Genomic DNA, 57671 nt, shown 5'->3' with positions numbered 1-57671 from the left:
GTGATGCGCTGTTGCACCACGGTGGAGATGGCCAGATAGCGATCGGCCGACAAGGCGGCTCTGCGATCCCATATGCGTAGCGGATACGAAAGTACTGCGAGTGCAACGCGTTTGAGGAGACTTCGTGATTGCCCCAGGTACATCTGAGATTCGTACAACCATCGCGCGGGTGAATAGCAGTAGACGAGTGTGCGTCCGGACGTGCGGAAGCCGTGCGCCCAACCGCTGGTGCTGGTGAGCACGACGTCCGCGTCGATCTCGATCGAGGACGAGGCGAACGGTAGGAGCGGGAGCGCGGCGCGGTGGTTCTTGCGCAGAAATCCGATTCGGTTCAACGCGGATGGTCGGACGTCCAGGTTCGCGAACTCGGGAAACGTCGTGCTCGGCTCGAAGAGTGTGGTGTAGATGGGCGCGTCGGGGAAAGCTCGCGCCATGGCCAGCACGACCTTCTCGGCACCGCCGCGTTGGGTCAGGTAGTCATGCGCAATGGCTACGCGTACGCCGTCTTGACTCGTCATGTGTTCGCCCGGTGTTGGCATGCCGAAAGATGCTGTGGCAGATGACTATTGTTCTTCATGGGCTACCCATCGTCTCGAACCGCACTCGAATAGAGCTGTGGGGGCCATCTCGCACTCCGATTCGGCTCCAGGTGCTTCGGTGCACGTGGAGCGTCGACTACTCGGTGTCCCCCGACGAGACGTGCGAACGACTGACATGATCCTGCCACGAAAAGTCATTCATTCGCTGTATATGAATATCGCTTTCCACGAGAAATGGAAAGCCCAAAGTGAGGTTGTTCACAAGGCGAAGCACATTGGCGAAAAGTGGAAACTCGCCCTTTGCCGAGATTTAACGTAGCCGAAATGTTTGCTTCGAGAAACAGGCAGATTCGAACCGAAATCGGCGACGCGCACAATGGTTGAATCTCGAACAATGGCGAGTGAATTCAGCGGGTGACGGTGGCTCCGACCCAGGGAGTCCATGTGATGGCACCGTACTGAAATGTCACCCGCACGCCGCCGCCGTACTGCGGTATCTCGTCGCTGGTTGCCGGGCCGAGGGTGGGATCCCAGGCACTGAAGATGCCTCCGCCGATGTTGTGGGTGCCGCCGATCGCGGTGGAGAACACGCGAAGACCATAGGGGCTGTCGAAGTCCTGGTAGGTGCCGTTGAAGGGCGTCGTCGGGAGGAATCCCGTGTAGCGCACCGCCTCGGCGACTGCGGTGGGCACTCCCACGAACCCGTTCGGCATCTCGTACACCACCGCGTCCTGGCGGTACTGGGCCCAGGTGTCGCGGATGGGGAACACCGGGCCGAGGACGGATCCGAAGGTATCGGGTGCGGCGGCGAAACGGTTGTACTCGGCCGTTCGCGGAATATTGGTCTGCAGCAGGCTCATCAGTGCCCACAGTGCAGGCTTGGCCGACCAGTCGGTGCGGAGCAGGCCGAAGGTCATCTCCGGGTCGTTGCTGCCGGTCTGCTTGTCACGGAGCTGATAGAGAAAGATCGGCCCGGTGTAGGGCAGCTCGCGCCACTTGGTGACGAAGTCTGCGATCATCGCGCTCTGCTGGTCTTCCGAGGCCACAGCGGTCGGGACGCCGTACTCGGTGGCCCAGATCTGCTTGTTTCCGTCGCCGTTCGCCACCATGGACGCACGCATGTCCATCACTTGCCGGGCCGGTGAATGGTCGACGTACGGGCCCTCGGAGAACTTCAGTGAGTACTGGTAGGGGTGGTAGGACAGGGCGTCGAAGTATCCCGCGGCACCGGCCGCGTACATCTGTTCGAGGAAGTCGACGGGATTGACGATTCCCCAGGCCTGTTCGGCCGCGCCCAGGACGCCGCCGACCACGGTGGCGGACGGATCGGCGGCTTTGATCTTCGGGTACGCGGCCTCGAGCAGGTCGGTGTATCCGGCCGCGTCGGGTTGCGGTGCGTAGAACGTGGCCCCGTTCGGCTCGTTCCAGATTTCGTAATCGGCTACCTTGCCTGCGTACCTGGCCGCCACCTGCCCTGCGAAATCGCCGAACGCGGCGGGTGAGGCCGGACGGGTACTGATCGGTTGGCCAACCGGGGAGGTGGCCCATGGCGGGGTGTAGGCGATGATGCCCAGCATCGAGATGTTGGCCGCGTGCAGCTTGTTCACCACACGATCGACGTCCGTCCAGTTCAGATTGCCCTGGGTGTATTCGACGGTCGACCACGGAATGGCGATGCGCATGGATTTGACGCCCATCGCGGTCACGAATTGCACGGTGGTGTCCAGCTCGGCATCCGTCGCCCAGAGCAGACCGCCCCCATCGGAGATGCCGACACCGGGCGGGTTCGGGGCGGCTTCGGCGCGCGATAGTGCGCCGACGAGGTGATCGGGTGAGGTGACTATCGAGGTTGCGCCGACGGACAGGCCTGCAGCGACGATCAACACTGTTGCCGCCGAAAACATTGTGCGGAATCCACTGTGAATTCGAGCCATCTTCAATTCTCTCCACCAGGGGTCCGTACCGCCGTTCGACGGACCGGTGCGGGAATTGTTGCACTACAAACGAGTCTTTGTACAAATTGCAACAATCATTCCGATGGTTATGAAACTGCTGGTCGAGAACCTTCCGGCGAAAGCAAGTTTTCCGTTTTCGAAGCCGTCCCGTTGTCGTCGTCGAGCTTGGTTTCGGACGACTTTTCCCATGCGTAGACGAGAAATGCGTACATCACCGAAAACGCCATCGTGGTGGCGGGAATGGTCACCACGGGGAAGTCGAGTTGCAATGCGACCACGGCGAAACCGATCATCGCGCCGCCGTAGAAGCCGTACTCCCAGCGCTTGGCGCGCAGCAGTGTGTACCCCACGACGGCGATGACGACCAGCACCGCCACGAAGGCGATTCCGGCGACCAGGCCGCCGCGGTAGATGGTCAGCAGCGGGGTGTTGGCCACGTAGTTCACCTCGAAAGCGACCACGGGGTCTTTGAATTCCGGACGGCCCCAGCCCAGTCCGAACATCCAGTGCCCCTGCATATGGCCGGGAAATTCCACCAGCGCATCGCCGCGTGCGCTCGAGCCGGCATCTCCACTGCCGAACGACGAGAACACACGATTGCGCACGCTCGGTACGGCCAGAGCTCCGAAAAATGCTGCCGCGAATGCGCCGATCATGGCGAGTCGGTCGCGGGTGCGCAGTTGCTGGAACAGGAACATCAGCCCGAGGCCGAACACCACCGAGAACAACGCTGCCCGTGAGAGCGTCAGCACGATCGACAGGAACAGCAGTGCCGCAAGTGCTGTGCGGAGGTAGCCGCGGAGCAGCAGGATGCACAGCATCAGTGCCAACACGAATCCGATGCCGGCCGCGTTGGGGTCGATGTACGTTCCGGCCAGGCGAACGGTGGTAGCGCCGGTGGGGCTGTAGACGAATCGGGTGCTTTCCTCCTCGCTGCCGTAGCCGAATATCGACAGGTAGCGAATCAATTTCCCGGCGGGGTCGGCCACGAAGATGAGCAGGGCGAACGCGGCTGCGCCCGAGGCTGCGTAGACGTAGATCCGGCCGAACAGGGCCAGTTCGTCGCGCCGCATCCGCAACAGGCAGACCAGGACGAGAGTCGATATCAGCCATTGCCCGAACTCGACGTAATCGGCGATTGCGCCGCTGGTTGCAAACAACGACAATGCCGAAAGAACGATGAGCGCAATCATCGGCAATTCAGGCCATGTGATGTAGCTCACTGCTGTGCGGTGGATCACGGTGGCGAGAACGACCGCAATGCCCAACGCGAAAACCAACGGGGCGTGAACGCCGGGTACATAACCGAACGGCAGTGCCCCGAGTGAAAATGCAAGAGCGCGAGTCAGATACAGCGGATGACGTAGGCCGATGTACGCTCCCACGGCCAGCACGACGAGGGCGAACGCTCCCAGTTTCACTGGTGTTCCGCCCACGATCATTGCGAATGTAACGAAAACGGGAACAATCGCGATGGCTGCCGCACCCACTCGTTGCGTGATGCTCATAGCCTCTGATGTTGTCACGCTTTCACCCGCTCGCAACATCTACGTCGTGCCGAATCGTTCGCTGCGCTTTATTCTTTCCCCTTGACCGATGTCATTCGATAGGAGCACACGTGGAGATTCGAGAGTACGGACGGATTCTTCGCGCGGGTTGGTGGATCGTTGCGCTCGCAACGGTCATCGGCATCGCCGGAGGCTGGGCCTACACGTTCTTCACGACGCCGCAGTACCAGGCATGCGCCCGCTTGTTCGTCACCACCGAGGGTGGCAGCTCGGTCGGTGAGGCGTACCAGAACAATCTGTTCTCGCAGGAACGCGTGAACTCCTATGCCGGATTGGCAACCAGCACACAGGTTGCCCAGCGCGCGGTGGACCAGCTGCAGCTGGGTATGTCGGCGGACGAGCTGCGTTCGCGCATCACCGCGACGCCCATCGACAAGACGGTGTTGCTCGATCTGTGTGCCACCGATCCCGATCCTGCGGTCGCGCAGGTGTTGACCAACGCGGTGGCGGGTCAGCTGACGCAGCTGGTACAGGAACTCGAAACCTCCCAGCGTGGCGGCAATCCGGCAGCCGGTGCCACCGTTGTGGATCAGGGCGACGTTGCGTCCTCACCCATCGGCATCGGTCTGACGACCGTCCTGGGATTGGGCGGTGCCATCGGGTTCGTCATCGGAATCGCACTTGCTCTGCTGCGCGGCCTGTTGGATCGCTCCATTCGGGATCGCACTCGGGCAGAGGATATTTCGGGTCGCTCAGTGCTGGGCGGACTCCCGATCGATGCCACGCGTCCGAAGTCGGCGGTGGCGTCGATGACGAAGATGGGTGAACCGCTACGCGCGCTGCGCACCAACATTCGTTTCCTCGGCGGCGGTACTCCACCTCGTGTCATCACCGTCACCAGTGCATCGGCGGCCGAAGGGCGTACCAGTACCGCAATCGATCTCTCTGCAGTTCTCGCCGAGGCGGGGCACAGCGTCCTTCTGGTCGGCGGCGATCTGCGCGACGCGGCTTTGGGCACTCGCCTTGGCATCGAGCAGAACAGCGGTCTGTCGACGGTGCTCTCCGGCGAGGACAGTGCCGAGGACGCCGTCCAGCGCGATGTCTTCGACGGGGTGTCGGTGCTTCCTTCGGGTCCGGTGCCCCCCAATCCCAGCGAGCTTCTCGGATCCGACCGCGCGCAGGAACTGCTCGAGGCTCTCCGCAGTGAGTACCGATACGTCATCGTCGATACCCCACCACTGCTCGAGGTCACCGACGGCGCGATCCTCACCGCGTTGGCCGACGGCACAGTGGTTCTCGCGCGTACCGGCCGCACCACGCGGGAGAAGTTGCGGCGTGCCATCAAGGTGCTCGACGGGGTCAGCGGGGTCGTGCTGGGCGTCGTCACCACCTTCGAGCCCTCGGCCCGACGCCTCCGCGGTGGCACATTCTCGCCGTCGGAGGTCTCCTCGGACGGTCCCACCACTGATACGGATTCTGCTCCTACTGCCGATTCGGCTGCGCCGGCCAGTTCCGTGGCAGTGAGGCCGACGCCGGCCAAGACCGACACTGCGAGTTCCTCGGCGAGCAGGGGATAGTTTCGATGTCAGGCAGGTTCGCGGCCGAGGTCGGCGTGGTGCTGATCGCCGCGGTGATGGCGGTCTCGTGCTCGCAGCAGCCGCCGATCGTTCTGCCTCCCGGCGCACCGACGGCTCCGGTCACGGCCGAGGCCCCTAGCCCGGAGCCGGCTCCTGCTTCGAATTTCGGCGGCAGTGCGCCTGGTTCACTGATATCCGCCGAGCCGATCGAGGACATCGCGGTCGACATCACCGAGCTCGGTGCCACCGCCACCCGCGTGGTGTATCGGTCGACTTCCGGGGTCACCGGTGAGCCGACGGAGGTCTCGGGAACCGTCGTCATCCCGGGTGGCACTGCGCCCGAGGGTGGTTGGCCGATCGTGTCCTACGGACACGGCACGACGGGTGTGCTCGAGGCATGCGGGCCGTCGCGGTATGCCAACTTGCTCGGTAGCGCACCGATCATCGCGGCGCTGGCGCTCAACGGCTTCGCCGTGACGATGACCGACTATCAAGGTTTGGGTCTTGCGGGTTCGTATCATCCGTATTTGGACTCGAAGACGTTCGGCTACAACATGATCGACGCAGTACGCGCTGCCCGCAACTTCATGCCCACGCTCAGTTCGCGATGGGCCGCATACGGCGTCTCGCTCGGCGGGATGGCAGCGTGGGCGGCAAGCGACCGCAACGCCGAATACGGCGACGGACTCGAGTTGGTGGGCACGGCCGCGATGGTGCCGGTATCGGATATGACGGGGCTCGCCGACGCAGCTGCGAACGAAACGATGACCCGCGCGCAGTACCCGTTGCTGATGTACGCGCTCCACACGCTGGCGATCTCGCATCCCGAGATGAATCTGGACGACTATCGGTCCGGTTTCGCCAAGGAGCGCTGGGACGATCTACTCGAATGTGTCCCGCCGGGTTCGCTGGAAGTGCCGGAACTGCAAACTCGGCTGCAAGCGTCGGATCTGAAGCCGGTGAGCCGAGAAGCAACCGACCGGTTGCGCGGCTACCTGTCGGAAATGGCCCTGCCGAAGCAACGTTCGACCACTCCGCTGTTGGTGATGTACGGCGGCGAGGACGAGCTGATTCTCGAGTCGTGGACCGAGAAGGCACTCCAGCGCGCCTGTGATTTCGGAGACGTGGTCGAGTACGAGCTGCATCCGGGCGAGGGGCACGGCAATCTGGACAGCAGTCGGTCGATGCCGTGGGTCAAGTCGATGTTCGCCGGGCAGCGCCCGGTCGACACGTGCGAGCTGAACCGATGATCGCTCCCACGGGTGTTCCGACTCTCAAGGATTACGGGCGCATTCTGTTGTCCGGCTGGGTGTTGATCCTCGTTGCGGGACTGCTGTCCGCGGCAGTGGCATGGCTGGCGACCTCGCTCGTCGAACCGTCCTATACGGCGGCGGCGCGGGTGTTCGTCACCGCGCCGGGATCTCCGTCGCCCAAGAACTCGCTGGACGGTAACCGGGGGTCGCTAGTGCGCGTCGAGTCCTATGTTCAGCTCGCCACCGGTGAGCAAGTGTTGCGACGGGTGATCGCCTCGCAGGATCTGCCGATCGAACCTGCCGAGCTGAAACAGGACATCACCGTGGTGCCGAGTCCTGGGTCTGCGCTGATCGAGATCACTGTGGTGAACTCCGATGCCGAGGTTGCTCGCGATGTGGCGAATTCTGTTGCAGTGAACCTGATCCAACTGGTGAGAGAGATCGATCTGGGGGCCGACGGGCCGGCGTCGGAGCTCACGCTCGTCGATGCGGCTACTACCCCCGGGTCCCCGACCGGTCCGGTGCGCACGAGCAATGCGCTGCTGGGAGCCTGCATGGGGGTCGTCCTTGCCAGTGTGTTGGTGCTCGCGAGGGGAATCTCGCGGGATTCGATCGACCACCGCGATCAGATCGAACAATTGCTCGAGCACAGCATGGGGGAGACGCGATGACCAATCGAAAAGGACTGCTGCGCAGAGGTATAACGGTCGGTGCGGCCGCTCTGGTACTGGTATCGGCGGGGTGCTCCTCCGACGATGCCGCGGTGGACCCCCGATCTGTCGCAGTTGGGCCCACGCTGGACGCCGATTACTCCGATGACGGCCCGGGCTCGCTCGAGAGTGCGGAGGAGTTGCTCACCATCGACCGACGCCTCAGCGGCATCTCGTCCATCGCCGCGCGGGTGGTGTATACCTCGACGTCCGGAGTCGACGGCTCGAGTCAACGAGTATCGGGCACCGTCTTTGCGCCGGAAGGTACTCCCCCCGAGGGCGGTTGGCCGATCATTGCATACGGTCACGGTACTACCGGTGTGCTCGAGGATTGCGGGCCGTCGACCGATCCGGAGCTGCTCGGCAGCTCCCAGATCGTTGCGGCTCTGGTGCGTTCGGGGCATGTGGTGGCAGTCTCCGACTATCAGGGTCTGGGCCTCGACGGCACCTATCATCCCTATCTCGATGCGCGCACCGTCGGCAACAATCTGATCGATTCGGTGCGTGCGGCCCGAAAGCTGGTGCCGAACACCTCGACCCGATGGGCTTCGTTCGGTGGCTCCCAGGGTGGTCAAGCTGCCTGGGCTGCAAACGAACTCGCGAGTTCGTACGGCGAGGGTCTCGACATGGTCGGCTCGGTGAGTCTGGTACCCGCGGCCGACATCACCGGTTTGGCCACGGCGGCAGCCGACGGAACCCTCACCGAGGACCAGAAGCCGCTGTTGCAGTGGGTTCTGGTCGGGCTGGCGAAATCGCATCCGGAGCTGGATCTCGACGACTACCGCCGGGGAGTGGTGAAGGAGCGGTGGGACGAGCTCTCGGCGTGTGGTGGTGTTCTCGCCGCAGACCGCACGGCTCTGGCTGCGCAGATCAGTGACGACGATCTGCGTCCGGCAACGCCGCAGGCAACCGCGGTCCTCGAGGGGTACCTACGGGAGATGAGTCTGCCGACAGGACCTGCGGCTGCACCGATGCTGATCGTCTACGGAGGCAAGGACACCTTGATCTCGCAAGCGTGGACCGATGCTGCCATCGCGGCGGGCTGCGCCGATGGAGACACCATCCAGTATGTGCTTCAACCGAATTCCGGTCACGCAGACATCGACGGTGCTGCTGCGTTCGGATGGCTCCAAGACCGATTCGCCGGCAACGAGGCCGTCAACTTCTGCCCAGCTCCAGCGCCGTGACCCTCAGAAGGTAGCCATGACCGCGACACCAGACAGCACCGCAGCAGCCGCAACTGCCCCGACGACTCCGGTGAGCAGCGAGTCGAAGCGGCCCGCTCGCATTCTCGGTCTCGATGGCCCCCGCGGATTCGCCTGCCTGTGTGTGCTCGCCGTTCATGTCGGTGGGCACTACTCACCGCAGACGGTGCTCACCTACAAGCTCGGGTTGCTGGGGCAGGGCCTGATCTTCTTCTTCGCACTGTCGGGATTTCTGATCTTTCTGCCGATGGTGCGAAAGTTGTTCGCAGGCAAGCCGATGCCGAACAACGTCAGCTACGCGGTCCATCGCCTGCTGCGTGTCTTTCCGGCGTATCTGTTCATCTTCCTGTTCGCGAACTTCGTGATGCGTGCGGTGTTCATGGAGAACGCGGCCGTGGCCGAGCGGCACTTCACCGACAACGGCCTCGGGATGCTCACCGATCCACTGACTCTGCTGGCCAATCTGACGCTGGTGCATTCCTATATTCCGAGCATGCTCCAAACCGGAATCAACCCGTCGTGGTCACTGTCGCTGGAGTTCGCGTTCTACATCGCACTGCCGCTGCTGACCGGTATCTCCTTCTACCTCCGGAAGCGCACGTCGATCTCGGCTCCGGTGCTGGCGATGATTCCCGTGGTGAGCATGTTCGTCATCGGGATCACCGGAAAGTTGTACACCGCGTCACTCGTGGGACCGTCGGGTATCACCGATCCGAAGTTGCTCGATTGGGGGCCCAACGAGATCGCGGTGCTCAGTCGTAGCTTCTGGTCGTTGGCAGACAACTTCACGTACGGAATGCTCGCGGCCGTGGTCTTCGTCGCGGTCGACACCGGGATGCTGAAAGGCGCGATCGCCACCAAGATGCGATGGTGGACGGCCATCGCGATGATCCCCACGGCGGCGATCTCGTTGAAGCTGATCGACGACAACTCGCGCTGGCAGAGTTCCACCGTTGCATTCGGCTCGGCCCTGCTCATCCTGTTCATCATCGTTCCACTGGCACGTGGGGAGAAATCGACCCTCGCCGAGCGAGCCGATTGGGCACCCCTGAGCTACGTCGGCACGATCTCGCTCAGTGTGTACCTGTGGCATTTCCCGATTCTGATCATGGTGGGGCGTTGGGGATGGATGGCGGACGACAGTCCGCTGGGGATGCTCCGAAACGTCATCGTCGTCACTGCGATCAGTCTCGTGTTCGGAACGGTGACGTATCGATTCATCGAAAAGCCCGCGTTGACCTACGCCCGTAGATTCAAGGCCGGCTGAGAGTTTCATGCCTCGCACCTATCGAGCGTTCGCAGCACTGTTGCTGCTCCCTGTTCTGGCGGGGTGCACCGCGGTCGTGCCGCTCGCCGCGGATGCACAGCGAGCGGTATCGGCGGTGGTGCGGGGGTCCGATCCCGAGCCGCTGATGATCGCAGACCCTGGAACCGGCAGTGGGTCGATCGTCAGCGCCGAGACGATGCCCAATCTTCCGATCCAGGTGCGGCTTTCGGGGGTGAACGCTGCGCGGGTGGTGTATCGCTCGGTGCAGCCGGGGGTGGGCGAGCGGGAAGTATCGGGAACGGTGTTCACCCCGTCCGGGGATGCCCCCGAGGGTGGTTGGCCGATCATCTCCTACGCGCACGGAACCACCGGCATCGAGCAGGCCTGCGCACCGTCCGAATCCAACTCGCTGCTCGGTGCTTCGGAGCTGGTGCAGGGTTACACCACAGCGGGATTCGCGGTGGCCATCACCGACTACGAGGGTCTGGGTCATCCCGGCAACCATGCTTATCTGGACAACATCACTGCCGGCTACGACGTGATCGATGCCGTGCGGGCGCTGCGGACGGTCTTTCCCGATGTCGGGACCCGCTGGGCTGCGTTCGGTGGGTCGCAGGGCGGCGGTGCTGCCTGGGCTGCGAACGAGCTCGCACAGTCCTACGCACCCGAACTCGATCTGGTGGGCGCAGTGGCACTGGCCCCGGCGGCCGACATGGTCGGGTTGGTGGACAAGGCCATTGCCGGCACCTTGACCGAGGATCAGGGTCCGTTGCTGCAGTGGGTTCTCGAGTCGTTGTCACGCCGAGATCCGGGTCTGAATCTGGACGACTATCGCAGTGGCGACGCGGCGCGGGACTGGGCCGCGCTCACCGGCTGTACACCGGACCAGGCCGGGGCTCGTGACGATGCAGTGAAACGGCTCGGTGACAAAGACTTTGCGCCCACAACGCAGCAGGCTGCTGCGGCACTGCGAGATGCCCTGAAGTCGATGGCTGTACCGACGGGGCCTACAACGGCACCGATGTTGGTGGCGTTCGGCGACGCCGACACGTACATCGACGTGGCTTGGACCGACGCCGCACTCGGGCGGGCGTGTGCGTATGGAGATGTGATCACCATCGATCGTCAGGCCGGGCGGGGGCACGGGGACGTGAACGGGGACGCAGTCAATCAGTGGATAGGAGATCGGTTCGGCGGGGTGCCCGCGCGCAACGATTGCAATCGATGAAGGGGGAGCGGCATGGGTTTACGGCAAGATCTGACGGTACGGGCGAAGGATGTCGTCAAGAGGCGGCTCGGTCGCGGTATCGCGGTGGGCGCGTTCGGGGAGCCGTATCTGGTGGTAGCGGTGCTGGGGCAGTCCAATGCGCACGGCGCGGGCCTGGGGTTGGAACGTCAGGGTCTCGACGCGCCGCATCCGCGGGTACATCAGTGGGCGGCATCGGGTCGGTCGAAGAACACCATCGTCGCCGGCAGTAACCCGCTCTTTCACGAGGTGCCATCGAAGGCAGTCGGTTTCGCGCCGACATTTGCAGCCCGCCTTGCAGATACGACGGGTAGGCCGGTGTTGATCGTCCCGTATGCGCGGGGAGATTCGGGTTTCGCGCGTATTCACGGTATCTCCTGGGATCCGGCCGATACCGGGGCCCGCGTCAACCTGTTCTGGGCTGCGGTGGATCGCATCAGAACCGGCCTGGCCACCACGCCCGGCAACGAGCTTGCCGCGGTGCTGTGGCATCAGGGTGAGAGCGATGTGCCGCTACTGACCGGTCCGGTGTACGCTGAGAAACTCGACTCTCTCATCGACACCCTGCGTGCGGAGTTCGGTGAGGTTCCGTTCGTGCTGGGGCAGATGGTGCCGGACGAGATCGAATCGGGGGAGCCGAACTACGCCGTCATCGATGCCGTCCACGCCGATACGCCGCGGCGTAGGACCAACGTGGCGTACGTACCCGGGCCGAAGGGCCTCTACAACAGCGACACCGAGAAAATTCACTACAACGCCGTGGGACAACGGGAGCTGGGTCACCGAATGTGGACGGCCTTCGCGAGGATGTCATCGCACGTCGAGTAGACGGGAATTCACGTGCTGCATCGGACACGCAGCGCGCCGGAGTCGTTGTACGTGTGCACCGCAGTATCGGTCCCACGTTCGACCGACATCGCTTGACATCGAGTGTCGATCTGTTGCTAAGTGGTTCCCGGGGGTGGGTCGAAACGGGGGATTCATCGACGTTCGCAACGCGGCAGATGCATGTAGTTAATGCACTCGAAACATGTAACGACCTGCGGTTTGGCGTCGATCAACATATCGTTATCACGAGTCACGTTCAGCAGGATTTATACGGATTATGCGACGGGGTTGCACGGAGCTGTGTCGATCACGCATGCGATACGAAGCTACGTACCGAGGGGAAGTCAGTGTCAGTCAGTGATCTGGATACAGCGAATTCCGTAGTCTCGTGGCGCGACGCGAGGAAGATGCGAAGGGTGACGTCGCGTCGCGAATGGGAAGCGCACTACACCGAGGGCTTGCGGGTCACCGACACGGTTGTCGTTCTCGGCGCGGTGACAGCTGCTCAGGTCATCCGATTCGGCGATATCGACTTTCAGCAACCGTGGGCCATCGTGAGTTATTTCGGTGTCTCGGCAGTGCTGTCGGTGCTGTGGTTGACCTTCCTCGCGATCTTCCGCACTCGCTCACCCCGGGTCATCGGTAACGGTTCGGAGGAGTACCGACGCATCGTCTCGGCCACGTTCCGCCTCTTCGGCACCATCGCCATCCTGTCTTTGCTGTTCAGGCTCGATATTGCTCGGCTCTATCTCGCCATCGCGTTGCCTGTCGGCTTGATCGGGTTGCTGCTCAGTAGGTGGGGTTGGCGCAAGGTGGTGGCCCGCAAGCGTGCTCGCGGTGGATATCAGACGGCGGTGCTCATCGTCGGTAGTCGTAGCTCTGCGCTCTCGATGGCGCAGTCTTTCGAGCGCTCTGCCGCAGCCGGATACAGCGTCGTGGGTGTCTGTCTGCCCAATTACGAGCCCGGCAGCGACTCGTCGCTGACAGTCGACGGTGTCGAGATCCCGGTGCTCGGTGACGAGCACAGTGTGGTCGAGGCCATCGAGACCTCTGGCGCAGACACCGTTGCGGTGACGGCCACAGAGCACATCGGCCATCGCGGTCTCCGGAAGATGGTGTGGGACCTCGAGAAGAAGAAGGTGGACCTGGTGGTGTCTCCAGGGGTGATGGACGTTGCGGGTCCGAGGCTGGTGATGCGTCCGGTCGCGAACTTCCCCCTCATTCATGTGGAGAAGCCGCAATACAACGGCGCAAAGCGATTCAGCAAGACGGCCTTCGATTTCCTGTTCGCGTCGACGGTTCTGCTGATGATCTCGCCCATCCTCATTGCGCTGGCTGTGCTCATCAAGCTCACCAGCAAGGGGCCGGTGTTCTACAAGTCCGAGCGAATGGGTATCGAGGGCAAGCCGTTCCAGATGATCAAGTTCCGCAGCATGGTGCAGGACGCAGACAAGCGAGTGCAGGAGTTGGCCGCGCAGAACGAGGGTGCAGGCGGTGTGCTGTTCAAGATGCGCGAGGACCCGCGGGTCACCCGGGTGGGCAAGGTGATGCGCAAGTTCAGCCTCGACGAGCTTCCGCAGTTCGTCAACGTGCTCAAGCGTGAGATGAGTGTGGTCGGTCCGCGGCCGCCATTGCGCAGCGAAGTGGAGACCTACAACGGTGAGGTGCGACGCCGGTTGCTGGTCAAGCCCGGCATCACTGGCCTGTGGCAGGTCAGTGGCCGCTCGGACCTGTCGTGGGAGGAGAGCGTGCGCCTCGACCTCTCGTATGTCGAAAATTGGTCTATGACAGGCGATTTGCTCATCATCGCCAAGACGGCCGTGGCGGTGCTGGGAAGTGAAGGCGCATACTGACCCTGCGGACGGTCGGTTTTGTTCGTATCATGAACCGATGGCCACTGTTTCGGAGAACGGACGTGACATCACCATGTCTCAGAACTCATTTCACGATTTCCTGGGCGATCGTGTCGACCAGATCGCGCGGGTCCATCTCAACCGGTCCACGTCCTTGCAGGCAGTGATTGCCGACGGTGTGGACGCGTACACCTCGGCCTACATCGAATATCACGGCACCGAGGCACCGTTGGATCTTCAGGTGCCCGAGGTGCGAGCCGAACTGAGCGATTTCGTTCATCGTTGTGCCGAGGCCGTCGAGGAGCCGGAGAATCCGCAGTTTCCCGTTCGCCGCTGAGACGCCCCGGCGTCCGTGCTTGTTCGTTTTTTCGTAACCCCGGACTTCTCGGAGCGGCGAACCGGGCAGGCTGTGTTTACTATTCCCGTGTGCGCGCGACCTGAAAGCACTGTGCTGCAGGCCGTTACTGTGATCGATCGTCACGGTAACTCGTCGCCATTGTTCAGGACGACCGACGGGGAGAACACATGCGAATCACAGTCTTCGGCACCGGGTATCTCGGTGCCACACATGCCGCCTGTATGGCCGAGCTCGGCCACGAGGTGCTCGGTGTCGACGTCGACCCGGCCAAGCTCGCGAAGCTCGAAGCCGGCGAGGTCCCGTTCTGGGAGCCCGGCCTCGAAGAAGTGCTGCAGCGCAACATCGCGGCCGGTCGTCTGCGCTTCACCGCGTCGTACCAGGAAGCGGCCGATTTCGCGGAGGTGCACTTCCTCGGTGTCGGTACTCCCCAGAAGAAGGGGGAGTACGCGGCCGATATGAAGTTCGTCGATTCAGTCGTCGAGACGCTCGCACCGCTGTTGACCAAGCCGGCCGTGATCTTCGGTAAGTCGACCGTCCCCGTGGGTACTGCCGAGCGGCTGGGTCGGATCGCCCGCAAACTCTCGCCTGCAGGGGAGGGCATCGAGGTGGCCTGGAACCCCGAGTTCCTGCGTGAGGGCTACGCCGTCAAAGACACTCTCCACCCCGATCGACTGGTGCTCGGCGTCGATCGTGACCGTCCTGGCCGCGCCGAGGAACTCGCTCGCGAGGTCTACGCGCAGTTGCTGGAGGAGAAGATTCCGTTTCTGGTCACCGATCTGGCCACTGCCGAGCTGGTCAAGGCCTCTGCCAATGCCTTCTTGGCTACCAAGATTTCCTTCATCAACGCCATTGCCGAGGTGTGTGAGGCAGCGGGAGCGGACGTGTCCGTGCTCGCCGACGCCATCGGCCACGACGAACGCATCGGCCGCAAATTTCTCAACGCAGGTATCGGCTTCGGTGGTGGTTGCCTGCCCAAGGACATCAGGGCCTTCATGGCGCGAGCCGGTGAGCTCGGTGCCGATCAGGCTCTTACGTTCCTGCGCGAGGTGGACAACATCAACATGCGACGCCGCACGCGGATGGTCGAGTTGGCGCGCGAGGCCTGTGGGTCGCTGCTCGGTGCGCGGGTCGCCGTGCTCGGTGCGGCCTTCAAGCCCGATTCGGACGACGTCCGTGACTCCCCGGCGCTGAACGTGGCCGGGCAGATTCAGTTGCAGGGTGCCGCAGTCAACGTGTACGACCCCAAGGCCATGGAGAACTCGCGCGCACTGTTTCCCACCCTCACCTACAGCAGCACGGCTCTGGAGGCATGCGAGGGCGCGGACGTGGTGTTGGTGCTCACGGAGTGGAAAGAGTTCAAGGCCCTCGCCCCGGGTGACCTGGATGGTGTGGTGCGCAGTAAGAAGCTGATCGATGGCCGTAACTGCCTTGATCCGGAGCAGTGGCGCGCGGGCGGCTGGATCTATCGCGGTTTGGGTCGTCCCTGAGTGAGTGAGAACGGGTAAGGCGCATTAATCATTCAAAGGAATGAATTGTGCGCCTCACTCGTCATCGAATATCTGTAATTCACATTCACGTGTACTTTTTGTTCCGGTCGATCTGATGCTTTATCGCTGATTCCCGGACGTCGAGGTTTGCTAAACGACGACATTTGTGTTCTTCACAGTCCGACGCCACGAGAAACAGCGCTCGACTCTGTGAAGTGCCACAGTGGCGCTGTCGATCGCGCTTGTCTGTAACGTTTTTCGCCTCTTCGGCGGTTACACCCTACGAGTCCCTGTCAGGTCTCGAGGCTCGACTTCGTAAGTGTGGTAAACCAATCGAATGTCTCTATTCGTCTGTGATCCACATCGCCCGCGTGGTGCTTCGGACACGGACGTGGGACGATTCCAATTCGATACCAGTTGCAATACGGATTGGTACGGATCCAATTTCACGCGCTCGCTACTTTGCCTGCGCACGACTGCAGAGGAGGAGAGCACGTGGCAACTGTCGGGGCTGCACATCGCTCTCTCTGGGGTTCACCCCGCCGACATGACGATGCGACCACACGTACGCTCACCTCTCGGCGTGTATGGGAAGACCAATACATTCGCAGGCTGCGCATCACCGATGTGGTGGCAGTTGTCGCCTCGGTAGCACTCGCGCAGATCGTGCGCTTCGGGGATGTCGAAGTCACCAGCGTTCTGTCGACGATGACGTATACGGGTGTCTCGATCATCCTGGCCGGAGTCTGGATCGCCTTCCTGGCCATCTTCCGTACCCGGTCGACTCGAGTGATCGGCACCGGTGCCGAGGAGTACCGGCGCATCGTATCGGCCACCTTCCGACTCTTCGGAGTGATCGCGATCGCGTCGTTGCTCTTCAGAATCGGTTTCGCTCGGTTGTATCTTGCGATCGCGCTGCCCGTCGGCCTCCTCACGCTGCTGCTCACCCGTTGGATGTGGCGCAAGTACGTGACCAAGCTGCGGCACAACGGTGAGTACAAGACCTCCGTTCTGATCGTGGGCAGCCGCACCGCCGCGGTATCGATGGCGCAGTCGTTCGAGAGTTCGCCCTCCGCGGGCTATGCCGTGGTGGGGATCTGTATCCCCGGCTACGAGTACCCGCGGGACGGGGTTGTCCACATCGAGGGCACCGACATCCCGGTCCTCGGTGACGAGCACGACGTGCTCGATGCCATCGATCACTGTGGTGCAGATACGGTCGCCGTCACGGCAACGGAGCGTCTCGGTCACAGAGGTATCCGCAAGATGATCTGGGACCTCGAGAAGAAGGATGTCGACTTGGTCGTCGCCCCGGGCGTCGTCGACGTCGCAGGCCCCCGCCTGGTGATGCGACCCGTGGCGGGCTTCCCCTTGATCCATGTCGAGAAGCCTCAGTACAACGGAGCAACGCGCTTCAGCAAGACTGCGTTCGATTTGGTCTTCGCCGCGCTCATCCTGGTGCTCATTTCGCCGGTCCTGCTTGCGGTGGCGATCGCAGTGAAGACCACGAGCCGTGGCCCGGTGTTCTACAAGTCCGAGCGGATGGGCATCGATGGTAAGCCGTTCTCGATGATCAAGTTCCGCAGCATGACCGCCGACGCGGACAAGCAAGTTGCGCGTCTCCTCGAGCAGAACGAGGGTGCCGGCGGGGTTCTGTTCAAGTTGCGTGACGATCCGCGGGTGACGCCCGTAGGCAAGTTCATTCGACGGTTCAGCCTCGACGAGCTGCCGCAGTTCATCAATGTTCTCAAGCGCGAGATGAGCGTGGTGGGGCCGAGGCCCCCGTTGCGCCGCGAGGTCGAGACCTACAACGGAGAGGTTCGTCGGCGACTGTTGGTCAAGCCGGGAGTCACGGGCCTGTGGCAGGTCAGTGGGAGATCCGACCTGTCGTGGGAAGAGACTGTGCGTCTTGATCTTTCGTACGTTGAGAACTGGTCGATGGTGGGGGATCTGCTGATTATTGCCAAGACTGTTCGGGCAGTTGCTGGAAGCAACGGGGCTTACTGAACGACATGCCGAATTTCATTGAAAAGCCGGACTTGTGCCGGGCCTTGGAGGAGTGGGAACGATGAAGCGCGCGTTGATTACTGGCATTACTGGCCAGGACGGCTCGTACCTGGCGGAACTACTGCTGACCAAGGGATACGAGGTGCACGGCCTAATTCGGCGGTCGTCCACTTTCAACACATCTCGTATCGATCACCTGTACCAGGATCCACACGAGAAGGACGCCAAGCTCTTTCTGCACTACGGCGACCTGAGCGATGGTGCCCGTCTGGTTACGTTGCTCACCGAGATCCAGCCGGATGAGGTCTACAACCTGGGTGCGCAGTCGCACGTCCGCGTCAGCTTCGACGAACCCGAGCACACCGGGAACACCACCGGCGTCGGTTCCATCCGATTGCTCGAGGCCGTCCGTCTTGCCGGCTTGCAGTGCAGGTTCTACCAGGCGTCGAGCTCCGAAATGTTCGGCGCGACTCCGCCTCCGCAGAACGAAGAGACTCCGTTCTACCCGCGCTCGCCCTACGGCGCGGCCAAGGTGTACGCCTACTGGGTCACCAGGAACTACCGCGAGGCGTACGGCATCTTCGCCGTCAACGGGATCTTGTTCAACCACGAATCCCCTCGACGCGGAGAAACATTCGTTACGCGCAAGATCACACGTGCAGTCGCACGCATCAAGGCAGGCCTCGAGCAGAACGTCTACATGGGCAATCTCGATGCGATTCGCGACTGGGGCTATGCCCCCGAGTACGTCGAGGGCATGTGGCGGATGTTGCAGGCAGATGAGCCGGACGACTTCGTTCTGGCCACCGGCGGCAACTTCTCGGTGAAGGACTTCCTCGTCGTGGCATTCGAGCGGGCCGGTTTGGACTGGGAGAAGCACGTCAAGTTCGACGAGCGTTACCTTCGCCCCACTGAGGTCGACGCTCTGATCGGTGATGCCAGCAAGGCAGAGGCGAAGCTCGGTTGGAAGGCCACTGTGCACACTCCCGAGCTAGCGAAGATCATGGTCGACGCCGATATCGCAGCTCTCGAGCACGAGGGTCGTCCGTGGATCGACCGTCCGGCACTGCCGGATTGGGCGTGAGCGCCGTGGTGACGAACGGTTCGGCAGTATCCGACTACACGCCCACTCCTCTTGACCGTGACGCACCGTTCTACGTGGCCGGGCACCGCGGCCTGGTCGGATCGGCAATCTGGCGGCAACTCGAGGCATCCGGTTTCAGCAATTTGATCGGCCGTTCATCGTCGGAGTTGGATCTCAAGGACCGTGACGCGGTCTTCGCATTCTTCGAGGAGACCAAGCCGGCAACAGTGGTACTGGCGGCTGCCAAGGTAGGCGGCATCTTGGCCAACAGCACATACCCGGTCGACTTTCTCTCGGAGAACCTGCGAATCCAGGTGAACGTGTTGGACGCCGCTCTGGCGCAGAACGTGCCGCGCTTATTGTTTCTTGGGTCGTCCTGCATCTATCCGAAGTTGGCTCCGCAGCCGATCAAGGAGGAATACCTCCTCACCGGTCACCTCGAGCCGACTAACGATGCGTATGCCATCGCGAAGATCGCCGGCATCCTGCAGATCCAGTCGGTACGTAGGCAATACGGATTGCCGTGGATCTCTGCGATGCCGACAAACCTCTACGGCCCGGGCGACAATTTCTCACCGAAGGGCTCGCACGTGTTGCCGGCGCTCATCCGTCGCTACGACGAGGCCCGTCGCCATGGTGTCGATACGGTGACCAATTGGGGTAGCGGATCTCCGCGCCGAGAATTTCTGCACGTCGATGACATGGCGGCCGCCTGCATCCATCTGCTTGAGCACTACGACGGACCGGCGCAGGTGAACGTCGGTACCGGTGAAGATGCCACGATCAAGGCGATTGCCGAAATTATTTCCGCTGCAGTGGGGTTCGAGGGCGAGACCAAGTGGGATACGTCCAAGCCGGATGGCACTCCGCAGAAGCTGTTGGATGTGAGCAAGCTGCGGAGCGCGGGATGGAAGCCTCAGATTGATCTCGAAGCGGGGATCGCTACCACAGTCGAGTGGTACAGAGAACATCTCAGTTTATTACGATTATAGCCATTGCTCCTGGAGGTGGATAGTGAGTTCCTATATTCAAAAATGCGGCCCAATGAATGTGAAGCTCGGCTAGTCATCTGGATAGCTGAGCAGGGTACAACCGAACAGTCATCCCAGGACGGAGCGGCAATAGAAGTGAAGATCTTGATCTGCATGGCCAGCATAGCTGTCAGCAAGGGAGGGCCAACCACAGCCGCGCACGCACTTTCAGCTGCCTTGGCTGAGCAGGGCCACTCGGTTACCGTCCTCGCTCATGACGACGGATTGCAGGACGCTGGGACCGAATTACCGGGCCGCACGTACTCTGTGCATAAATTCAGATTAACAACTAAGATCTGGCAGTTTTCGATTCAGTACCTGGCATGGGTAAGTAAAAATGTAGGAAACTACGACTTCGTCCTCATAAACTCATTGTTTCTCTCGCACACGACAGTTGTGAGTTTCTACGCGAGGCGCAATAGGGTCCCTTACGCGATACGCCCGCATGGCAGCCTGAACGTTGCTGACCTACAAAAGAACGCTATTATAAAACGACTGTACCTGAAAGCGATCGACAATAGGAATCTGAAAAATGCAAAATTCATATTCTGCACATCAGAAGCTGAAGTGATTCAGCTACAGAAACGTTCCTTTCAAACCGGGCGCGTAATTCCATTGGGAGTCGATACTGCATACCTTCAAGCCAGGCGAATCGCTGGCGACATTCAACGTAAGAGCCTTCTGTACATCGGACGAATTACGAAGAAGAAGAATGTTCACCTAATAATTATGGCACTCAGTGAGCTCAACAGGCGAGGGCTGGGATTTCGGGCCACTATAGCCGGCCCTGATGACGAAAATTTGAAGAGTGAACTTGTAGCTCTGGCCACAGAACACGGAGTCGATAAAGATATCGACTTCCTTGGTTTCATCGACAAAGAGCGCCAACTGCGTTTACAAGCCACTGCAGGAATCTTTATCCTACCGAGCAACGATGAGAATTTCGGCATCGCTGTAGCTGAATCGATGGCAGTCGGCATTCCAGTCATCATCTCAAAGGGTGTTAGCCACTCGTCGCATGTGGATCAATACGGAGGCGGAGTGGTCGTAGAACGCGACCATTCCGCTATAGCTCAAGCCGCCGAAAAAATTGCGAACCTAGATGAAAATATCTACATCGAACTGTGTAATCAGGCTAGATCCCTAGTAGCGCGTCAATACGATTGGCTGAAATCTGCGGATCGATTGGTCGAAGAGATATGCACTGTAGAACAGACACAGGGAACGACTCGCAATTCCTGGTGGAAGTGATGACAAACATCGCCGTTGTTATCCTCACTTACAATGAAGAGATTCACATTCGATCTTCGATAGAGGCCGTGAGCCGCATACGCCCGACGCCCGAGATTTTCATTATCGACTCGGGATCATCAGATCGAACCCAACAAATCAGTCGCGACTGCGGAGCCACTGTACTCGAAAACAAGTTCATTAACTATGCAAAACAGTTTACCTGGGCGATAGATAACATCCAGACATCCGCGGACTGGGTCATGCGCCTCGACGCTGACGAGATCGTCTCGGAGGAACTGGCCGACGAGCTGACGATTCTCATTCCGGAGCTGAGCGAAGATGTGACCGGAATCTATTTGCTAAGACGACACGTCTTCAACGGTACGCCAATCTTGCACGGTGGACGCTTTCCCTTAAAGTTGCTCCGAATATGGCGGTCGGGCACGGCGAAGATCGAAGATCGATGGATGGATGAACATATGGTGCTTAGCCGCGGTAGCACGATAACCGCAAAAGGCACCTTTGATGACGTGAATCTGAAGGGTCTGTCTTTCTTCATTGAGAAACACAATGGATACGCCACGCGCGAAGCCCTCGATGTGATTCTTGAACGACACCAGCTGGGTGGAAACGAGATAACCGTTAAAGATCAACCAGGGAGATTCACCCAGGACAGAATGAAGCGAATGCTCAAGCAAAAAGTTTTCTACCGGATACCTTACCCACTCGCCGCCACTCTATATTTTTCCCTGCGATACTTTGCTCAGCGCGGATTTCTAGATGGCGCATCAGGCCTTGAGTATCATTTTTTGCAGGGATTTTGGTACAGATTTCTCGTCGGCGCGAAGGTTCGCGAATTCGATGCGGAAATATCTCCATCGTGGACGGCCAATGAAAAGTTGCGATATTTAGCCTTCAAGTCCGGATATTCTATCGAGGCACTGGGCGGCGAACGACGAACAATTGAAACAGAACAACAATAGATGTGGGGGTCCAAACGCGAATGAGCCGACAGGCTATACTTCTGTTTGCAACCCAAATGGTAGTTGCTATTGCGAACCTTCCAGTGACGATCGTACTCGCTAGGGCGCTGGGACCGAGCGGCCTTGGCACTTACCAACTATACAATCGGATTGCGCTGGTCACTATAGCGGTAGCATGCCTGGGTTACCCCCATGCCATCGCGTGGGCGAGCGGATCTGCGTCGACTGCAGGTCAGCGTGGGGCAGTATTGCGTGTCGTGTATAGAAGCACAGCTTTAAGCGCTATTTTTGTCATTGCAACTTACGGCTTGCTGGGGCTGATCCCCTCAGAAATAACTGGCACCACGAACTGGTACTTATTTGGCGTGTTCGCAATACTCAATATATTTGCGGCCAATTTGTCCAACTATTTCCGCGGATTCTTAGACATCACTGGCATGGCCTTTTGTCGCATATCGCAAGCCGTTAGCTGGCTAGTATTATCAGTAGTCCTAGCGGTTACTCAAAGTTTATCCATAACTACGGCAGCATGCGCTCTTCTTGCGTCGCAAACTATTGCAATTGGGTTGTCATTTGTTCGACTGGGTGTCAGCGGCACCCTTCGAATCAGCATCGAGCCCATTAGTAGAAAAGAAATCTCAAGTTTTTCTCGCCGGGTCTTTCCCGGACTTTTGGTGAGAGAATGGAGTTCCCACCTCGACCAACTTGTGATTGGATTCGTGCTCTCAACCTACGCGTTGGGTATTTACACAGTAGCCGCGTCACTAACGTTGGCTTTAGCGCTTCTTACTGGACCTATAGTGAATACCGCACAACCGATTGTTCAAGCGACCAGCACGGCAGACCGATCAAATGTGGTCACTAAATTCTATGCAGCCACAATTCTCGTCATTGGCACACCCAGTGTGATCGTTGCCGCTCTGGCATACGTTCTCGTTCCGATGATTTACGGAAGTAGCTTTACTGGGTCGGTGCAACTTGCCCAGATACTCTGTATTTCTGCATTCTTCTCTGCCATCGCAGCGTGCGGCCAAGGCATTTTGGTGGGCGCTGGGTATCCCGGCTCCGGAAGCATTGGCACAGCAATTGGATTTGCGACCACGTGCGGTCTGTGGATCTTGCTCATACCCCATTATGCCCTGGTCGGCGTTGCATGGTCGTCGGCAATTGGTATGGGTGTCAGCGCATGTTTCACATTCTCGGTGGTAGCCAAACGAGTCGATGTAAAGTTCCTGGCTCTGGCAGTAGGAGTTATAAAAGACGCCTCATCAGTAGTAAGGGATATATTGATATCGCCCAAGTCGCTACTTCATGACCTCGGCTTATCCAGGAAGAACTCGGGAGATGATGAATTGTGAAGTGGAGGCTATGGATGTGTGACTGGAAGGCGAATCGCGGACGTCGCCGGATTCAGATCTCCCTCTTTTTGTTTCGCTTCGCCAAGAGCGCCAATGGGAGGTATGGCCGCTGGAGTTTTCCACTAACATTCATGTATAGACAGTACGCCTTATCTTATGTTGGATTTGACATTCCGATTAATACTGACATTGGGCCCGGTTTGCAAATACATCACGGGATCGGTCTGGTTGTCAATGGATCCGCAAAGATTGGCCAAGGCGTTCAACTGAGACAAAATACAACAATAGGGTCTCGACTGTCGTCGACCGATTCGCCTACCATTGGCAACGGGGTCGAGGTAGGAGCCAACTGTGTAGTCATGGGTGAAATTTTAGTCGGCGACCAGTCAGTCATCGGGGCAGGGACTGTGTTGCTGCATTCGGTGCCACGTAGATCTGTGGTGTTCGGAAACCCGGGAAAAATGCACCGTACACTTGAGGGGACGTCGATGCCTGGGGGTGTGCTGTGAGTAACGAAGCGCGAACTGTTGCATTCGCTCGAAAGGCCGGTCCAATGGTCAATCAGCGCCAAAATGTGGCTTTTACGACTGCAGTGCTGGTCGCGTCTGTACATCTGCTTGTGACCTTGATTGCTTGGCTAGGTCAGGCGTATGACGTCGCTGCTGGTTGCGCTGTATTTATACCACTGATTGTGCACTTCATTTCGTGGAGTAATCGTGATCGCAGTTGGTTGGTACCAAGCCCATCGTTAGTTGTGGCTGCGGCCTACACGGTCTTTTTCGGTGCCGGCCTAATTAAGTACTGGACTGACGACAGGAGGCTTCTCTTTCGTATCCTGCAAATCCCAGCGCAAGAGGTGGCATTTGTGGTGGGTGCAACTGCCGTAATCACCTCTTTTTTCGTCGCGGGCGCTTCTTCGTCTCGAAATCATTCGGCACCAGTGCCAAGAGCACATGCTTTTTGCACGCTGAAAGAACGGCCATTCATTGCAATGTCATTTGTTTTGTGCGCGCTCGCGTCAGCAGGGGCTGGAATGGTTGTTGCTGGTTTCGGCGGTCTCAGCGTGGCTGCTGACGCCTTGGGTCGACACGATCGTACGACGGGCATTTCAATCGCGGGCACTTTCGGAAGTTCAGCTTGGTCGATTTTTGCTGTGCCAGCTTTAATATCAGCATCGGTTGTTGCAGTAGCTTTTAAGCATCGGTTTGTTGGCTATCTTGGAATTTTTGCAATGGTTAGCATCTCGACGATCGCACTGTATATTTTTGGGAGCCGCCTAACTTTGGTGCTTGCGTTCGCAGGGTTTGCAGCGGTTTACTATTCCTTGACCGGACGCGTCGTGTCTTCACGGGTGGTTTACGCGGCATTTGCCTTCTTGCTAGTAGCGTCTTCTTTCGTTGTTTCTATTCGATCGGATGACGACAAGTTCGGTGATCTGGATCTTCTCGGTTCACTGTCCTACGCAGTCCTTGATGCTTCTATGGCTGCTAACGGTCACTCTGATGAACTGCAAGCAGACTTCGCCTCCGCTTCGCGCGCTGTCACGGTTCTGTCGACCGCATTGCCTAACAGTAGCTCATCGGCACTTGAGCTGTCGGAGGCTCGTGTCGATGTGCTGGTTGTACAAAAGATTGGAAATGAAGCTCAGGCAACGTCGAGTGGGATTCCGCCATCGCTTCCGACCTTTCTCCTGATTATGGCGGGGTTGCCCTTGGCAAGCTTATTGGCCTTTGGTCTTGGTCTCGTTCAATCAACAGCGGCAAACTTCCTGTTTAGTCGCAGGTCTTTGTTCTCAAACTTAATGCTTGGACTATTCACGGCTTTCGTTCTGAACTCATTCAAAGGGGGCGATCTACTACTTGACGTCGGTTCGGAGATCAGGAGATGGGTTTATATGGCGATAATTTATGGAGCGTGTTGGCTTGCGTTTGCGAGGCGACAAAATAATAAGGCGCAGGGGGTTTTCCATGAGTGATAGGCCCAACGTCGTGTACGTTGTCCACCAGTATCCTGTCGAGACGCAAACCTTCGTTGAGTCTGAGTGGAGGGCATTGGCGGCGCGCGGGTTTCGCGTCGATGTGTTCGCGTTACATGGTGACAAAAGGATGGCGATAGTCCACGAAGACTTGAGAGGACCGAGGAGGGTGCCGATTCTGCTGACTTACTGCAAGTTCATAGCCAAGTTACTTATGAATTTTAGAATAGTCGTCAGTGGCTATCCGGGTATCTTAGATAGTTATAAGTCTGCTGGGAGGTTTGTCTACTCGGTTGTGCGCGGCGTGCAGTTGGCTATCTCTGTGGACCGTTATAGTGATGTGCATCTTCATGCCCACTTTCTAGGTCGAACGGTTGAGGTGGCAGTAATCGCAAAGTGTTTGCTAGGTGCCCGCGCGCGATTGACTGCGACCGGTCACGCTGGTGATGTCGCCAATCCGCTTTCTGTTTCAAGGTTAGCTAAGAGCGTGGAGCGTTGCGACGCGGTAGTTTGTGCGAGTAGTTTCGTGGGTGATAAATTGGTAGAGCAAACTGGCGTCTTCCCAAGAATGATCGTGCATTGTGGCGTTAAAACGCGGACATCGTCTGGACGGCCGACGCGCCCCGATGTCTTAGAAATTCTTAGCGTTGGTCGGATGGTGCCGAAAAAGGGCTTCGACGACTGTGTGTTGGCGGCCCAGGTCCTGTTGGAGGAGGGTGCTAAGTTCATTTGGACATTTATCGGGGATGGCCCCATGCGGGTCGAGCTCGCTCAGCAGGCAGATAAATGTGGTTTGCGACAAGAGCTTCGGTTCGTGGGTGCTTTAGGTAACGATAAAGTCTTGGAAACGATGGCTCGCGCGGATGTCTTTGTTCTTACTCCGAAGCAGGACGCAGATGGTGATATCGACGGCATACCTGTCGTTTTGATGGAGGCGATGGAAGCAGGTTGTGTGGTAATTGCATCCAGACTTTCCGGTATCCCTGAGTTGGTTGAGCATCGTTTCAATGGGTTGCTTGTTGATCCTGGTTCGCCGGCGCAAATTTCCAGTGCCATCAACTTGATACGATCGGCCAATATTGATTTAGATCATATGAGCAGCAAAGCCAGGCATACCATTCGACAAGATTTTACTGCTGAATCGGGGGCCGAGCGGATGGAGGAACTAATCCTAAGCCTCAAGGGGTAGACTTGCCAACGTGGCTTGCCAGAGCGTCGGTCCATCTTGCGAACTTATCCAACATGGCACTTGAAGATAAGTATTTTTGGCTATAGATTGGTCCGTTCATTGATAACTTACGGCGATAATCTGCTTGCTTTTCAAGCCCCTGAATTGCTTCTATCAATGCGGATGGCTCGCCGGACTGCACTACAACGCCTGCGCCAGACTTTCTCACTTCGTCTGCTGTTATCCCGTATGGGTCTGTTGCGGCAATGACAGGCTTGCCAGCGTTGAAGTAAGTAGTGAGCTTACTCGGCACTGCCATCTCCGCCACCCCGACGGCTTCGTTCACGAGAAGGTAGTCCGCATCTTCGAGGGCGTCTTCGAACTCGTTGTCGTCAAGTGGATCGACGAAGGTGACGTTGTCATTTCTCTTCGCTAGTTCCTGCAATCGCCTCCGTTGATTACCATCGCCCAATAGTACGAATTGAATTGGTAGATTCTGCTCTTGGGCAATCTTTCCCGCGTTAATTACATTCTCTAATCCTTGCTTGGCTCCCATATTTCCGGCGTGCAGGACCACGGCCCGCCCAGTATGTAGGTTGAGGGCCTTCGCTTCTTTGTTTCCCGGCATTCGGTTATTCTCGACAGGGGAGTTAGTGTGTGTCCAATTTCGTATCGTCGTAATCCGTGATTGCTCGACGTTCATCTTGGATACTAGTTGATGAGCGAATCGGTCATGGATAACGGCTATTTGGTCGGCGGAGCGTAGTGTCCGCGCCTCAAGTGCCTGGACTAATCGAGCCGGGGTCTTGCTCATTGCGCCAGTTTCCACCACGCCAAGACTGTATAGATCCTGGACCCACACCCCTGTTGGAATCTTCGTTCGACTGTATTTGCTTTTTAGAATGGCACCGAAAGTGGGAATCAATGCCGGTGTGACAGATATGATCGCATCGGGCTGTCCCCAGTCTTGCATTATCATCCGAACTCCAAATTCAATCTCCATCCTTGTCCGATTCATGAGTGATGGATTGGATGGTACATAGTGATTCACACGGTGTACTATCACTCCTTCAACACTCCGGTCGACGTGCATTTTGTTGCCTTGGAAGTTCGATTGCACTCGCCACTGCGGGTAGTGGGGCAGCCCGGTTATTACGCGCACCTCAAATCCTCGATCTGCGAGCCCTTTTGCTAGGCCGGTTGTGTACACGGCGATTCCTGTAGGTTCGGGGGTGAAATTTATCCCGGATATGAGCACTTTTCTTCCGTTGGTCACACGGGGAGTGTAGTCGTTTCTGCGGAATTTTCCACCCGAACAAGTGTTCGTCAGTGCAGTTTTGTGGGGGGTCTTCGTGCCGTTTGCTCGGTCGCTAGTCTGTTGGGGCCTGAACTTGCTTCCGTATATTGGTCTTGGCAGTCGTTGAAGTCATTTTGGCTACTGGTTGCTACTCGGTGCTTGGCGCTTTGACGGACCCGAAGCTGCTAGTGCACTCACTCGCGACAGATGGCAATTATTTAGGTATGGGTTTGCTTTTACTTGAAGAGTGGTTACCTCCGAGGGTTGGTTAGTGAAGTGTGTGTATCATTTCGGCTTCGATTCCGGGCTGTTAGACGCTTGTTTTGCCGTTCCCATTGCGGTTGCCGTCGGCTTGAGTTGCGGGGAGCGTGTGGGCTGTCGAACTGTGGAGCGTCGAAAGTGCGCTACTTTGTGCCGACCCTTTAGCAGTTCGAGTCGACCGTCGATGGGAAAGCGATCAAGATCGCATCGATGATCCACGAACCTACGAGACTGTCGGTGCTCGACGATTGTGGATCGGTCGATCAGCGAGCAGCGTTCGGCCGAAGAGTTTGAGATGGGCCTGGCGCTGTGGGTCGGTCGGCCGTTGGTGCTGCGTGTCTACAACGGGCCTGAGTGCATTTCGCTTGTGGTGCAAAAGTTCTTGCGAGATCGCATCGGACGCTCTTGCATCTCGCCGGGCTCACTGTGAACATTAAATACATGGAATCTGAGGTCACTCCCACGTGCGGGGGCATGCGCTACCCGATGCACACACGCGTATCACACCGCGGTCTGCGAGCTCGACTGAAGGCAATCAGAACGTGGTTCTAAAACGATGTGGTTCTAGTATCGGGAACCTTCAAGTGCGGCATCATCTTCTCACGAAAGACGAAGTGCGGAAGAACTGGAAGGTTCTGCTGTGGCTCGCTACGGCCGTGACGTTGATCGGCGTGCTCCTCATTCCAGCTCGCAGCGGTAGCGCCGACGACGTGTGGTACCGCCTCGCAGGATCTGATGCAGAGCGGTATATCGGAATGGCGCAGGGTGATTCGATTGCGTATCCGTGGGGCGGTCGTTGGTTGGTACCGAGTATGGCTTCACTCGTGGATGGCTCACCGGTGGGAGCGCTGCAGGCGCTGAACTACCTGTTTTTGTTTCTGGCGGTTGCGGCGATCACCTACCTCGCTTCGGCCTACGCCTCGTCAGCTGCAGCGATGGTTGGCGCATGGGCCTTCACCGGGACAGGCGTGGCGTTGCTCGTGCTGTTTCAGAACCCGTTTCTCGTCGATTCTGCGGGTCTGTTCGTCTTTGCTCTTATCGGTATCGCGTATCGGCGAGAAAGCTACTGGGCACTGGCGGGTCTGGTCGTACTGGGTGTGACAGTCAAGGAAGTGGTGATCGGATTCCTGCTGTTGCTGTTGCTGCGTCGCCGGTGGCGAGAGTTGGCGGTATCGAGTGTTCTGTCCACAGGATTGCTCTACTACGGAGTGGTGTCTTCAGCCCCAGGCTCTGCCCTGCTCCCAGAGTTCTCCGGCGGGCTTGTCGTGAAGCTGGCATTCGGGTTAGGAGCCGGGTGGCTCCTCGCTGCGATAGCCGTTCTACAGATTTCAGCGCGGTTTAAAGCGGTTGGGCGACAGGATCTCCAGTACTTCTCTCTGACAATAGTCTTGAGCGTTGCGGTTCTTCCCCTCGCTACCGACACCAGTCGACTGCTGGTGTTTGCCCTTCCAGCCGTCGTGCCGCTCTGCGCGATCGCTCTGTCGGAATCGGGCAAAGCCCGCATCGCAGTCGGCGTCATGTTCGCCGTCCCTGCGGTCGTGTCGGTCATCCCGTCTAGACTCACATACACGTTGCGTCCGCAGCCCTTCGAGCAGTTGGAGTCTTGGTACAGCGCGAACACCGAACTGATTGCGGCGTCGGCGTTACTCGCCTTGATAGGCGCTGTCGTTGCCAGCTGGCCGGCCATTCTTGGGCTGACGAATCGCCATCGAGTCAGTGATGGTTCCTGAAGGCACAACAAATCTCACACCAATTCACGGAGAACCGCGCCCGCGATGGTTCGGTGACCTGCGTCGTTGGGATGCAGGCCGTCGGGGTCGATCCATTCTGGATGATCGGCCAGCGGCTCGCCGATGTCGAGATATCGGGCCCCGGCGCTTGAGGCCGCTGATTTCACCCCATCGATCAGGGTCGCGAATTCCGCAGGAGGCTCGGTCGCATCCCAGATCGGGCTGGTGACTACCAGCTGCGTGTTCGGTGCCGCAGCCTTGACGGCCTCGAACAACGACAATGCAACCGCCCCGGTAACGCTGGAGGTACCGGCCTCGTAATCGTTGCGACCACCGGAGACGACGACGATGTCCGGCTGCGCTGCGGCAATGACATCGAGTTTGATTGCGTAGTCGGTCTTCTGGCCGAGGTAGCTCGTGGTGTATCCCGAGCCGCCTTCGGCGAGGTTGAGCTCCGACCACACCATGGCCGCCGAGAGCAGCGTCGTCCACCGCTTCCCGTTGGTCGAGGCGCCGATGCCCTTGCTGTACGAGTCACCCAGAAACGCGACCACAGGCACTGAATCCGGAATGGGCGGGACAGGGGGAGCTGTTGCCTGCGGAACCTCTGACCGTGATCCGATCTGCCACCCCACGATTCCGCTGAACGCCACGATAAGCACCGAGACCGCGATGGAGACGAGCACCGTCCGCCGCACTTTCATTGTGCCGGCACTTCCACTTCGTCGATCAGGGCATCGGTGACCGCCGTAGCCCACAGCCGGGAACCCTCGGAATTGGGGTACCGACTGTCGGCGTCGTACGTTCCCTCCGCATCGTCGACCGTCGCCGCCGCGTCGATGATCTGGAAGTCGTTCTTGCGGGCGGACACCTCCAAGTCGTGGACGTTGGCCCGCACCTGGTCCCCGACTTCCTCGGGCTCCTTTGGTGCCGGTTGCAATACCGCTAGCACTGCCGCCTGCGAATATGTCTCGGCGAGTGTGCGTAGCAGCGGAACGGACTCGGCGGCCAGTGTTCGAGGTCCCATATCGAGACCGTTGTTTACCAACACCACATCGATATTTGATGGCGGACGGATCTGTGGAAGCGCGGTCGTCAGGAAACCGACGTTCCGGGATACCGATGCGTTCCACAGCGAAATCGGCGTGCCGATACCGTCGGCCACCGAAATCGGCGGTTCGAGGTAACCCGCACCAGCCGCAAAATCCCACTCGTGGATCACCGCGGGGCGGCCGTACTCCTGCGCCAGGCTCTGCATCGTCAAGAACACCCATCCACCGAGCGAAATGCCCGTACCGTCACCGATGAGCAGAATATCGACCGGGTCGTTCGACGCAGACAACTCCGTGGACAGTGGCTTCTGATGAGCGGCGTCGGTCGACGTGGCGGTGACCGGGCGATACGTGTCCGTGGTGTTGCTGCACCCCACCGTGGCAAGCAGAATCACCGCAACAGTGGCCGGCAACCGCCGCCCGGTCACGAGGTCGACCGCCGAGGGGACACGTATTTCGGTGTGCTCATCGCGTCGCGCATGGTGTGAACCATGCACTCCCACGACGGAAACTCGAAGTCCTCCGGTAGCGGAGGGGGCTCTGTGGACAGGCAGGTCTTGATTGCCTCCGTTACTGCGTCGACGTCCGTGGGATCGCAGTAACGGACCGACTCGCTGAGCAACTCCCGGAAAATGGGTCGCTCGCTCACCAAGACCGGCGCGCCGAGGCGTAATGCTTCGAGTGGAGGCAAACCGTAGCCCTCGTCGAGTGAGAGATACACGAACAGAGCAGTATTGCGATACAGCCACGCCAGCTGCTCGGTGTCGACGAAGCCGGTGTAGCGGATCGATCCATCGTCGATGGCGGCGAGCACCCGGTGTTCGAGCCGATCGGCCTTGCCATTGGCCGGCCCCACCACCACGAAGGGGCGGCTCGGCGAGATCTCCTCCGAACGCACCGCTGCAGAGAGCGCCGTCGCCAGATTCTTCCGAGTGTTCAACCGCCCGACGGACAACACGAAACTCCCGGGACGGAGATCGAGAGCAGGAGGAGGTTGGGGACTCGCGTCGAGCAGGGAACGCGCGATTCCGAAGCCGGTGACGGCGGTGGGAGTCAGACGAGGATTATGAGCAACGATGCGTGCAGCCTCCGTGCGGCTACTGACGAACAACACACTTGCTCTGCGTGCAGCGATCATGATGGGGGAGAAGTAGATACGTTCGATCGTGGTGAACCACTCGGGGTTGGACTGGAACAACGCGTCGTGCACGAAGACGGCCGACTTTCCCAGCAGCGGAGAATAATTCGAACCCCACGCAACGTCGTAGGGGCCGAAGCGTACTCGAAGCGACAGCTCCACCATGTTCTTGAGTGGTTGCGTGGGTAGATACGTACGGATCCATCGAACCCCCTGCCTTTCGAGGTCCGCCGCTTCTTCGTCCGAGGGGCTGCGCCGCAAAGCGACCGTGAGCACATCCTCGGGAAACTCGCGCCGCCACGCCGAAATCTTCTCGTGCGTGATGACGATCCCGGCGGGGGGACCGTCGAACCAGTAGTAGCCGTCGAACAAGACCCTCATGCTGTCCCCGTTCTGTCGCGCCGTGGGAGTACCAGGAGCATCGCCACGGAGACTGCGACGCGCAGCGCGCTCAGGACGATCAACGTCCACACCAATCCTGCTGCACCGCCGACGAATACTCCGACGCTCTGGCTTCCCACATCGATGAGCACCGAGGCCAATCGCGCTCGGTGGGTGAAGACAGGGCTGACAAAGAATCGGGTGGCCATCAGCGCCACCTCGAAAGTTTGCGCAGACAATATCGCCAAACCCACCGGAACCACGTATGGAAGTGCGGTAGTGGGACCGATGTCGTCGAATACCGTCGACAGTGCCGTGAAGCCGATCAGCCCGCACAGGCCGAGGCCGAGCGCCACCGCGATGTTCCATCGCACGGAGACCGCGAGAACGGCGCGCGTGCCCTGCGCGCTGAGCGTCGCAAACTGCTTGAAGACCAGCGGCTGAATGCTCTGAATGACGACGAACGCCGGTGCGAACACCAGCGAGTAGGCGAATCGTATACCTGCAGTGGCGTTGTCGTCTTGGATCAGATACAGCAGCAGGGTGGCGATCTGGCTACCAAACCCGAGGTAGGCCGCCTCTGCAGTGATTCGCCAGGCGACGGAGAAATGGGAATCGGACTTGGTAGTGGAGGTGGCCTTCCCGCAGAAGACGAGCCCGGCCACGAGCACGATCAGCAAGGTGCAGAACCAGATCGGCAGCAACGCGTTGTTGTCGATACCGAGCGCCAGCGCCCCGGCAGCCAGCAGCGCGCCAGTGGCGTAGAGCGCCGCCAGCAGTGCAGCGCGAGAATAGCTGCCCCGGATGACGAGAATCTGACGCGGCAGATCGGCGATCACCATCGCCGCAGCCAACGCTGCAACCGCGGCGGCGTAGCCCCACTCCCCGCCGCGGCCGATCCATACGAACGACGCCATGGCGACGACGGTCGCGAAGGCGACGGTGCCCCGCCAACTCGACCATCGATCGATGGAATCCTCGGGGCGGATTCCTATCCGGGCGGCATCGACAATCGGTGCATAGATCCCCCAGGCCCTCGAGGTGCCGACGGCGATGAAACCCAGTGCGGCACCGACCGAAAGCGATGCGAACTCGCTGACGGTCAGTGATACACCCGCGGTGACGTTGAAGACGAAGAACCCGAGAGACCACAAACCTTGATCGAGGGTGCGGATCATCACGCCGGCCCGGGTGACGGACGGCGCGTTCTCCACGCCGGGACTCGTAGTCATCGTGACCGACCCATCCGGCTGGAGGCCTGTGCTCCGAACTCCAGACCTTCGGCGTAGAGTTGAGCGGCGAGGTCTACGAATCGCTGTCGCGTCCACTGCGTCGTTCCGAGACGCGGCATGGCCGAAGCCCGAACGATGGCGTCCGCCAGTACGTCCTGCGTGGTGGCGCGATCGGCGGGGAGCACTACCCCAGAGGTGCCGGAATCCTCGAGTACCGAACTCGCCCCGGTCCGCTCGAAGCACACCACCGGCAGACCGCAGGATGCGGCCTCGCCCACGACGCCGCTCGCACCTTCCCTGCCTGAGGGATGCATCAGCACATCCGATCGAGTCATCATGTCCAAAACAGCTGCGCGGTCCAGGGATCCGTGGAAAGTGACACGATCCTGCACACCGAGGATCTCTGCCCTGCGATGTAGATACGCCCCGTGGCTCGTGCTGTCGAAGCCCACGATGTGCAGCTGGGCATCTTGCAATGCGGTGGACGCCAGCGCCTCGATCGCAAGTTCTTGGCGCTTTCGAGTGATGAGATGGCCGACTACCAAGATCACGATGCCGGGGTGCCCAACTCGCGACGTCCGATCGGCCGGGAGATCGACGACCATGTTGTCGACGACCACGTTGGGGAACCTCCGGCAGCGAGTGCCGGTACCTGAGACGGTCCGCTCCATCGCGCCGTTCTGTGCGAGGATCAGATCGCAGCGTCGAGCGATGCGCGTTGCCGGGATCGAGGCCACTCGGTCGCGGGCCGTCTGCAGGGCCCATTGTTTCCGTGACGAGGGCGAGGTGGGGGAGATGGCGAACACCTCGGCTACACCACCCGCCCCGACCGGGCCCCACACCTTGTAGATATTCGATGGCAACCCGATTATCGGCGTCGACAGAATTTCCGACGCGAACGTCACGTGGTGCGCGTACACCACCGAGTATGTTTGCTGGATCCTTCGAATATGTCTGGCGGCCAATCGAACCCACAGCTCGTGTTCGAGCCGAGTGAACCGGGGGTAATGCCACCGAAAGAACGGGGGAGCTAAAGGAATCTCGACCGTGACGACCTCGAGGTGCCGCTTGAGGTCGGCCGGTATCCGCCCCGCGCAGGCCTGTGCCGACCGGCGTACCGTCACCAGGACGACCGTCGCATCCACGGTTCGAGCGTGTTCGAGGGTCGCGATCAAGAACTGCCAACCAACGCCCGGCTCGCTCGGCATGTCCGGGTGAACTGTGAATGAGCACAACACTATTGCATCTCCGCGGGCGCTCATGCGTTGACCACCACTCGGTGTCGCGGACGTCCTCGATGATGGCTGCGCCTCCGAGCATCCCGCGCCGCACTGGTGGACTTCGACCCGGCACGCGAGGCGGTCACTGTGAGAGCCATGAACACCCACGGGAAGGCGAACCAGATCACGTTCGTCACCGACGTGCAGATTGCCAGAGCTGCGAACAGCGGAATTGCCTGCTTCTTGTGCCGTACTCCGAGGAACAGGCTCACCCCGAGCACGGCGAAGAAGGCGAAGCCGACGAAGCCGACGTCGTAGATCAGCGCCAACCACATCGAACTCAGATATGCAGCAGCGACATTGGTGGGATCCACTGGATTGAACTGGGGGAACGTGTTGAGGCCGGTCCCGATCACAGCGCTCCAGTCGCGGGCCGCGATCTGGTCGATTGCGATGTTCCACAGTTGCAGCCGATACGCGCCGGTACCGCTCTCGGTATCGATGACGTGGACCACCCGCCACAAGAATGTGTCCGCGTCGCCTACGCGGTAATACACCTCGTGGAGGTACGCGACGGCGAGGGTGAACGCGACAAGAGAACAGATGATCGTGATCGGGTATCTCGTGGCGTTTCGGACCATTACGCAGACTGCGATGATCGCGAGTGCGATCCACGCCGCTCGCGTGGTGGTGAGTATCAGAGCTATGGGTATCGGACCCGCCAGAAACAGCACCTGCCGGGTCACCACCGCCCGGTCACCTGCAAAGTAGTACAAGACCCCGATCCACCCGGCACACAAGCACCCCATGATGTTGGGCTCGAAGGCCAGGCCGTCGACGCGGGTACTCGGGTCCAGAACGAAGCCGGCAACACTGACAGTCGAGATCGCAGACAGGATTGCGGTACCCGACCGCACCACGAATCCGTGGTCGAGTGCTACCCGAGTCAGGGGAACCACCGCGATCAGTGCCACGCCCAATTGGACGGCCATGCGCAGGCTGGCTGCAGTTTCGGGGGCAAAGAGCATTCCCGAGGTGAGTCCGACGGACACCAGCCCGACCGTCCCTATGGTCATGCCCACCGCGAACGGAGACCGACTTCTGGCATCGGGCTCACGGCAGGTATAGCTGTAGAGCGCGGCCAGGAACAACGGCGTCGCGATGTATTCGGGGCGCACCGTGAAATTGCTGACGGTGAACTGCAATCCATTGGCGCACAGAGCGGAAAAGTAGATGCACCATGCCCATCGAATGCTTCGGAGTGACAGGACTACGGCGGCCAACGATGCGGCCGCACACACGGCGACAATCGCGGCCAACGGGATTGCCAACGCTGTGTACACCGCAGAGAAAGCGAGCACGATGAACCCGCCCAGTTCTGCGGAGGACCGATCGGGGCGAACACTCATACGCGGCCGCACGACGGGTGAATCCGATCAGTGCCGGTTGGTGCGGACGGTCGACGGTGATGCAGGCTGAAGCGGGGTACGGCCCGGCTCGAAGTCGTATCCGTAGCGGTAGGCGGACTTCTTGGACGCCGGAACCACGGACATGACCACTCCGAGCAGTGGCGCACCGACCGTTTCCAGATTTGCTGCAGCCCTGCTCACCTCGTCACGGCGAGTGTATCCGTGGCGGGTCACCAGAATCGTGCCGTCGCACTGAGTGGCCACGGTCGCTGCATCGGTGACCGGCAGTACGGGCGGGGAATCGACCACTACGTAATCGAATGCACGCTTGAGTTCGTGGAGGAGCGAATGCGCAGCAGCGCTCCCCAGTAGCTCACTCGGGTTGGGTGGAGCCGGTCCGGCCCCCAGTGCCCATAGGTTGTCGAAGGCTGTCGTCTGAATCACCTCGTCCACCGTGGCATCGTGCGCTAGGACGGAGCTGACGCCCACTGATCCGACTATGTCGAGGTACTCCGAAATACGTGGCCTGCGTAGATCGGCGTCGACAAGGGCGACCCTGTTGCCCACTTCGGCCAAAGACAGCGCCAGATTGACAGCCGTGACGGATTTTCCTTCTCCTGCGATCGAACTGGTGATCAGCAGGAGGCGGGGCGGGTTGTCGACGGCGAGGAACTTCAGGTTCATCCTCAGTTCCCGGTAGGCCTCGGCAACAGGGGCGGTGGACCGACCGAAGTCGATGGGTGCGGTATCTCGGACCTTCTTGTCGAACGGGATGGAGCCCACCAGCACGCTATCGGTCAATTCCTGTAGCTCGCCGGACTTCTTGACTGTGTTGTCGAGCCTGTCCCGGACGAGAGCTCCTGCGATACCGATCAACAGGCCGACCGTCAGGCCCAGAATTACGTTTCGGACTTTCTTCGGCGTCACCGGCTCGGTAGGGGTCTCGGCGGCTTCGGCGACGGCAACCGACGCGGACGCGGTACCACCGTCCGCCGGCGTCTCCAGCTCGCTGACCAGTGCGGGAAATTGCTCACCGATCGAGTTGGCGATGTCACGGGCTCGGAGGGGGGAGGTATCGAGCACGGAGGCATCCAACAACACCGAGTTGGGTGTGGAGGTGGTCTCGATCTGTGCACTGAGTGCGTCCGCTCCAATGGGCAGCGACAGCTGGTCGACGACGCGTTGTGCCAGCGTGCGTCCGGTGAGAAGCTCGGCGTACGAGACGACGCGCTGCTGTGAGGCCAGGTTGCTTTGATAGACGTCGCTTGCCGTGAGCGCGGTGGTCGAGACGAAGAACCGAGTAGTGGCCTGATATTCGGGCGTGGAGAGAAGTGAGAACAGCACGGCCGCAATGGTTCCGACGATCGTGGTCGCCGCGATGATCAGCCATCGCGCGCGGAGCGCTGCCGCATATTCGCGAACCATCACTCGGCTACCTCCTGAGCGGTACGAATCTGCCTGGCATCGTGAGTCGGTCGAATGTCGACGAATTCAATGTACTGGCCGAGGCTCGAATTGGCGGACTATCGGAACGACCGTGGTAGAGGTTGCGTATTGCGGACGAAAGCTCCTGAGGCGAAACAGTCTTCGTATCGGTTTGTCGAATAGAAACCTACCGGAGACCGGTATTGTGCTGGCGCATGTCAACTCGATGATCGACGCCAGAAGGCCCCGGAACCGTCGATATCGATGATCTCCTCGTCGATGGAATGCATGCGTCGATAATCACGGACCGCCTGCCCTGCCTGCGAGGAATGGCTACCGTAATCGTCGATGATGCAGAAACCGCCGGGCGACAGTTTGGGGTACAGCGATTCCAAGGCCTGAATGGTGGATTCGTACATGTCGCCGTCAAGCCGCATCAATGCCAACGACTCCACCGGCGCGCTGGGCAGTGTGTCCTTGAACCACCCCACGAGAAACTGCACTCTCTCGTCCAGGAGGCCGTACCGCTCGAAGTTGTGCTGCACTGTCCGAGCCCCCACGGCGAGTCCGCCGAGCTCGTGATTTCTGTCGCCGGCGTCGGCCGGGAATCTAGTGGGATCAGGCGGCGGCAGACCCTCGAACGAGTCTGCGACCCAGACAGTTCTCTCGACGTCACCCCAGGCCACAAGGTTCGCTTTCATGAAGATCGACGCACCTCCCCGCCATACGCCGGTCTCGATGAGATCGCCGGGCACGTCCTCCGCCACGATGGTTGAAACGCATTCTTCGATGTTGGTCATCCGAGCCAGACCGATCATCGACTCGGCCCTCGACGGCCAGTCCAAGCCGACGGCACGGTGCGTCTCGTCGTAGCGCTTCTTGATGGCGATCTCGACATCGAACTTCGCCGCGATCGAAGCGAACTTACTTACGAGCCGTTTGGGCAGTGACGGATTGCCTTGCCACCGAATGCCACCCAGCACCGAGTCGTTGTCCTCGGCGAGGGCACCCGTGAGAGAACGTTTGACGATATTCAGATACAAACGTCGAACGTCAACCGAGTTCGTCTGATCGCTGGTCATCGGCACACACTAGCAACGAAAATGATGGTGCGCCTTGCGATGTGCGTGCCGCTCATGTGGGCAGCAGAGCTTCTTCTAGTCGTGGAATCAAGTATTCGCCGTACTGCCGGGTGATGTGCCCGGTATCCCAACTGATCACAATGCCGGATACGAACAGTGGGCAGTTGTTGCGATAGCAGAACCAGGGACGGGTGTCGATGAATGTCGCGCCGGTCTGCTCTGCAGCAGCCTCGTCGGCTTTACGCTTTTTCAGCCAGTTCTCTGAGACGGTACTGATGCAATTGGACGGCACCGCCAGCCTGCCCGCGCATTCGGTAGCTGCTTTTCCGAGCGGATTCGGGGTGAGGATGACGACGGCCGCACCGCTGGGTGCGATACGGTCGATGATCTCGGTGCGTGCTGCGGTCCACGCCCGCACGGACCCCTCGGTGTTCACCGTTCGTTGAATCCCGTATTCCATGTCGATCATCACCACCATGTTGGGCCGTGCGGTGTTGATTTGATCGACCATCTGATCGCGACTCGAATTGCATCGATCGGTCGCGTCCTGGGCGACACCGATGGTCACATCGGAGGCTATGAACGGGCAATTGTTCAGTGCCATTCCGTGCACGCGAAAACCGTTGGGTACCAACGCCCCGGAAATGGAATGCAACCATGCTGCAGAGAAGGAATCGCCGACCACGATGGCCGACTGCGGCGCGTCCACCGATCCGTAGTTGCATATGTCGAGACTGAGTTCCGGCGGATCCAGGCAGCCCGCCTCTGGTGTCATTTCGATGGGCTTTCCGCTCTCGACATCGTCCAACGGCGGACTCGTCGCTGGGAACGAGGTGGCAGCGAGTGACTCCCGGATCGCCGCCTCCAACGGATCCTGAGTCTGCCCGACCGACGAGGCGGCGAGGACTGGCTTGGGGCTGTCCACCGGCAGCGCGATGGTGGGTTGATTGAACAGAGCGACCAGCAGAAAGACCATCGCGACACCCAAACCGCTGACCAACACCCTCTGCCCGTCGCGACTGGCGGGCGCGGCCGGGCGTTGGCCACGCCGTCGAGACCGCGGCACAAGAAACTCCGAATCCAGGATCGCCTTTTCCACCAGATGGTAGGACGCGATCGAGAGGACGATCGTGCCCACCAGGGCGACCACGTAGTACGTGATACCTACGTCCATGACGGTGAGAAGCAGTACCGCCAGCGGCCAGTGCCACAGATAGATCGAATACGAGATTGCGCCGACATATACGACCGGCCCCAGGCGGAGCGGCCACGTCACTGCCAATTTCGAGTAGCCGATTCCCGCTGATATCACCAGGCACGTCGCAATCACCGGAATCGCGCCGGAGGGGGCTGGGGCAGCAGCACCGACCACGAGCACGCCGTACGAGATACCGACAAGTCCGGTGACGGCCATGACAGACCGCAGCCACACCGGCGTATCGCGGAGCAGCGGGGCTATAGCAGCCAGCAACGCACCAGCCGCCAACTGCCAGATTCGACTGAAGGTGGAGAAGTACGCCGCCGTCGGGTTCGCAATGCTCTCGTCCATGGCCCACAAGAACGAGGCGGCAATGGCGACGCCTGCAAAGCCTGCCACGAGGGGGCGTAGCGGGAGGTTCTTACGCCACCGCGTCGCAATGACCAGCAACCCCGCCATCAGTAGCGGCCAGACCACGTAGAACTGTTCTTCGACTGCAAGTGACCAGTAGTGCTGCAAGGGTGACGGCGGCAACGCCGCCTGGAAGTAGTCCGTCCCCACCGAAACCAGGTGCCAGTTCATTGCGAACGCTGCCGACCACCAACTGTCGACGACGATGGACTCGAATCTGCTGGCAAGTACCAGTACGTACGACGCTGTGACGGTGGCGCCGATGACCAACAACGCCATCGGCAGGATGCGGCGGGCGCGCCGCCGATAGAAGTCCGTGATGGACACGCGTCCGTAGCGCGTGCCCTCGCGCAGCAGCAGGCTGGTGATGAGGAATCCTGAGATTACGAAGAACATGTCGACACCGACGTATCCGCCCGCCGGCCACTGGAAGACGTGTTGCAAGACGACCGATGTCACCGCGATCATCCGCAGGCCCTGGATATCGAGGAGAAATCCGAAGTCGTTGGATTTCTCGGGCACATCGCGAACCTTCGGTGGTGGGGACGTCGCCCCGTCCCTCCTCACGAGCAGTCTCATCTGCAGCCCTCGATGCGATCGCGCGATGCCGGACTGTTCCGGCCAATGCGCAGAATCGTAGCCTCGATCGGAGGTTTTTTGTGCGTCGCAAGAAACACGTATTCAGGCCGAAGTGTGGATTTTGTCCTCGTACTCTTTGTGAGGTCGAGTGAAGCTCCGCAATAACCAACTCGACGAATGTTTAGTGGCAATGTTTCGGCGACGAAGACTCCATTGCTACTGCGGTGCAACATGTTCGCCCCGGGGAAATGTGAATCGAGATGCCCAATCCCGTTCATGCAGCTACGGTGAGCGCACCGGATTCGACTCTAGGGAGTGCCATGCTGCACGCGTTGATCGACAAGGTCTACTGGCGACTACGGCAAAGACGCATGCCCGAGGATATTCCTGTAGGCACACTTTTCGGATTCGTCGTGGATCGCTCCATACAAGCGCTGCGGGGTCAACTATGCGGATTACCGTACCTGCGTGGACCGGCCTTGCACTTTCGCGGGCGAGGGGTAAAGGTGCGCAACGCTGCCAAACTGCACGTTGGCACTGGCGTCGTGTTCGGTGACGGGGTTGCCATCGATGCACACTCGGCCCACGGCATCAGGTTCGGAGATCGCACCACGGTGGGACGAGGGTCGTCGATCAACGGGTCGGGCGTGATCTCCGAGCCGGGCGTCGGCGTGGTCATCGGTGCAGGAGTGGCCGTGGGAATGTACAACGTGATCTGGGGCCAGGGCGGAATCACCATCGGGGACAACGCAATGATCGGCCCCCACGTGTCGATATTCAGCGAAGATCACGAATTCGCCGATACCTCCGCGCCCATGAACCGTCAGGGCTTCATCCGCAGCCCGACTGCGATCGGTGCGGACACCTGGATCGGGGCCGGATCCGTCGTCACCCGGGGAGTCACCATCGGTGAGGGAGCGATCGTCGGATCCGGGTCGGTGGTCACGAAAGACGTTGCGCCTTACACGATCGTGGGCGGTGTGCCGGCACGATTGATCAAGGCGCGGGAGCACACCGCCGGATGACTCGACCGGACGTCTCCGTTCTGATCGTCACATACAACAGCTCACACGTCATCGACGCATGCCTGTCGGCATTGGGCTCGACCTTCGAGATCATCGTGTATGACAACGGTTCCTCCGACGACGGTGTGGCCCTGATCCAGCGGGACTTTCCGCTCGTTCGAGTGATCCTCGGAGACCGTAACCTCGGATTCGCGGCAGGAGTCAACCGAGCGGCCGCACAGGCAAACGGACGAAACATCATGCTGCTCAACCCTGATGCGGTCATCGCGGTAGACGATGTGTGGGTACTCGTGCAAACAGTGGCGTCCACGAACGGAGGCATCGTCGCCCCGCTCATCCACACCGACGGCGTACGCGTGGCCGCAGCAGGACGGATGCCCACCGCGTGGTCGATGGCGACTCACTACTTCGGAGTCTCGAGGCTGGCCCGCGGCCGCCGCTGGCTGCAAGGGCACTATCTTCTGCCCTCCGACATCGGAGACGATGTAGTGACCGTCGACTGGGTGACCGGTGCCTGCCTGATGGTCGAAGCCGACACCTGGCGTCGGCTCGGCGGACTGAGCGAGCGTTGGTTCATGTACGCCGAGGACATCGAGTTCTGCTGGCGCGTCGGCCGTACCGGTGGCGTAGTACTGGTTCAACCACGAGCGCGGGCAGGGCATCTGGTGGGCCGCAGCAACAACAAGCCGCTCCCCGAGACCGACTCTGCCTGGGTGCTCAACCTGTACGAGTTCTACCGCACAGATCTAGCTCGATGCTGGGTGCAGCGTCTGTGGTGGGGAGTGGTGGTGGGTGCGGGTCTCGCGTTCAGATCACTGGTGTTTCGGGTGCAGTCTGTTGGTGAGTCAGCTGCCGAACATCGACTGTCGGCCCGCAGATTCGCGATTCATTCCCGAGCGGTCTTCGGCTCGCTGACAACCGCTTCCGAAGGCAGATGACTGCGTAACGCACGGTCGTAGTCAGCGCAAACGTGCTCCCAGGTGTAGAGATCGTGCGCACGTTGGGTCGAGATGGTGCTGAGTTTCTGCTGTAGATCGGTGTCATTGAGCAATGTCTCGATACCTGAAGTGATGCTCTGGGGTGTGGGGTCGACGAAGAGCGCACCCTTACCGAGTACCTCCCTGTTGTACACGGTGTCGCGCGCGACTACCGGTGCGCCGCAGGCCATTGCTTGCACCAGTGCGGGATTGGTGCCGCCCACACTGTGTCCATGAAAGTATGCGCCGGCGTTCTCCCACAGCGAGAACAGCTTGTCGTCGTCGCTCAGATGCCCGTACCAGCGGACGTTGGGCTTGTCCGCCACGAGGGACTCCACACGCTCGTCGAATTCGCCGCCGTAGCCTGATGATCCGACGATGACGACGTTCCAACGATCGCTGAGTTTCTCGGCGGCGTCGAGGAACGCCGAAATGGTGTTCTCGGGTACGAAGCGCGCGACCATCAGCACATACTTGCGTCTGCCGAGTCCGTCCGGAGGATCGTCACCTGTGCGGGGATCGCCCCCGTACGGAATGAACACACCGGACCGGCCGGAGAGATCCTCCCAGCGCGCACCCAGCTCTCGGGAGTCGTAGATGAGCGTCGTCGCATGCTGTGCCGTAGCTTTACCTCCGATCGCGAAGATCGTCTTGGCGAGCCAGCCCCACTTTTCCCGTTCCCACTCGATTCCGTCGACGTTCACCATCGTGGGGATTTTCCTGATTCGGAGAAATGGTAGCCAGAATCCGTTTGCGACGTTCATCACCAGTGCCACATCAGGTTTCGTCACCATTGCGTGAATCGATGAGGTGGCACCATAGGTGAGCGTGCTCGCAGACTTGCTGTCGAAACCTGGAGTGACTACCGACCGCACTCTCGAATCCATATCCGCCGGATTGGTGCTCAGCGCGGCCTGTCGGCCGTACACCACGACGTTCCACCCCTGATCGGCCAAGTAAGGGGCGAGGTGCCTGACGAGAGTTTCGAACCCGCCGTAGAAACTCGGATATCCCCGTGTACCAATGATTGCGACAGTACGAGTCATGAGCGCCCCTGCTGGAATCGATGATCCATGCGCTCGTCGCTCCCCGAACACTATCGACGACTGCGCTGTTGAATGCGATGTTATACAGAAAGTCCCAGCGAGGTGCGGCAACTCAATGCATCGAATGCTTGCTCGCCCGAACAGTTTTCGCAAAAAGTATTCCGCGACCGGAACCTGTTCATGTATTTGGATTCAGCACTCGGATCAGGGTCGATACCGCGCGCTATCTCCTGATTGATCCGTTGTAACTCAGGATTCGGTTTGTTCTGGCCTCAGGGCACGTTTCGAGCAGAGGCGTGGCATTGCCCCCGGAGAATCGTTGCCTGCGCGAAGCGGATTGCTGTGGATGCCACGCGCTGATAGTCCAGCCGCGGGTAGCCGGAGCGATCCGAGTGCTTCCGTTGGGTCGATAGCTTGGGTAGATAGCTTGGGTAGATAGCTTAGGCGGAGTGTCGAGGATCACCTCGAGTGTCGTTGTCGGCAATTTGTACATATCGTCCCTGTCAGCAGTGTCGTCATGGCCGCGGGGCGATGCGATCGTGTGGTGTCGTCGACGGACGGAACCGGGCGCAGTGCGGGCAGTGACGGATCACAACGGGGAAATCTCTTCTTTGTGCGCATATACCGGCCAAATGAATTGGCCGTCAATGCACCCGGTCGCATCTGGTACGCGGAAAGCATGCAGCTATGTAACGATTGAGCCTCACAGTAGCCCGTTGCGGGGTTTGGACGAACGGACGAGGAGCACGAAGCATGGAGATACAGGATTATCTGAAAATCCTGAAGGCGCGATGGATCATCATCGCCGTCACCGTGGTCGTCGCGATCCTTGGTGCACTGGGTGCGTCGTTGTTGACGACGCCGCAGTACGAGTCGAGCGCCAGAATGTTCGTCTCCACTTCTGGTGGAGCATCTGTGAGCGACACGTATCAGGGAAACTTGTTCTCCCAGCAGCGTGTGGCCTCGTACTCGGAGTTGGTGACCAGCGAAGCGTTGGCGGCCCGGGTACTCGACGTGCTACCGCTGAATCTGACCCCAGCTCAGTTGGCTGCGAAGGTGAAGGCGTCGTCGACTCCCGACACCGTTCTGTTCGATATCACCGCTACCGATGCCTCGCCGGCGCGGGCGCGTGACATTGCCAATGCGATGGCCTCCGAGTTGACCGCGCAGGTGCGCGAGTTGGAGACACCCGAGGACGGCGGCACCCCGTCCGCCGGAGTCAAGACCTTCCAGCAGGCCGACGTATCCGCAACACCGGTAACCCCGAATACCAAGCGCAACCTCGCCCTCGGCGCGGCCGTGGGTCTGCTTCTCGGTATCGCACTCGCCGTCCTGCGCGATCGACTCGACAACACGATCAAGGACCGCCGCGAGATCGAGGCGATCTCCGGCAGGGCACTCGTGGGCACCATCCCATTCGACAAGGAACGCACAAAGCACCCGGCCGTCGACTTCCAGGACCTCGCGCAGTCGTCCAGTGCGGAGGCCTTCCGAGAGCTACGTACCAACCTGCAGTTCCTCGAGGTCGACCATCCACCACGGGTCATTGTCGTCACCAGTGCCATCCCCAGTGAGGGCAAGACGACCACAGCGGTGAACCTGGCCGTGGCTTTGGCCGAGGCCGGTCATCATGTTGTGCTCGTCGAAGGAGATCTGCGCCGTCCGCGTATCTCGAAGTACTTGGGCCTGATCGGTGCGGTCGGCTTGAGTACCGTCCTCGCGGGACAGGCGCGGGTGGATGAGGTGCTGCAGCCGACCAAGTACGAAGGCCTGCAGGCGATGGCCTCCGGCCCGATTCCGCCGAACCCGTCCGAGCTGTTGGGTTCGGAAGCTTCTCGTGCTGTGTTGGCCGAACTGCGCTCCAAGTTCGACTACGTGATCGTCGACGGTGCTCCGCTCCTGCCGGTGACCGACTCGGCTGTGCTGACCACCCACGCAGACGGTGCGTTGCTGGTAACCCGGTACGGACATACGAAGTCCACCGAGTTGACGCGGGCGATCGGAAACCTCGAGACCATCGGCGCGCATGTACTCGGCGTTGTCCTGGCGTTGACGCCCTCCAAGAAGGGCGATATCTACAGCTACTCGTACAACTACGCTGCCGATACCAACCTGCCCAAGCAGGTAGCGCCGCCAGTTCCCGCACCCCAGGCACCACCCGCTGCTCCTCCCGCCGCGGCACCGTCGCCGCGGACGGCCTCGGGGTATGCCGGCCCGGCGCAGACCGCCTCCGCCGCTCCGACCGGGGCCGTACGCACAGCCGCGTCGAGTTCGGCCCCCTACTCGCCGAGGCGTCGCGCTGAGGTGCCCACCGAAACACCCAGAAACGGCTCTGACAACCCGAACTTGCGGAAATAGTTCGAGCAGTTCCGCGAGGCAACGTCGGCCCGTTACGGTCCGGCTCGGAGGGCATCAGATTTCGTGAGAGTCATCAGATCGGCATGGGGAGTTGTTGCAATCTCCGTGATCGCCTCGATGTCGATAGCTTTCGGGATCACGGTGTTGATAACCCCGGAGTACGAATCGCGCGCTCAGATGTTCGTTTCCACGTCGAATCAGATTCGAAGTGATGTGTACGAGACGAATGTGTTCTCGCAACAAGTTGTGGGGTCCTACGCGGAATTGGCAACCGGCACAGTCTTGGCGTCGAAAGTTGTTTCAGACCTCGGACTCGATCTCACTCCTGCGGAGCTGACCGAGAAAGTGACTACATCGTATTCACCGGCGACCGTCGTGTTCGACATAGTCGCAACCGACAACTCTCCGGAGCTCGCCCGCGACATCGCGAACACGATGGGGACAGAACTGAGTGAGCTCGTCTCGGCGATCGAAGTTTCTACGAACGGTGACGCGCCCTCGCACGAGGTCAAGTTCTACAGTCTGGCCGAGGCGTCCGACTCGCCGATCAGCCCGAATACCGTGATGTATCTGGCGATCGGCGCTGTGGTCGGCCTGCTGATCGGAAGCGCGCTGGTGCTCGCGCGTCACCGAATTGCGAGCCGCTAGAACCGGCCCTCGTACTCGGTGAGGACGAACAACGCGACGACGGCAATCATGAGAACCACCAACGTGATCCAAAGAAATGGATGTGTCTGTTCCGGAGGCCGGATCTCGCCCGAGCGTCGTTTTCTGATCACGGAAAAGAACTGTAGGTCAGTCGGCGATCAACTGCATCCACTCGCGTACTGACTGTGACCAAGAACTGGGACTGCGACGAATAAACCGGGACTCATCCGCACTGCGGAACGTCGATCTCGATCGTCGGCTGATCCACCAGAGGCTGCACGGGCACCGTCGCCTCGCCCGGGGCCGAGGGCTCCTCGAGCTCCCATGTGACCGTCTGCGACTGGCCCGGAGGAATGGTGAGATACGCGGCCTGCACCGGACGGCCCAGCTCGGTGCCGGACTGGATGGAGAAGCCGGAGATTCCGTTGACCTTCATCGAGGTGATCTTTGCGCCCTGAGTGCCGTACAGGTAAACGATCGACTCGTTGGTGCCGAACGGGACGGTGGTCTGGAACGTGCTCGCCACGTACGGCGTCAGACCCGTCGGATCCACATTGTTGGTGAGCGTTGCCGTCACCGTCGACTTGCGGGTGTCGGCTGTGCACGATTCGGCCGAGTACGTGATGTCGCGGGTCAGGTAGTAATCGAGCTTGTTACCGCCGGCATTGTTGACCACCACATTGGCGTACGGAGCGGGACTATCGGGCAGTGTGTGGCCCACCTTGGTGCCGGCCAGAATCGCCTGCTCGGCCGGATCTGCGCTGTACACCGAGATACGACCCTCACTGCCGGCGCGGCCCACCGCGTCGAGCAGGGATCTGGTGGGTGTCGCGTTCGTGGTCATCTTCTCCACCACGGCCGCAGCGATCTCCAGTAGATACGCCTTGCGGGCCAACTGATCGTCGCCGAATCTGGAATACGCAGTGCTGAGAGTGATCTCGACGACGTTGTCGGCGGTGATCTGCTCGCCGTCGGCCAACGTGATCGGGCCGGTCGCTCCCAGGATGTAGCTCAACGCAATCGGGTCGGTGGCAATTACACCGTTGAGCACTTCACCGGTCTGCTCCGTCCACATCGACGACCAGATCTGGGCAGCATACGGAAAGTGCGGGCTCGCGTTCGAGTTGCGGAAGTCGACAGTGGTGTTTCGCGGAGCCCACAGTGCGTTGTATTCGGGACCCAGATCGATAGGCTGCTTCGCGAATTCGAGCTCGCGGTTGCTGCCGAGCGTGTCGACCCGGGGCGTACCGTTCTCGGCCCGAACGATGCCGTAGCCGCCGAGCAAACCGCCGGTGCCGCGCGCTTCCGCGTTGGTCTGAAACGCGAGGAAGTAGCTGCGCGGCCCGTTGTCGCCGAGCATCGAGGGCAACAGTTCACTGGCGATACGGGTGTTGGTGAGCAGAGTCGCGAGTTCGTGAGTCTGATCGATCAGCGACGTCCGAGCCTCGTCCACCACGCCGAGGAACGCAGGCTTGTCCACCTGCTGCGCGCGGTCGCTGAGCGCCTCGGCCGCCGCGGAAGTCTGCTCGAGTACCGGCTGCGCGTCCCGCAACGCAGCGGTATCCACTGTGCCGCCATCGACGAGGCTGCTGGGATTCAAACTGGCACCGGCAGCCGACGCGGGAGCGAGAACATCCACGGCCAACCCGTGCACCACATCGGTGATCTGTGACACCGATTTCAGCGGACTACCAAGGAAAGGAACGGCTTTGGCGATGGAAAACGGGATCGACGTCGTCGCCGACAACGCGTCCTCGGCCGAGTCCGAGGCCCGCGCCGCCGCTGCCTCCGCGCCGGCCGCATCGCCGTCGAGCAAAGCATCTTTGGCTTGATTCGCCGAATCGCGGGTAGCGGTCAGAGACGACTGCGCGGTGTACGCCTCGTAGCCCAACCAAGCGAAGAACGCGATGACCAGCACCAGCAACACGCCGACCGTCGCGAGGATCGGCCGTTTCTTACCGGATCGAGAACCACGGACATCGGTGGAACTGTTCGCCATCGTCGGTGGCCTCTCGGTGAAAAGGGAAGGAGTTCGACTGCACAGCCTAAAGGGACAATGCGGATCCGGCGCACCTGTCGTTCGATTGCACGAATGAACGGCCACCATTGTTGGGAGGGCTGAGGTAACCCCTATCCAGGTAGAGCATTCACACCGGGTCGACTAGTTTGTAACGAGCGATGTGGTTCAACGTTGCTGGGCGGCGTGCCAGCCGAAATCGATGCCGTCGGGGCGTGTGCGTTGAGGAGGTCCGTGAGTGTCGCCAGAGGCCGGTGAGCCGCTAGAGGACGGCCGCTTTCCTTTGTCCGCTGCTCAAATGAATATCTATCTCGCCCAGCAGCTGGCACCGGATGTGCCGTTCACCATTGCTCAATACGTCGAGATTCACGGCGACATCGACCCATCCGTGTTGATTCGCGCCACCGACATCGCATGCCGACGGCTCGAATCGCCCGCAGTGCGGATCGGACTGCAGGACGGTGTTCCCTACCAGTGGGCAGACCTCCGCGTCCCCTACGCGATGATCTACCGCGATTTCCGAGACCGCGAGCATCCCATCGAGGATGCCCAGCGCTACATGAACGAGCAGTACCGTCGACCCGTAGATCTGTTGCGAGACCAACTGATCGCCTCCGACATCATCCAGGTCGGCGACAGTCACTACTACTGGTACAGCCGTGCCCACCACATCGTCATGGACGGACTCGGCGCAATCTCCGTCCAAGAAGGCACCGCTGCGGCGTACACCGCGCTGGTGGAAGGCACCGAAATCCCGAAAACCCGTGCCATCGGCGTGCGGGAAATCTACGACTACGAGGCCGCGTACCCCCATTCCTCGCGCTACGACGCCGACCGCCAGTACTGGCTGGGACGCCTCGACGGCCACCTCGAAGCCCCCAGACTGGCCGGCTCCCCGTACACACATGCCGCACCGAGCGGAGTGAGCGTCAGCGTGGGTGCCGTCCTGGACGCAGACCTCACCGCAGCCGTAGCCGAAGTGGCACACCGGTACAACTCCTCCGACGTCCCTGTTGTGCTCGCCACGTTCGCGCTGTACCTCGCACGCATGACCGACACCGAAGACGCGATGCTCAGCTTGCCGGTCTCGGGCCGCGCGACCACCAAACTGCGCGAATCCTCGGGCATGATGTCCAATGTCGTGCCCCTTCGCATCGGCGTCGAACCGGGCGTCACCGTCGAGGAACTGCTCCGACGGATACAAGTGGAACTCACCGGCGCACTGCGCCACCAGCGATTCCGCGTCGAGGACATGCAGCGAGCGACCGGCGAAGGTGCCGACAGTGCCGCCGCTGGACGAGGCGTGTTCGGCCCCACCGTCAACATCATGATGTACAACAGCACAATTCGGCTCGGCGACGTCATCGGCGAATACCGGGTACTGTCCAGCGGGCCCATCGACGACATGATGGTCAACGTCTACCCCGGAGTCGCAGGTACCAGCACCCGCGTCGACTTCCTCGGCAACCCCGCCCTCTACACCACCGATGAGCTCGCCGCCCACCACCGCCGCTTCCTGGTGCTGCTGCGTGCGCTGGTGAGTGCACCCGAGGGGCTCACCGTCGCCGAACTCGATGTGCTGGACCCGGAGGAGAAGGGCGCGTTGATCGGCGCGCATCCGGCTGCCACGGCCATCCCCACACTGCTGCCCTCGATGCTGGCGAGCGGCGCGGTAGTGCGGGCAGCAGATATCGAACGAACCAGTGCAGAGTTCACGGATGCTGCAGAACATATTGCCGCACAACTGATATCGAACGGTGTGGGGGTCGAGACGCGGGTGGCCGTCGCCCTGGAACGTTCGTACGAATCCGTCTCGGCCGCCTGGGCAGTCTCGACTGCCGGAGCGTCGTTCGTGCCCGTCGACCCCACCGAACCCGCCGAACGGCTCGCCGCAGTGCTCGCAGACGCCGGCGTCGAATACGGCATCACCACTCGAACTGCGCTGCAACAACTTCCGAGTACCGTGCGCTGGTTCGCCATCGAGGACCTGCTCGACGCCGAACCGACGGCGTTCACCCCGCCTCGGGTGCACGTCGACAACGAGGCCTACGTCATCCACACCTCGGGATCCACCGGTAAACCCAAGGCTGTCAGCGTTACCCACCGAGGACTCGCGCAACTGGCAGCCAACGTGGTCGATCGATACGCCGTCACCGCCGACTCACGCGTCCTACACGTGGCCTCACCGGTGTTCGACGCGTCCCTCCAGGAAATTCTGGCCGCCTTCGCTGCGGGCGGCACACTCGTCATCGCCCCGGCCGATGTCTACGCCGGGCCCGCCCTCGCCCAACTGCTGGACCGCGAGAAGATCACACATCTGATCACCTCGCCGACCGTGCTGGCGACCCTCGACCCGGACGATCTCGCATCCGTCGAAGTCTTCGACGTCGGCGGAGAGCAGTGCCCTCCGTCGTTGCGCGACCGGTTCGTCTGCGCCGAACGGAGGATGCTCAACGCCTACGGACCGACCGAGGCGACAGTATTGGCCACGGTCTCGAACCCGATGCAGCCCGGCGACCGCGTCACCATCGGCGCGCCCCTACCGGGCATCCGCGCGCTGGTGCTCGACGCCCAGCTGCGGCCCACTCCGCACGGCGGCGTCGGGGAGCTGTATCTCGGCGGCGACGGACTAGCCCGTGGATACGACGGACAGGCCGGTACCACCGCGGCGCGGTTCGTCGCAGACCCGGGCCAGGCCGGAGCGCGGCTCTACCGCACCGGCGACATCGTCCGGTGGGCCGTCGACGGGTCCTCCGTCGAATACCTCGGACGCAGCGACCAACAGATCCAACTGAACGGGCGGAGACTCGAACTCGGGGAAATCGAAGCCGCAGCATCGGCATGCCCGGCGGTGACCGCAGCCGCGGCGACGATTCACGACAACCGACTTGTCCTCTACGTCACCGGCGACCCGGCAGGGCTGGACAGCTACCTTCGAAACCGACTGCCCACGTGGATGATTCCCGGCCACATCGTCGCACTCGACGCACTGCCGACCACCGCGAGCGGAAAGATCGACCGCCGCGCACTGCCGGCCCCCACCGCGACGACGCACACCGAATACGTGGCACCGCAGACCGATACCGAACGCAGCGTGGCCGCCGTGTTCGCAGATGTCCTCGGCGTCGAGCGGGTAGGCCGCGAGCACTCGTTCTTCGAGCTCGGTGGTGACTCGCTCAGCGCCACAAGAGTTCTCGCACGTCTCGATTCCGGAGTCTCGCTGACCGCACTGTTCGCCGAACCGACCGTGCGCGCCATCGCGGCAGCAGTCGACTCGTCCGCTGCCCGGGAGGTATCGCTCGAACTGCTCGATACCTTCGTGCCGGGCCGCATCCCGCTCTCCTACGCGCAGCAACGCCTGTGGTTTCTCAACCAGTTCGATCCCGCATCGCCCGCATACAACATGCCGATCGCCATTCGCGTCGGTGCACACAGCGACGCCACAGTGGTTCTGACGGCTCTGCGGGACGTCGCCGATCGACACGAAGCATTACGCACGTACTACCCGGACGACGGCGACGGCCCGCGACAAGTGGTCCGGCCCACCGACACCGTCCTCGCCGACGTACCCGCGCGGAATGTCTCGGAACGCGATCTCGACGCTGCGGCGGCAGAAACCGCATCCCAGGGATTCGACGTATCCGCGGAAGTGCCCATCCGCGCAACGCTGCTCAGCGTGGACGACACCGGCGACACCGTCGTCGTGATCGTGGTGCACCACATCTCGATGGACGGGTGGTCGATCGACCCACTGGTACGAGACTTCGCCATCGCACACGCCGCGCGCAGCGCCGGCCACGCGCCCACGTGGCCACGCCTGCGCGCGCAATACAGTCAATACGCCGTGTGGAACCGAGCGTACGTGGACTCCGTTGCCGACACGCAACTCTCGTTCTGGACCACGGTCCTCGGTGACTCGGCGGGTGCCGGCGAGACCGCTGTAGCGGAGCTGCCCACGGACAACCCGAGGCCCGCTGTGCAATCGATGACCACGGGCGTCGTTCCCTTCGAGATCGGTTCCGAACTGCACCTGGGAATTCGAGAGCTCGCTCGATCGACCAACTCGACCACCTTCATGGTCGTTCATGCTGCGGTGGCGGCCGCACTGAGCCGATTCGGGGCGTCGAACCGCGTGGTGATCGGGTCTCCGTCCGCAGGGCGAGGACACGAAGCGCTCGACGAGATGGTCGGGATGTTCGTCGGAACCCTGCCTCTCGCAGTCACAGTGGACCCGTCCGGCAGTTTTGCAGACCTACTGCGCGCAGTACGCACCGCAGATCTCGACGCCTTCTCCCATTCAGACATCCCCTTCGAGCGCATCGTCGACGCCCTGGTCACCGACCGAAACCTCGACAGGCATCCACTGTTCCAAGTGATGCTGGCCTTCGACAATGCGCCGCACCGATCGGCCGAGGACCTGCCGGTATCGGTATTGGAGATCCCCACCCGCACCTCCGAGTTCGACCTCAACATCGTCCTCGAGGACGGGACAGGTGAATCGGCCGGACTCAGTGACGCGACCGGTCTGGCCGGACAGATCGAATACGCGCGCGATCTGTACCAGCAGAGCACCGTCGAACAGTTCGCGTCGACGATTCACACGGTCTTGAACGCCGCGGTCGCAGACCCGAGCTCCGTCGTCGGCGACCTCCCGCTCGCCGAACAACCGGCCCAGCCGTCAGCGCCGGGGCACGGAACATTGCTGGACGTACTGAGCTGCGCTGCACGCGTTTCGGGCGATGCCATTGCCATCGACGGTCTGCAGTCGCTCACCTACGCCGAGCTCGATCGCCGCTCGAACCGGATCGCGAGGCTGCTGATCGGCCACGGCGTCGGGCCGGAAACGCTCGTCGCCCTCTCGCTCGAGCGCTCGGCCGAATACATCATTGCCCTGTGGGCGGTGGTGAAGGCAGGCGGCGCATTCGTGCCAGTGGATCCGCGCTACCCGGCACTTCGTCGGGATCAGATGCTCGCACCCATCGACCTGGGATTCGGTGGGCTGGAGCCAGGAGTGAACTGGCTCTACGAGAGCCAGGCGCAGATGTTGAGCGACGAGCCACTGACCGACGCCGACCGCCTGGGAACTCTGCGACCCGCACACCCGGCCTACGTGATCCACACCTCGGGCTCGACGGGCACCCCCAAGCCCGTCGTGGTGACGCACCAGGGCGTTCACGCGCTCGCGCACCAGGTCGTCCCCCGATACGGCGTGACGTCGAGTTCACGTGTACTGCACGGGTACTCGGTCAACTTCGATGCAGCCGTTCTCGAACTCGTGCTGGCGTTCGGGGCCGGCGCGACGATGGTCATCGCACCGCCCGACCTGCTCGGTGGAGACGAGATGTCGAACTTCCTCACCGAGCATCGCGTCACCCACTACCTCTCCACACCCGGGGTACTGGCGACGGTTCCACCGACCGACGGTATCGAGACCGTCGCCGTCGGAGGAGACGTACTGAGCTCGAGCGTCGTAGAACACTGGGCGACCGAACGCTCGATGCTCAACGCCTACGGACCCAGTGAGGCGACCGTGGTGGCCACGCTGGCCGAATCCCTGCGCGCCGGTGAGCCCGTCACCATCGGTCGACCGCTCGATCACGTGGGAGCATTCGTGCTCGACGACCGGTTGCAGCCGGTCCCGGCCGGGGGAATCGGGGAACTGTATCTCGGCGGTGCCGGGTTGGCGCGTGGATACGGCGGCAGCACAGCGGCAACGGCCGAGAGGTTCGTCGCAGGCCAGGCAGGTGCCCGGCTCTACCGAACCGGAGATCTGGTGCGAGTGGGTGCGTCGGGTCTGCTGGACTACCGGGGTCGGCGGGATTCCCAGGTACAGATCCGTGGTGTGCGAATCGAGCTGGGAGACATCGAATCTGCGCTGCTCGCGCACCCCGATGTGCGCGGTGTCGCGGCGGCAGTGCGGGAGAACAGAATTCTCGCCTGGGTGGTGGGAATCGACGAACACGACGCCGCACAGTGGCTACTCGAACGCCTACCCCTGTCGATGATGCCGGCCGTCATCACCCGCGTCGACGCAATTCCGTTGACGGCCAACGGCAAGGTGAATGTGGCGGCATTGGCCGAGCCGGAGCCAACCGTCGACGATCCGGCTGCCGCACGGACATTGGCGCAGGACGTCATTGTCGGGATCTTCGCCGACACGCTGGGGATAGAGACCCCGGCCGTCGACGCGAATTTCTTCGTCCTGGGAGGAGACTCGCTCGCCGCGACGCGTGCTGCCACCCGGATCGGTGCGGCGCTCGGTATCGGCGTTCCGGTACGGACCCTCTTCGAGTCACCCACCGCGGCACTGCTCGCCTCGGCAGTGGAGACGCTCTCGGAGAACCACATCCCGCTGCCCGCCCTGGTGCATCGCCCAGATGCTCGTTCCTACCCCGGCCTGGCACCGGCGGAGCGTCGAATCTGGCTGCAGAATCGATACGATCCGGCCTCGGTCGCCTACAACATCGCCTTCGAGGTACCGCTGCCGGCGGACCTCGACCTCGCCGTCCTCCGCGCTGCGATCGCCGATGTGCTCGAGCGGCACACACCGCTGCGCACGGTGTACCCCTCCACCGGCGAGGGGCCCGCCACCGTCGTGCTCGATCCACAGATCGTGCTGTCGACGATGGACGATGCGCACGCGGTCTCCGGTGCGTCGACCCTGCACGGCTTCGACCTGACCGTCGAAGCGCCGCTGAGACTGGCGTGCGCCGAACGGGGCGGTGAGCGCACGCTCACCGTCGTCGCACACCACATCGCAATCGACGGACTCTCTCTACGCCCACTGGCCCGAGACATCGAGATCGCGCTGCTGGCCCGAATGTCCGGCTCGGCTCCGCAGCTCGATGCGCTGACGGTCGAGTACTCGGACTATCGACTGTGGCAGCAGGACGTGCTGAACGCGGTGGCCTCCGAGCAACTCGAATTCTGGCGGCGCACCCTCGCCGGAGTACCCGAATTCCTCGAACTTCCGACCGGCATCCCCGATGCCGCGCACGAGGCGACGCCGGTGCCGTTCACCCTCGGCCCCGAAGACCTCGCTCGACTTCGTTCGCTCGCACATCGTGTGGGCGCAACGGTGTTCGTCGTCGTCCATGCTGCGCTGGCCGCCGTGCTCGCCGAAGCCAGTGGCACCCGGGACATCGCCATCGGAACACCGGTATCCGGCAGAGCGGACCCTTTGCTCGATCCCCTCGTCGGCATGTTCGTCGGAACCGTCGTACTGCGGACCGACGTCGATCCGTCGATCACGTTCGAGGACTTCGTGATCGAGGTACGCAACCGAGACCTCGACGCGTTCGCTCACTCGGACGTTCCGTTCGAATGGGTGGTGGACGCAGTGCAACCCGCGCGTGCCGTCGACACTCACCCGCTCTTTCAGGTCCTGCTCGCGTTCGGGGACACCGAAACTCCCACCATGGAACTCGAGTCCGGTTACATCACCCCGCGCCGCGTCGACATCACCGAGACGCAATTCGATCTCGAGGTCGTCGTCGACGAGTCCGAGGCCGGACTCACCGGACGCCTCGGGTATGCCGCTACCCGGTTCTCCCGCCCCGTGATCGAAGGATTCGCCGAGCGCCTCGCCGCTGTGCTGCACCTGGTGGCGACCACCCCGGACATCACGCTCGGCAGCGCGGACTTCGCGCAGGGTGCAGCGGCGATGGTGACCCGCCGCGACAGCGCGCCCGAGCAATACACCCTGGCCGCGGTGCTCGAGCAGGCGGCGACGGCCTGGCCCGGGAACGTCGCCGTGATCGACGGCGCCAGGTCACTGACCTACCGCCAGCTGGATCGGCGGTCGAATGCACTGGCAGAGCGGCTGGTTCGCTCGGGCGTCGAGATGGGAGATCTGGTCACGGTGGCGCTGCCACGATCGGCGCACCGCGATACGGCGGTATGGGCCGTCGCCAAAGCCGGTGCCGGCTTTCTGTCGATCGACCCGGATCAGCCTGCTGCGCGGATACAGGAGATCCTGGGCGACGCCGCCCCGGTCACCGGAATCTCGGCCGGGGATTTCCCGCTGGCCGGTGATGATTGGCACACGGTCGACGGGGACGAGCTCGACCGGTTCGAGGTGCGTCGACCGCCGCTGAGCAGCGTCGCCTACGTCATCTACACCTCCGGCTCCACCGGCATCCCGAAAGGGGTGCGGGTGACGCACAGCGGCATCGCGAACCTGGTGCAGAGCCAACGTGACCTGTTCGGCGTGGAACCGCAGTCGCGAGTGCTGCAGTTCGCCTCACCGAGTTTCGACGCCTCGATCTTCGAAACCCTGCTGGCCGTGGGATCCGGTGCCTGCTCGGTGATCGTGCCGTCCGAGGTGCACGGAGGCCGAGACCTCGAGGCGCTGATCGAACGACACGAGGTCACCCACGCCTGCCTCACACCGACCGTTCTGCAGGTGACCGATGCGGAGGCCACGCCCTCGCTTCGGGTGGTCATCATGGCGGGAGAGGCGGTCAATTCTGCTCTGCTGCAGCGATGGTCGCAGCATCGCTCGGTGTTCAACGCCTTCGGCCCCACCGAGGGAACCGTCATGAGCACCTGCACCACCGAC

The 57671-nt window shown here is 61.0% G+C and carries 41 protein-coding genes (2 of these 41 only partly in view); 25 read left to right on the top strand and 16 right to left on the bottom strand.

Translation table 11 applies throughout. The features are described 5' to 3' along the window. The 3 genes from ACOQFP_RS25830 to ACOQFP_RS25820 all read right to left on the bottom strand — a co-directional run. Window positions 1-518, bottom strand: the beginning of a protein-coding gene (locus ACOQFP_RS25830) for a glycosyltransferase (protein ID WP_421585928.1). It extends 622 nt beyond the left edge of the window; 518 of the gene's 1140 nt are visible here — the first part of the coding sequence; its start codon is at window positions 516-518; its stop codon lies off the left edge, out of view. 428 nt (window positions 519-946) lie between these two features. Further along, window positions 947-2473: a cellulase family glycosylhydrolase gene (locus ACOQFP_RS25825; protein WP_421585927.1), complete on the bottom strand. Its 1527-nt coding sequence runs from the start codon at window positions 2471-2473 to the stop codon at window positions 947-949. 107 nt (window positions 2474-2580) lie between these two features. Beyond that, complete coding sequence (locus ACOQFP_RS25820; RefSeq protein WP_421585926.1) at window positions 2581-4002, bottom strand: O-antigen ligase domain-containing protein; 1422 nt, start codon at window positions 4000-4002, stop codon at window positions 2581-2583. Between the two features lie 110 nt (window positions 4003-4112). Between ACOQFP_RS25820 and ACOQFP_RS25815 the strand changes: the two genes are divergently transcribed. From ACOQFP_RS25815 to ACOQFP_RS25725, 19 genes are all read left to right on the top strand, one after another. Continuing rightward, a complete protein-coding gene (locus tag ACOQFP_RS25815) occupies window positions 4113-5579 on the top strand; it encodes a polysaccharide biosynthesis tyrosine autokinase (protein ID WP_421585925.1) in 1467 nt (488 codons plus the stop codon). 5 nt (window positions 5580-5584) lie between these two features. Further along, window positions 5585-6829, top strand: a complete 1245-nt coding sequence (locus ACOQFP_RS25810; protein ID WP_421585924.1) for an alpha/beta hydrolase family protein — start codon at window positions 5585-5587, stop codon at window positions 6827-6829. Then, on the top strand, window positions 6826-7503 hold the full coding sequence (locus tag ACOQFP_RS25805) for a YveK family protein (RefSeq protein ID WP_421585923.1): 678 nt from the start codon (window positions 6826-6828) through the stop codon (window positions 7501-7503). Before ACOQFP_RS25810 ends, ACOQFP_RS25805 begins: the two co-directional genes overlap by 4 nt. Beyond that, window positions 7500-8729 carry a lipase family protein gene (locus ACOQFP_RS25800; RefSeq protein ID WP_421585922.1) on the top strand — a complete coding sequence of 410 codons (1230 nt, stop codon included), beginning with the start codon at window positions 7500-7502 and terminating at the stop codon, window positions 8727-8729. Before ACOQFP_RS25805 ends, ACOQFP_RS25800 begins: the two co-directional genes overlap by 4 nt. Window positions 8730-8745: 16 nt before the next feature. Next, window positions 8746-10014, top strand: coding sequence for an acyltransferase family protein (locus ACOQFP_RS25795; RefSeq protein WP_206489592.1), 1269 nt, complete (start codon window positions 8746-8748; stop codon window positions 10012-10014). A gap of 7 nt (window positions 10015-10021) precedes the next feature. Next, entirely contained in the window at window positions 10022-11242 is a 1221-nt protein-coding gene (locus ACOQFP_RS25790) for a lipase family protein (RefSeq protein WP_421585921.1), read from the top strand. 12 nt (window positions 11243-11254) lie between these two features. Continuing rightward, window positions 11255-12088: a sialate O-acetylesterase gene (locus tag ACOQFP_RS25785; RefSeq protein WP_421585920.1), complete on the top strand. Its 834-nt coding sequence runs from the start codon at window positions 11255-11257 to the stop codon at window positions 12086-12088. Window positions 12089-12495: 407 nt separating this feature from the next. Further along, window positions 12496-13941: a sugar transferase gene (locus tag ACOQFP_RS25780; protein WP_421585919.1), complete on the top strand. Its 1446-nt coding sequence runs from the start codon at window positions 12496-12498 to the stop codon at window positions 13939-13941. Window positions 13942-13978: 37 nt separating this feature from the next. After that, a complete protein-coding gene (locus ACOQFP_RS25775; protein WP_421585918.1) occupies window positions 13979-14278 on the top strand; it encodes a hypothetical protein in 300 nt (99 codons plus the stop codon). A gap of 188 nt (window positions 14279-14466) precedes the next feature. Then, window positions 14467-15786, top strand: a complete 1320-nt coding sequence (locus ACOQFP_RS25770; RefSeq protein WP_421585917.1) for a UDP-glucose dehydrogenase family protein — start codon at window positions 14467-14469, stop codon at window positions 15784-15786. Between the two features lie 495 nt (window positions 15787-16281). Further along, on the top strand, window positions 16282-17793 hold the full coding sequence (locus ACOQFP_RS25765; RefSeq protein ID WP_421585916.1) for a sugar transferase: 1512 nt from the start codon (window positions 16282-16284) through the stop codon (window positions 17791-17793). 61 nt (window positions 17794-17854) lie between these two features. Continuing rightward, window positions 17855-18877 carry a GDP-mannose 4,6-dehydratase gene (gene gmd / locus ACOQFP_RS25760; RefSeq protein ID WP_421585915.1) on the top strand — a complete coding sequence of 341 codons (1023 nt, stop codon included), beginning with the start codon at window positions 17855-17857 and terminating at the stop codon, window positions 18875-18877. An 8-nt stretch (window positions 18878-18885) separates the two neighbouring features. Beyond that, window positions 18886-19869 carry a GDP-L-fucose synthase family protein gene (locus tag ACOQFP_RS25755; RefSeq protein ID WP_421585937.1) on the top strand — a complete coding sequence of 328 codons (984 nt, stop codon included), beginning with the start codon at window positions 18886-18888 and terminating at the stop codon, window positions 19867-19869. A 135-nt stretch (window positions 19870-20004) separates the two neighbouring features. Next, a complete protein-coding gene (locus ACOQFP_RS25750) occupies window positions 20005-21159 on the top strand; it encodes a glycosyltransferase (protein WP_421585914.1) in 1155 nt (384 codons plus the stop codon). After that, entirely contained in the window at window positions 21159-22124 is a 966-nt protein-coding gene (locus ACOQFP_RS25745; protein ID WP_421585913.1) for a glycosyltransferase, read from the top strand. The genes ACOQFP_RS25750 and ACOQFP_RS25745 overlap by 1 nt, the downstream gene beginning before the upstream one ends. Window positions 22125-22144: 20 nt before the next feature. Further along, a complete protein-coding gene (locus ACOQFP_RS25740) occupies window positions 22145-23482 on the top strand; it encodes a polysaccharide biosynthesis C-terminal domain-containing protein (protein ID WP_421585912.1) in 1338 nt (445 codons plus the stop codon). A 14-nt stretch (window positions 23483-23496) separates the two neighbouring features. Beyond that, window positions 23497-23991, top strand: coding sequence for a serine acetyltransferase (locus tag ACOQFP_RS25735; RefSeq protein WP_421585911.1), 495 nt, complete (start codon window positions 23497-23499; stop codon window positions 23989-23991). Beyond that, the gene (locus ACOQFP_RS25730) at window positions 23988-25457 is read left to right on the top strand and encodes a hypothetical protein (protein ID WP_421585910.1); all 1470 of its coding nucleotides are present in this window, start codon (window positions 23988-23990) and stop codon (window positions 25455-25457) included. The genes ACOQFP_RS25735 and ACOQFP_RS25730 overlap by 4 nt, the downstream gene beginning before the upstream one ends. Beyond that, window positions 25390-26646: a glycosyltransferase family 4 protein gene (locus ACOQFP_RS25725; protein ID WP_421585909.1), complete on the top strand. Its 1257-nt coding sequence runs from the start codon at window positions 25390-25392 to the stop codon at window positions 26644-26646. Before ACOQFP_RS25730 ends, ACOQFP_RS25725 begins: the two co-directional genes overlap by 68 nt. On the opposite strand, the gene ACOQFP_RS25720 is transcribed toward ACOQFP_RS25725, so the two are convergent. Next, on the bottom strand, window positions 26636-27901 hold the full coding sequence (locus ACOQFP_RS25720) for a glycosyltransferase family 4 protein (RefSeq protein ID WP_421585908.1): 1266 nt from the start codon (window positions 27899-27901) through the stop codon (window positions 26636-26638). The two genes, ACOQFP_RS25725 and ACOQFP_RS25720, sit on opposite strands and share 11 nt — an antisense overlap. Window positions 27902-28767: 866 nt before the next feature. Here ACOQFP_RS25720 and ACOQFP_RS25715 point away from each other — a divergent pair. Then, a complete protein-coding gene (locus ACOQFP_RS25715) occupies window positions 28768-29913 on the top strand; it encodes a hypothetical protein (protein WP_421585907.1) in 1146 nt (381 codons plus the stop codon). Window positions 29914-29927: 14 nt separating this feature from the next. Here the strand turns inward: ACOQFP_RS25715 and ACOQFP_RS25710 are convergent, their stop codons facing one another. The 9 genes from ACOQFP_RS25710 to ACOQFP_RS25670 form a co-directional block, all read right to left on the bottom strand. Beyond that, the gene (locus ACOQFP_RS25710) at window positions 29928-30617 is read right to left on the bottom strand and encodes an SGNH/GDSL hydrolase family protein (RefSeq protein WP_421585906.1); all 690 of its coding nucleotides are present in this window, start codon (window positions 30615-30617) and stop codon (window positions 29928-29930) included. Then, complete coding sequence (locus ACOQFP_RS25705; protein ID WP_421585905.1) at window positions 30614-31393, bottom strand: hypothetical protein; 780 nt, start codon at window positions 31391-31393, stop codon at window positions 30614-30616. Before ACOQFP_RS25705 ends, ACOQFP_RS25710 begins: the two co-directional genes overlap by 4 nt. Further along, window positions 31390-32484, bottom strand: coding sequence for a glycosyltransferase family 4 protein (locus ACOQFP_RS25700; RefSeq protein WP_421585904.1), 1095 nt, complete (start codon window positions 32482-32484; stop codon window positions 31390-31392). The genes ACOQFP_RS25705 and ACOQFP_RS25700 overlap by 4 nt, the downstream gene beginning before the upstream one ends. Further along, entirely contained in the window at window positions 32481-33716 is a 1236-nt protein-coding gene (locus ACOQFP_RS25695) for a hypothetical protein (protein ID WP_421585903.1), read from the bottom strand. Before ACOQFP_RS25695 ends, ACOQFP_RS25700 begins: the two co-directional genes overlap by 4 nt. Continuing rightward, the gene (locus tag ACOQFP_RS25690; protein WP_421585902.1) at window positions 33713-34924 is read right to left on the bottom strand and encodes a glycosyltransferase; all 1212 of its coding nucleotides are present in this window, start codon (window positions 34922-34924) and stop codon (window positions 33713-33715) included. The genes ACOQFP_RS25695 and ACOQFP_RS25690 overlap by 4 nt, the downstream gene beginning before the upstream one ends. 50 nt (window positions 34925-34974) lie before the next feature. Further along, entirely contained in the window at window positions 34975-36345 is a 1371-nt protein-coding gene (locus tag ACOQFP_RS25685) for an O-antigen ligase family protein (protein ID WP_421585901.1), read from the bottom strand. A 27-nt stretch (window positions 36346-36372) separates the two neighbouring features. Beyond that, the gene (locus ACOQFP_RS25680) at window positions 36373-37770 is read right to left on the bottom strand and encodes a polysaccharide biosynthesis tyrosine autokinase (RefSeq protein WP_421585900.1); all 1398 of its coding nucleotides are present in this window, start codon (window positions 37768-37770) and stop codon (window positions 36373-36375) included. A 218-nt stretch (window positions 37771-37988) separates the two neighbouring features. Continuing rightward, a complete protein-coding gene (locus ACOQFP_RS25675; protein ID WP_421585899.1) occupies window positions 37989-38852 on the bottom strand; it encodes a TylF/MycF/NovP-related O-methyltransferase in 864 nt (287 codons plus the stop codon). Between the two features lie 52 nt (window positions 38853-38904). After that, the gene (locus ACOQFP_RS25670) at window positions 38905-40983 is read right to left on the bottom strand and encodes an acyltransferase family protein (protein WP_421585898.1); all 2079 of its coding nucleotides are present in this window, start codon (window positions 40981-40983) and stop codon (window positions 38905-38907) included. A 563-nt stretch (window positions 40984-41546) separates the two neighbouring features. Between ACOQFP_RS25670 and ACOQFP_RS25665 the strand changes: the two genes are divergently transcribed. Together ACOQFP_RS25665 and ACOQFP_RS25660 are read left to right on the top strand one after the other, a co-directional pair. Then, window positions 41547-42065: an acyltransferase gene (locus tag ACOQFP_RS25665; RefSeq protein WP_421585897.1), complete on the top strand. Its 519-nt coding sequence runs from the start codon at window positions 41547-41549 to the stop codon at window positions 42063-42065. Then, window positions 42062-43003, top strand: coding sequence for a glycosyltransferase family 2 protein (locus ACOQFP_RS25660; RefSeq protein WP_421585896.1), 942 nt, complete (start codon window positions 42062-42064; stop codon window positions 43001-43003). Before ACOQFP_RS25665 ends, ACOQFP_RS25660 begins: the two co-directional genes overlap by 4 nt. On the opposite strand, the gene ACOQFP_RS25655 is transcribed toward ACOQFP_RS25660, so the two are convergent. Beyond that, the gene (locus tag ACOQFP_RS25655) at window positions 42952-44088 is read right to left on the bottom strand and encodes a glycosyltransferase (protein ID WP_421585895.1); all 1137 of its coding nucleotides are present in this window, start codon (window positions 44086-44088) and stop codon (window positions 42952-42954) included. The genes ACOQFP_RS25660 and ACOQFP_RS25655 overlap by 52 nt on opposite strands. Before the next feature lie 753 nt (window positions 44089-44841). Here ACOQFP_RS25655 and ACOQFP_RS25650 point away from each other — a divergent pair. Continuing rightward, window positions 44842-46446 (top strand): polysaccharide biosynthesis tyrosine autokinase, encoded by a 1605-nt coding sequence (locus ACOQFP_RS25650; RefSeq protein WP_421585894.1) that lies wholly within the window; start codon window positions 44842-44844, stop codon window positions 46444-46446. 63 nt (window positions 46447-46509) lie between these two features. Then, window positions 46510-47094 carry a YveK family protein gene (locus ACOQFP_RS25645; protein ID WP_421585893.1) on the top strand — a complete coding sequence of 195 codons (585 nt, stop codon included), beginning with the start codon at window positions 46510-46512 and terminating at the stop codon, window positions 47092-47094. Here ACOQFP_RS25645 and ACOQFP_RS25640 read toward each other — a convergent pair. Continuing rightward, window positions 47091-47225 (bottom strand): hypothetical protein, encoded by a 135-nt coding sequence (locus ACOQFP_RS25640; protein WP_341244509.1) that lies wholly within the window; start codon window positions 47223-47225, stop codon window positions 47091-47093. The genes ACOQFP_RS25645 and ACOQFP_RS25640 overlap by 4 nt on opposite strands. Window positions 47226-47317: 92 nt before the next feature. Next, window positions 47318-49093, bottom strand: a complete 1776-nt coding sequence (locus ACOQFP_RS25635) for a DUF4012 domain-containing protein (protein WP_421585892.1) — start codon at window positions 49091-49093, stop codon at window positions 47318-47320. 316 nt (window positions 49094-49409) lie between these two features. On the opposite strand from ACOQFP_RS25635, the gene ACOQFP_RS25630 reads away from it, so the two are divergent. Then, window positions 49410-57671, top strand: partial view of an amino acid adenylation domain-containing protein gene (locus tag ACOQFP_RS25630; protein ID WP_421585891.1) — the 5' portion only. It continues 1575 nt past the right edge of the window; only the first 8262 of its 9837 coding nucleotides appear in the window; its start codon is at window positions 49410-49412; its stop codon lies beyond the right edge, outside the window.

The organism is Rhodococcus sp. MALMAid1271, from assembly GCF_049195265.1.
Classification (GTDB): Bacteria; Actinomycetota; Actinomycetes; order Mycobacteriales; family Mycobacteriaceae; genus Rhodococcoides.
Note: the sequence above shows the minus strand (reverse complement) of the source record. Positions and strands in the feature narration are given on the sequence as shown.

Bases quoted from the DNA above. Each gene is read 5' to 3' on its own strand.
- ACOQFP_RS25825 (WP_421585927.1), bottom strand. From the start codon at position 2,473: ATGGCTCGAATTCACAGTGGATTCCGCACAATGTTTTCGGCGGCAACA.
- ACOQFP_RS25820 (WP_421585926.1), bottom strand. From the start codon at position 4,002: ATGAGCATCACGCAACGAGTGGGTGCGGCAGCCATCGCGATTGTTCCC.
- ACOQFP_RS25810 (WP_421585924.1), top strand. From the start codon at position 5,585: ATGTCAGGCAGGTTCGCGGCCGAGGTCGGCGTGGTGCTGATCGCCGCG.
- ACOQFP_RS25805 (WP_421585923.1), top strand. From the start codon at position 6,826: ATGATCGCTCCCACGGGTGTTCCGACTCTCAAGGATTACGGGCGCATT.
- ACOQFP_RS25800 (WP_421585922.1), top strand. From the start codon at position 7,500: ATGACCAATCGAAAAGGACTGCTGCGCAGAGGTATAACGGTCGGTGCG.
- ACOQFP_RS25795 (WP_206489592.1), top strand. From the start codon at position 8,746: ATGACCGCGACACCAGACAGCACCGCAGCAGCCGCAACTGCCCCGACG.
- ACOQFP_RS25790 (WP_421585921.1), top strand. From the start codon at position 10,022: ATGCCTCGCACCTATCGAGCGTTCGCAGCACTGTTGCTGCTCCCTGTT.
- ACOQFP_RS25785 (WP_421585920.1), top strand. From the start codon at position 11,255: ATGGGTTTACGGCAAGATCTGACGGTACGGGCGAAGGATGTCGTCAAG.
- ACOQFP_RS25780 (WP_421585919.1), top strand. From the start codon at position 12,496: ATGCGAAGGGTGACGTCGCGTCGCGAATGGGAAGCGCACTACACCGAG.
- ACOQFP_RS25775 (WP_421585918.1), top strand. From the start codon at position 13,979: ATGGCCACTGTTTCGGAGAACGGACGTGACATCACCATGTCTCAGAAC.
- ACOQFP_RS25770 (WP_421585917.1), top strand. From the start codon at position 14,467: ATGCGAATCACAGTCTTCGGCACCGGGTATCTCGGTGCCACACATGCC.
- gmd (WP_421585915.1), top strand. From the start codon at position 17,855: ATGAAGCGCGCGTTGATTACTGGCATTACTGGCCAGGACGGCTCGTAC.
- ACOQFP_RS25745 (WP_421585913.1), top strand. From the start codon at position 21,159: ATGACAAACATCGCCGTTGTTATCCTCACTTACAATGAAGAGATTCAC.
- ACOQFP_RS25740 (WP_421585912.1), top strand. From the start codon at position 22,145: ATGAGCCGACAGGCTATACTTCTGTTTGCAACCCAAATGGTAGTTGCT.
- ACOQFP_RS25735 (WP_421585911.1), top strand. From the start codon at position 23,497: ATGTGTGACTGGAAGGCGAATCGCGGACGTCGCCGGATTCAGATCTCC.
- ACOQFP_RS25725 (WP_421585909.1), top strand. From the start codon at position 25,390: ATGGAGCGTGTTGGCTTGCGTTTGCGAGGCGACAAAATAATAAGGCGC.
- ACOQFP_RS25710 (WP_421585906.1), bottom strand. From the start codon at position 30,617: ATGAAAGTGCGGCGGACGGTGCTCGTCTCCATCGCGGTCTCGGTGCTT.
- ACOQFP_RS25700 (WP_421585904.1), bottom strand. From the start codon at position 32,484: ATGAGGGTCTTGTTCGACGGCTACTACTGGTTCGACGGTCCCCCCGCC.
- ACOQFP_RS25695 (WP_421585903.1), bottom strand. From the start codon at position 33,716: ATGACTACGAGTCCCGGCGTGGAGAACGCGCCGTCCGTCACCCGGGCC.
- ACOQFP_RS25690 (WP_421585902.1), bottom strand. From the start codon at position 34,924: ATGCCGAGCGAGCCGGGCGTTGGTTGGCAGTTCTTGATCGCGACCCTC.
- ACOQFP_RS25685 (WP_421585901.1), bottom strand. From the start codon at position 36,345: ATGAGTGTTCGCCCCGATCGGTCCTCCGCAGAACTGGGCGGGTTCATC.
- ACOQFP_RS25680 (WP_421585900.1), bottom strand. From the start codon at position 37,770: ATGGTTCGCGAATATGCGGCAGCGCTCCGCGCGCGATGGCTGATCATC.
- ACOQFP_RS25675 (WP_421585899.1), bottom strand. From the start codon at position 38,852: ATGACCAGCGATCAGACGAACTCGGTTGACGTTCGACGTTTGTATCTG.
- ACOQFP_RS25660 (WP_421585896.1), top strand. From the start codon at position 42,062: ATGACTCGACCGGACGTCTCCGTTCTGATCGTCACATACAACAGCTCA.
- ACOQFP_RS25655 (WP_421585895.1), bottom strand. From the start codon at position 44,088: ATGACTCGTACTGTCGCAATCATTGGTACACGGGGATATCCGAGTTTC.
- ACOQFP_RS25650 (WP_421585894.1), top strand. From the start codon at position 44,842: ATGGAGATACAGGATTATCTGAAAATCCTGAAGGCGCGATGGATCATC.
- ACOQFP_RS25635 (WP_421585892.1), bottom strand. From the start codon at position 49,093: ATGGCGAACAGTTCCACCGATGTCCGTGGTTCTCGATCCGGTAAGAAA.